This is a genomic window from Cupriavidus ulmosensis (assembly GCF_977008105.1).
This window is the reverse complement of the sequence record NZ_CDRMWP010000001.1, coordinates 2363005-2420675: the sequence shown is the minus strand read 5'-3', so window position 1 is coordinate 2420675 and position 57671 is coordinate 2363005. Positions and strand designations below refer to the sequence as shown.

Below are 57671 nucleotides of genomic sequence, written 5' to 3'. Positions count from 1 at the left end.
CCGGCGTAGGTGTCGGAGCCGCTCTCGACGAAGGAGGCGGACACCAGCAGGTAGAACAGTTCGCGGTCCGGGCGCACGCGCGCCACGTCGATGGCGGCGAAGTCGATCTCGCCGATGGACCAGGGCATCCGTTTTCTTGCATCGCCGGCGGCGGGGCCGGTCACGCTTTCGTCTGAGTTCGCCGGAATAGAGGCGGTCATGCTGAACACTCCCAGGAGAAGCACGGAGCAGGGCTCCGCGTTGGGCCGGAGACGCCGTCTGCGTCACCTGCCCGCCGGACAGGGGTTGACTGCAATGGGGCTGACTGCAACGGGGGCTGACTAGTGGGCTGACTGCAATGGGCATCAGGGATCACGCTGACAAGGGAGAGACTAGCACTAACCCTCGGAAGTTTCCCGCCGGTTCCGCGCCGTGCGTTGCCGCCACGCACGGGCGGCCCGCGCCGGGCGCGCGATGTCTGCTCTGAGTGTAGGGCGCGGACCGCACAAAGTGAATCGGAAGGGGTGCAAAGCCGCCGGGGAAACGGCCTCTTCCGCGGCGCCGAAAGGTCGCTGAAAGGTCCCTGAAAGCGCCCGGGCGCGGAAGGGGCGATGGTATGATTAGCGCCAACTATCGGGCACAAGAGCCCGGCGCGCGCCCCAATGCGGCCCGCGCCGCCTGCCTCTGCGCTGGCCCGGCCTCCCTGAACGCTGCAATACCCTAGATACCCCACGACCAACCGTGCGACTGTCCTCGATCAAACTGGCGGGCTTCAAGTCCTTCGTCGATCCCACCAATTTTCAAGTGCCCGGCCAGCTGGTCGGCATCGTCGGTCCCAACGGCTGCGGCAAATCGAACATCATCGATGCGGTGCGCTGGGTGCTGGGCGAGTCACGCGCTTCCGAGCTGCGCGGCGAGTCCATGCAGGACGTCATCTTCAACGGCTCGACCGCCCGCAAGCAGGCCGGGCGCGCCAGCGTGGAGCTGGTGTTCGACAATCCCGACGGCCGCGCCGCCGGGCAATGGAGCCAGTACGCCGAGATCGCCGTCAAGCGTGTGCTCACGCGCGACGGCACCTCCTCGTACTACATCAACAACCAGGCGGTGCGCCGGCGCGACATCCAGGACATCTTCCTGGGCACCGGCCTGGGCCCGCGCGCCTACGCCATCATCGGGCAGGGCATGATCTCGCGCATCATCGAGGCCAAGCCCGATGACATGCGCATCTTCCTCGAGGAAGCCGCCGGCGTGTCCAAGTACAAGGAGCGCCGCCGCGAGACCGAGAACCGCCTGTCCGACACCCGCGAGAACCTGACCCGCGTCGAGGACATCCTGCGCGAGCTCGGCGCCAACCTCGAAAAGCTCGAAGGCCAGGCCGAGGTGGCCCAGCGCTTCAAGACCCTGCAGGCCGACGGCGAGGAAAAGCAGCACCTGCTGTGGCTGCTGCGCAAGCGCGAGGCGCAGGCCGAGCAGGAACGCCACCAGCGCGCCATCGAGCAGGCCCAGATCGACCTCGAGGCGCAGACCGCGCAGTTGCGCCACGTCGAGGCCGAGCTCGAAACCATGCGCGCCGCGCATTACGCGGCATCCGACAATATGCACAGCGCGCAGGGCGCGTTGTACGAGGCCAACGGCGAAGTCAGCAAGCTCGAGGCCGAGATCCGCTACGTGGTCGAGTCGCGCAACCGCGTGCAGGCGCAGATCGCCGCGCTCACCGCGCAGCGCGAGCAGTGGCAGGGCAAGTCCGAGCAGGCCACCGACGACCTCGCGCGGGCCGAGGAAGAGCTCGCCGTGGCCGAGGGCCGCACGGTGGAGGCGCAGGAAGCCGTGGCGCACAAGACCGACGAGCTGCCCACGCTGGAAGCCCAGTGGCGCGACGCCCAGGCGCTGTCCAACGAGCAGCGCGCCAGCATCATGCAGGCCGAGCAGGCACTCAAGCTCGAAGCCGCGCAGCAGCGCAGCGCCGACCAGATGCTGCAGCAGCTCGAGCAGCGCCGCGAGCGCCTGTCCGGCGAGGAAAAGGGCCTCGACCGCCCCGACGAAATCCGTCTTGAAGAACTGCGCGCCGAGCTGGCCGAGCAGGAAGCCGTGCAGGAAGAAACGCAGGCGATCCTGGCCGACGCCGAGGAAAGCGTGCCGCGCCTGGACGGCGAGCGCCGCGCCGCGCAGGAGCGCGTGCAGGGCGAGGCCGCCGCCATCGCCGCGCTGGAAGCGCGCCTGTCCGCGCTCAAGCAGTTGCAGGAAAGCGTGCAGACCGAAGGCAAGGTGCAGCCGTGGCTGGAAAAGCACGGCCTGGCCGAGCTGCCGCGCCTGTGGAAGAAGCTCCATATCGAGCCGGGCTGGGAAAACGCGCTGGAATCCGTGCTGCGCGAGAAGCTCGCCGCGCTCGAAGTCTCCAACCTGGACTGGATCCAGTCCTTCCTGTCCGACGCGCCGCCCGCCAAGCTGGCCTTCTATTCGCCGCCGCCGGCCGCGCGCCCGCAGGACACCCCGGCCGGCCTGCGCCCGCTGATGGCGCTGGTGCAGATCACCGAGCCCGGCATCCGCGCCGTGATGCAGGACTGGCTGGCCGACATCTACACCGCCACCGACATGGCCCAGGCGATGGCCGCGCGCGCCACGCTGCCCGAGGGCGCCAGCTTCGTGGTGGCCGAAGGGCACCTGGTGGGGCGCAACGCGGTGCAGTTGTACGCCGCCGATTCCGAGCAGGCCGGCATGCTGGCGCGCGAGCAGGAGATCGAGAACCTGCAGAAGCAGGCGCGCGCGCAGATGCTGCTGTCCGACGAGGCCAGGAGCCAGTCGGTGCGCGCCGACGCGGCCTACACGCACGCCAGCGCGCTGCTGATCGACGCGCGCAGCCGCAGCGAGCAGGCCACGCGCCGCGTGCACGCGCTGCAGATGGACGTGCTCAAGCTGTCGCAGGCGATGGAGCGCTACGCCGCGCGCAGCGGCCAGATCCGCGAGGAACTGGAAGAAATCCGCGCGCAGATCGAGGAGCAGCGCGCCATCCGCGCCGAATCCGAAGCCAGCTTCGAGCAGCACGACGCCGCGCTGGCCGAGATGCAGGCCACCCACGAAGACCACCAGATGGCCTTCGAGGCGCTCGACAGCAAGCTGTCGTCGGCGCGCCACCAGCTGCGCGATTTCGAGCGCGCCGCGCAGGAAGCGCTGTTCGCCGAGCGCAACCTGGCCAGCCGCATCGAGGAGCTGCGCCGCAACATCCAGACCGCCGCCGACCAGTCCGAGCGGCTCGAGCAGTCGCTCGAGGACGCGCGCGCCGAACTCGAGACCATCAACGAGCAGACCGCCCACACCGGCCTGCAGGAAGCGCTGGAGCGCCGCGCCGAGAAGGAAGAGAAGCTCCAGGCCGCGCGCACCGAGCTCGACGCGCTGTCGGCGCAACTGCGCCAGTTCGACGACCAGCGCCTGGCCGCCGAGCGCAGCCTGCAGCCGCTGCGCGACCGCATCACCGAATACCAGCTCAAGGAGCAGGCCGCGCGCCTGAACCAGGAGCAGTTCACCGAGCAGCTGACCACCGCCGAGGTCGACGAGGCCGTGCTGGCCGAGAAGCTCACGCCGGACCTCAAGCCGTCCTACCTGCAAGGCGAGGTCACGCGCCTGAACAACGCCATCAACGCGCTCGGGCCCGTCAACATGGCCGCGCTCGACGAACTGGCCGCGGCGCGCGAGCGCAAGACCTTCCTCGACGCGCAGTCGGCCGACCTGGTCGACGCCATCACCACGCTGGAAGACGCGATCCACAAGATCGACCAGGAAACGCGGGCCATGCTGCAAGGCACCTTCGACCAGGTCAACCACCACTTCGGCGAGCTGTTCCCGTCGCTGTTCGGCGGCGGCCAGGCCAAGCTCATCATGACCGGCGACGAAATCCTCGACGCCGGCGTGCAGGTGATGGCGCAGCCCCCGGGCAAGAAGAACTCCACCATCCACCTGCTCTCGGGCGGCGAGAAGGCGCTCACCGCGATCGCGCTGGTGTTCGCCATGTTCCAGCTCAACCCGGCGCCGTTCTGCCTGCTCGACGAGGTGGACGCGCCGCTGGACGACGCCAACACGGAGCGCTACGCCAACATGGTGGCGCGCATGTCCGACAAGACCCAGTTTGTTTTCATTTCCCACAACAAGATCGCAATGGAAATGGCACACCAGTTGATCGGCGTGACGATGCAGGAACAAGGCGTGTCGCGCATCGTCGCGGTCGACATGGACGCAGCGATCTCGATGGCGGAGGCAGCATGACGCTACAGACCGCCCTCATCGTCGCAGGCATCGTCCTGCTGCTGCTGGTCGTGGCCTACAACCAGTGGCAGATCCGCAAGGCGCGCCGCCCGCGCGCGCTGCAGCCCGAAGACGACCTGCCGCCGATGCGCGAGCCGGTGGTCAGCCCGGCGGTGACGCCCGAAGTCCACGCCAGGCTGCACGAGCCGGCCGCCGACCGCCAGCCCGAGCGGCGCGAGCCCACGCTGTCGGCCTCGCCGCTGGACGCGGCCTCGGTGGCCGCCGGCATGGCGGCCGCCTCGGCCGGTTCCGCCGACGCCGACCAGAGCCTGGCGGACGAAGTCGCGCTGGCCGCCTCGCCTGCCGCCGGCAAGGCTGCCCGGCACAAGCCGGCCGATGCCACGGATGCCGCCCATGCCGCCCATGTCGCCGAGGTGCAGGGCGAGACCGCGGACGCGGAACGATCGGCCGGGCATGCCGAAGATGCCGGCGCCGCCGAACCGCATGCGCAAGCCCATGCCGAGGCCCACGCCGAGGCACATGCGCAAGCCGGCGCACAAGCCGGCAGCGCGCGCGCGCCGCTCCAGCCCGAGCCGCTGGTGCCCGAGGGCCAGCCCGCGCCGGCCGTGATCGATCCGCTGATCGACTGCATCGTGCCGCTGCACCTGGAGCGCAAGCAGTCCGGCGACCGCATCCTGCCGCTGACCGGCCGCCTGCGCCGCGCCGGGACCAAGCAGGTGCACCTCGAAGGCCTGCGCGCCGAGGCCAACGCCTGGGAAGCCGTCACCGCCGGCCACCAGTACGAAGACCTGCAGGTGGCGGTGCAACTGGCCAACCGCGGCGGCGCGCTCAACGCGCTGGAATTCTCCGAGTTCGTCAACGCGGTGGAAGCGCTGGCCGAGTCGCTCGACGCCTCCGCCGAGCTGCCCGACATGAGCGAGACCGTGGCCAACGGCCGCGAGCTCGATGCCTTCGCCGCCGGCTGCGACGTGCAGCTCGGCGTCAACGTGATTTCCGACGGCGCGCCGTGGTCGGCCGCCTACGTGCAGACCGTGGCCACCCAGGACGGCCTGGTGCTGTCGCGCGACGGCACCCGCTTCACGCGCTACCAGGCGGGCGCGGACGGCGTGCAGCGCGCGCTGTTCACGCTGCAGTTCGGCGACACCAACTTCCTGCGCGACGATCTCACGGCCAAGGCCGGGCGCCAGATCACGCTGCTGCTCGACGTGCCGTCCGCGGCACAGGCCACCAAGCCGTTCAAGACCGTGTGCGAATACGGCTACAGCCTGGCGCAGCGCATGGGCGCACAATTGGTGGACGACAACATGCGGCCGCTGAGCGAGGCCTCCTTCGTCGCCATCTTCGGCCAGTTGCAGGCGCTCTACGACAAGCTCGACGCGCGCGGCATGCCGGCCGGCTCGCCGGTGGCGCTGCGCCTGTTCAGCCTGTGATATTTGCCCGCTGATCGGCAGCGGGTCCGGAAACACAATATGAGTCCCAAGCAAGACGGTGCGGCGGCGCAAGCCCCCGCACCCGCCGGCGATGCCCCCGCCGCGCGCGCCGCATGGCTGCGCGCGGAAATCGATCGCCACAATTACCGGTATTACGTGCTCGACGAACCGTCGATTCCCGATGCGGACTACGACGCGCTGTACCGCGAGCTGCAGGCCATCGAGGCCGCGCATCCCGAGCTGCTGACGCCCGACTCGCCCACCCAGCGCGTGGGCGGCCAGGCGCTGCCGGCCTTCACCACGGTGCGCCACGTCGTGCCGATGCTGTCGATCCGCACCGAGACCGACACCGAGAGCACCGGCGCCGAAGCCTTCGACGCGCGCGTGCGCCGCGAGCTCGGCCTGGGCGAGGACGGCGCGCCGGTGGAATACATGGCCGAGCTCAAGTTCGACGGCCTCGCGCTGAGCCTGCGCTACGAAAACGGCCTGCTGGTGCAGGCCGCCACGCGCGGCGACGGCACCAACGGCGAGGACGTCACCGCCAACGTCAGGACCATCAAGAGCATCCCGATGCGGCTCAAGGGCGCCGCGCCGCCGGTGCTGGAGGTGCGCGGCGAGGCCTACATGCGCCGCGACGATTTCGACCGCCTCAACGCGCGCCAGCGCGAGGCCGGCGAGAAGATCTTCGTCAACCCGCGCAACACCGCCGCCGGCGCGATCCGCCAGCTCGATTCGGCCATCGCCGCGCAGCGTCCGCTGCGCTTCTTCGCCTACGGGCTGGGCGAGACCGCGGGCTGGGACATTCCGCCCACGCACAGCGGCATGCTCGACGCGCTCGAAGCGTTCGGCCTGCCGGTCAACAAGGACCGCCGCGTGGTGCGGGGCGCCGAGGGGCTGGTGGCCTTCCACCGCGAGATCGGCGAGCGCCGCGAGGCTCTGCCGTTCGACATCGACGGCGTGGTCTACAAGGTCAACCGGCTCGACCTGCAGCGCCGGCTCGGCTTCGTCTCGCGCGAGCCGCGCTGGGCGGTGGCGCACAAGTACCCGGCGCAGGAGCGCACCACCACCGTGCTCGGCATCGACGTGCAGGTCGGCCGCACCGGCGCCATCACGCCGGTGGCGCGGCTGGCGCCGGTGTTCGTCGGCGGCGCGATGGTGTCCAACGTCACGCTGCACAACCAGGACGAGATCGAGCGCCTGGGCGTGCTGATCGGCGACACCGTGATCGTGCGGCGCGCCGGCGACGTGATTCCCGAAGTGGTGGCGGTGGTCGCGGAGCAGCGCCCGCCCGGATTCGATCCGCTCGCGGCGGAGCTGCCCGAGCCGTACCGCCGCTTCGTCATGCCGGACAAATGCCCGGTGTGCCAGTCGCACGTGGTGCGCGAGGAAGGCGAGGCGGTGGCGCGCTGCACCGGCGGGCTGACCTGCAAGGCGCAGCGCAAGGAGTCGATCCGGCATTTCGCCGCGCGCCGCGCGATGGACATCGAAGGGCTGGGCGAGCGCCACATCGACAACCTCGTCGAGTTCGAGCGCATCGCCAGCGTGGCCGACCTGTACCGCCTGACGCGCGACGACTTCCTCGACGTCAAGCGCCTGGCCGACGAGCGCGACGACGTGGTGCCCGAGACCGTGGCGCAGGGCAAGATCGCCACCAAGTGGGCCGACAACATCCTCGAAGGCATCGCCGCCAGCAAGGAGCGGCCGCTGGCGCGCTTCCTGTTCGCGCTCGGCGCGCGCCACGTCGGCGAGTCCACCGCCAAGACCCTGGCCGACTGGCTGGGCCGGCTGGCCTGGGTGCGGCGCGCGCCGCTGCCGCTGCTGCGCGTGCTGCCGGACGTGGGCGAGGTGGTGGCCGAGTCGATCTACGAATTCTTCAAGGAGCCGCGCAACGAGACGGTCATCGACGACCTGCTGCGCTACGGCGTGGTGCCGGTCGAAGGCGGCCGCCCGCTGCCGGCGCTGGCCGACAAGCTCACGCTGCCGGTCTTGCTGGCGGCGCTGGGCGTGCCCAAGCTCACGGCGCTGCGCGCCGAGCAGCTCGCGCAGGACCTCGACAGCCTGGACCAGCTCGCCGACGCCAGCGCCGAATGGCTGGCCGAGCGCAAGCTGCCGGCCGACGCGCTGGCCTCGCTGCAGGAATTCCTCGGGCGCGAAGGCGCGCGCGGGCAGCTGCGCGATCTCTCGGCGCTGCGCGCCGAACTGCTGGCCGAACTGCCCGCGCCCGACGAGGTCGCGCAATCGCCGCTGGCCGGCAAGACCTTCGTGCTGACCGGCTCGCTGCCGACGCTGTCGCGCGACGAGGCCAAGGACAAGCTGGAAGCCGCCGGCGCCAAGGTGGCCGGCTCGGTGTCGAAGAAGACCGATTACGTGGTGGCCGGCGCCGAAGCCGGCAGCAAGCTGGAGAAAGCGCTCGCGCTCGGCGTCACGGTGCTCGACGAGGCCGCGATGCTGGCGCTGCTCGCCGGCGCCGCCAACGAAGCAGAACCCAACGGAGAACAATCATGATCCGCGACATCCTCAAGATGGGCGATCCGCGGCTGCTGCAGGTGGCGCGGCCCGTCACGCGCTTCAACACGCCCGAGCTGCGCACGCTGATCGACGACATGTTCGACACGATGGACCACGCCAACGGCGCCGGCCTCGCCGCGCCGCAGATCGGCGTGGACCTGCAGGTGGTGATCTTCGGCTTCGACCGCAACCCGCGCTATCCCGACGCGCCGACGGTGCCCAAGACGGTGCTGATCAACCCGGTGCTGACGCCGCTCGGCGACGAGCAGGAAGAAGGCTGGGAAGGCTGCCTGTCCGTGCCCGGCCTGCGCGGCGTGGTGCCGCGCTTCACGCGGCTGAAATACACCGGCTTCGACATGATGGGCGCGCCCATCGAGCGCGTGGCCGAGGATTTCCACGCGCGCGTGGTGCAGCACGAATGCGATCACCTGCAGGGGATCCTGTACCCGATGCGGGTGAAGGACTTCACGCGGTTCGGCTTCACCGAAGTGCTGTTTCCCGAGCTGCCGCCGAACAGCGACGACTGAGCGGAAAACCCGCTGCCCGCGGGGGCGCTCTGCATTCCCCGCAAACCTTCGTCAGCCGCGGGTTTGCTCCCCTCTCCCGCGAAGTGTGAGAGGGGCCGGGGGGAGAGGGCGGGCGCTTGCGAATGCCGCCGTGCCGGAAAAACCGTCGGCTCCGTTTCTCGCCCCGGAGACCGCGAAAAGCCAGGCCCCGCCGCATTTCCATATCTGTTGAATATGGAAATGCAATTTTCCATATATTTTACCTGCGCCCCGCGCGGTGCTACCGTCTCGCTCCACATCCCGGGCCATTTCAACCGGGAGCCTAGGAGGAGACAAGATGAAGACCGTTCGTTGCGGCCGCGCATTGGCGTGGCCGGTATTGGCTGCCGCGCTGTCGGCCAGCCTGCTGCTCGGCGGCTGCGGCGGGGACGATGCCGCCAGCGCCGGCCCGGCCGTGCCGGGCGGCACGGCGGGCAACGGCTCGCCTGCCACGCCGGTGGATCCCGGCTCGCCCTCGCTGTCGCCGCAGGATGCCTGCACGGCGCTGGCCAGCGCCACGCTGCCGGCTTCCGCGCTGGCGCTGTCCAATGGCGGCGTGCAGGTGGCCTCGGCCACGCTGATCGCCGCCGATGCCGCCGGCAACACGCTGGGCGAGTACTGCGCGGTGCGCGGCCAGATCCGGCCCGTGGACGCCAGCGCGCCCAGCATCAACTTCGCGCTCAACCTGCCCACGGCCTGGAACGGCAAGGCCATCCAGTTCGGCGGCGGCGGCTTCGACGGCAAGCTGATCGACGGCACCGAGACCGTGCGCTTCGCGCTGCCGGACGACCCGGCGCCGCTGGCGCGCGGCTACGCCACCTGGGGCGACGATTCCGGCCACCAGAGCGGCAGCATCACCGACGGCACCTTCGCCGCCAATGACGAGGCGCTGGCCAACTACGGCGGCGACACCCTCAAGAAGACCCACGACGCCGCGCTCGCGCTGCTCAGGCAGCGTTACGGCCGCGCGCCGGACCGCGCGTATTTCCTCGGCACCTCCACCGGCGGGCGCGACGCGCTGAGCTACATCCAGCGCTGGCCGGCCGACTACGACGGCGTGATCGCCAACGAGCCGGCGCTCAACTACACCGGCACGCGCCTGTCGAACGTGGCGGTGGGCCGCGCGCTCTACCTCAACGGCGGCGCCGGCTGGCTCAACATCAACAAGACGCTGCTGGTGCAGAGCGCGGCGATGGCCGCCTGCGACCGGCTCGACGGCGCGGCCGACCAGGTGGTCAGCAACGTGGAAGGCTGCCGCGTGGGCGCCATGCAGGTGCTGGCCGGCCTGCGCTGCCCGGGCGGCACCGATGCCGGCGACACCTGTCTGTCCGATGCGCAGATCGACACCGTCAAGACCATCGAGAACCCGCTGCAGTTGAGCTACCCGATCGCCAACGGCGTCACCGTGGCGGGCGGCTACAACCTGCTCGAAGGCGCGCTGGTGGCGGGGCCGTTCACCACGCGCGACCTCGGCACGCGGGCGGTGCCGGGCAATCCGGCCACCACGGCGGACGCCAACGTCTACCTGACCGGCGACCAGTGGGTGAAGTATTTCGTCACGCGCGTGGCCAGCTTCGACTCGCTCACCTTCGACCCCGCCAGCCCGGGCGCCTACACCGCGCGCGTGCAGCAGGTCTCGGCGCTGACCGACGCCACCAACCCGGACCTGTCCGGCTTCCTCGGCCACGGCGGCCGGCTGATCCTGCTGCACGGCCTGGCCGACGAGGTGATCAGCCCCAACTCCACCATCGCGTGGTTCCAGGCCGTGACCGGGCGCGTGGGGCAGGCCGCGGTGGACCAGGGCATGCGCTTCTACACCGTGCCCGGCATGGGCCACGGCACCGGCAGCTTCCTGCCGGCGTGGAACTCGCTGACCGCGCTGGAGAACTGGGTGGAGCAGGGCGTGGCGCCGGGCACCCGCACGGTGATGGACACCAACGCGCAGACCTATGGCCGCGCGCGGCCGCTGTGCCAGTACCCCTCGTGGCCCAAGTACAAGGGCTCGGGCAGCCTCGACGCCGCCATCAACTACAGTTGCGCCGGCAGCAGCGGGCCGCCGCAGTCGTGCCTGAACCTGCCTGCGGCCGCGACCAGCTACAAGGGCGGCAACATGCTCGGCGAGGAACTGACGGTGCGCCTGGACCCGGCCACGCTGAACTACACCGTGACCATCGACGCCAGCCTGCAGCGCGCCGGCGGCACCGCGCGCAGCGGCACGCTGGTGGCGCAGGGCGGCTGCACCTTCTCCAGCGGCGAGAACGGGGCCTTGTTCACGCTGACCGGCGGCGGCGTGATGCTGGGCGGCGTGGCCAACGCCACCGGCGCGGGCTTCGCGCCGCTGCTGGCCTTCGAGAACGTCAGCAGCGACTACAAGGCGGTGGCCGACATCTACAACGTCAACGGCATCCAGTACGCGGTGGCGGGCGGCGCGGCCAGCGTGGTGAACGGCTCGGCGCGGCTGCGCTCGTCGGCGGCGACGTGGCAGACCTGCGCGGACCCCGTCACCGGCGGCTTCATCACCTACGACGCGGGCTGCACCGCGACCACCAAGGGCTATATCGCCTGGAACAGCGCGCGCAATGCCTTCGACTACTTCGTCGGCGGCTCGCCCACCGCGGGCGGCGGCACGCTGAGCGGCTCGCTGATCAGCGGCATGGTCAACGGCAAGCCGGTGCCGCTGGTGCTGACGCGCTCGGCCACGGCCTACGGCATGCACTTCTACGCGCCGCAGCCGGCCACGCTGCCGCTGGCCGCGGGCGCCGCGGACGGCGCCTACCGCGTCAGCGTGAGCGACGGCACGCAGCTCAACGCCGACCTCGCGGGCCTGGCCATCACGCGCGGCAGCGCCAGCGGCACGCTGACCTACAACCAGCCGGTGCTGGGCGTGATCGGCGCGGCCGGCGCGGTGAGCGGGGCGTACACGGTGAGCGGCGGGGTGCTGTCCGGCACCGGCACCGGCAGTTTCGAGCTGGGCTTGCTGTACTGAGCCGGGCGCGCGCCGCGGGCTTCAGGCGGCGCCCGCGGCCGGCTTGCCGCGGCGGCGGTAGCGCGCCGCGGTGCGGTGGGTCAGCGCGACCAGCGCGGCGCAGGCGGGATTGTCGTCGTTCTCGCGGTAGACCAGCGTGAGCGGGGCGCGCAGGCGGTCGGTTTCCTGCATCGGCAGGTAGGCCACGCCGTGCGGGTTGAGGCCGGCCATCGAGGCCGGCACCACGCTCACGCCGGCGCCGGCCGCCACCAGATTGAGGTTGCTCAGCATGCGCTCGACCTCCACGCCGATGCGCGGCGTGAAGCCGAGCTGCTCGCACACGTTGAGCAGGTCGCCGTACATGCCCGGCGCGCCGGGCCGGCGCACCAGGATGAAATCGTCGCCGGCCAGCGCGCGCAGCGAGACCGGCCCCTGCGCCGCCGCGCCGCGCTGGCGCAGCAGCGGATGATCCAGCGGCAGCGCGATCACCATTTCTTCTTCCAGCAGCAGATCGAAGCGCAGCCCGGCGGGCCGTTCCACCGGCGCGCGCAGCAGCGCCACGTCCAGGTTGCCCGAGGCCAGCTGCTCGGTGACTTCGGCGGCATTGCTCTCGCCCAGCTTGAGCGCGATGCCGGGGTGCTGGCGGCGGCAGGCGCGCAGCACCTCGGGCGTGAGCTTGTGGGCGGCGGCCGAGCTGGTGAAGCCGACCGAGAGCGAGCCTTCCTCGCCGCGCGCCATGCGCTGCATGCGCTGGCGGGCCTGCTCCAGGCGCGCGAAGATGTCGAGCACGTCGGCGCGCAGCGCGCGGCCGGCGGCGGTCAGCGCCACGCCGCGCGGCTGGCGCTCGAACAGGATCACGCCCAGCTCGGTTTCCAGCGCCTTGAGCTGCTGCGACAGCGGCGGCTGCTGGATGCCGAGCTGCTCCGCGGCGCGCGTGATGTGGCCGGTTTCGGCCACCGTGAGGAAATAGCGGAGGTGTCTCAGTTCCATTGCCGGGTCCGGTGGTTCTTGCGCCATGACATATTCATGAAATATGCCGTAGCGAGAAAGCATATATTTTACATTCGGTGGCGGCCGGCTTAGCATGATTCGGTGCGCTTTTGCGAACAAAGGTCCGCAAGGACGGAAAGCGGCGGAAAGGTCGGAAAGCGGGCGCCCGTGCGCCGCTGCATCGGGAGACAGGACATGAAGAGATTGCGTCGCGCGCTGTGCGCATTGGGCCTGCTGGCCGCCGCCGCCCAGTTCGGCTGCGCCGCGCCCGGGCCGGGCGGCGCCACCGTGGCCTCCGCGGCATCCGCGGCAGCGGACGTGGAAGAGACCGAGGGCCCGGTCGACAAGGCCGCCGCGGCCGCCGTGCACTGGCAGCGCGTGCGGCTCGGCAGCGGGGCGCGGGCCTACGATTTCCCGGTCTACGCCAACCATGCGCTGGACGGCGACCTGCGCCGCATCCGCGAGGTCGTCTTCGTGCAGCACGGCTTGCAGCGCAACGGCGACGATTATTTCGTGGCCGGCGCGGCGCTGCTCAGGCAGACCGGGCGCAACCCCGACGAAGTGCTGCTGCTGGCGCCCAACTTCCCCGGCACGCCCGACCGCGACAAGGGCTTCGGCAACATGCCGGTGTGGAGCGTGCAGGGCTGGATGAGCGGCGAGAATGCCGTCGGCGGGCCGGTCCCGGTCAGTTCGCTGCAGGTGCTGGACGACCTCGTCGGGCTGGTCACGGACAAGTCTCGCCTGCCCGCCGTGACGCGCGTCACGGTGGCCGGGCACTCGGGCGGCGGCCAGCTGGTGCACCGCTACGCGGTGCTCAACAATGTCGACGAGCGCATCCGCGCGTCTGGCATCGACCTGCGCTACGTGGTGGCCAACCCGTCGTCGTATCTCTATTTCACGCCCGAGCGCCCGAGCGGCAGCGGCTTCGCGCCGTATGACACCGCCGTCTGCGCGGACTACGACAAATACCGCTACGGCATGCGCGACATCGTGCCCTACGCGCAGGGCGCCACCGGCGACGCACTGTTCCGCCGCTACCGGCAGCGCCAGGTGACTTACCTGGTCGGCGCGGACGACAACGATCCCAACCACCGCGTGCTCGACAAGGCCTGCGGCGCCGAGGCCGAGGGGCCGACGCGCCTGGCGCGCGCGCGCGGCTACCTGCGCTACGAAGCCTGGCTGGGCGCGAGGCCGGGCGGCCCGGCGGCGCCGGCGCATCACCAGGCGTTCGAGGTGATCGGCGTGGGCCACAACCAGAGCCGCATGCTCGGCTCGCAGTGCGGGGCCAGGGCCGTGTTCGGGCTGGCGGAGTCGGCCAATGCCGGGGGCGCGGCCTGCCGCGCGCCGCGGCTGTAGCGCGTCTCCGGCCGCCTGATTTTCTGGCCGCCGGGTTTGCCCGGGCGGCCAGGACGGCCGCGCGGTGCTAGCATGACGCCTCGTGCCGTCCCGATGTCCGGTGCCGGCCGCACTTTTCCGTCGCCGTCATGCCTTTCTCCTGGGGCCCGGGCGCTGGCGATCCGCCGCCGCGCACCTGCCCGTCCCGCTTTTCCCCGTTTCCCGCCTCGCTGCCGCCGGCCGACGCCGCGCGGCGGCGCCAGCTTGGCGCGCTGGCCGGCCTGTCGGCGGCCGCCGCGCTGGGCCTGTACCGCGCTCCCGCCCATGCCGCCGAGCCGGCTTGCCGGCTGCTGGTCGGCTATGGCGCCGGCGGCGGCGCCGACCACGTGGCGCGGCTGGTGGCCGACGCCCTCAGCCAGGACGGCAGCCTCACCGTGGTGGAGAACCGTCCCGGCGCGGCCGGGCAGATCGCGCTGCACGAGGCGGCCCGCGCGAGCGCCGCGCGGCCCACGCTGCTGCTCGGCACGGTGGGCTCGGTCAGCATCGCGCCGCTGCTGGCGCAGGCCCAGCCACTGTCCTTGATGCCGCTGGCCATCATCGCCAGCACCCCGCACGTGCTGCTGTCCTCGGCCTCGGCGCCGGCCATGCACCTGCCCGCCTTGCTGGAGGACGCGCGCAGGCACCCCGGCGAGATCGGCTACGCCTCGCTCGGCATCGGCTCGAGCGCGCACCTGGTCGGCGAACTGCTGTGCCGCCAGGCGGGCGTGCAGATGACGCACATCCCGTATCCGGGCAGCGCCCGCGCCATGACCGACCTGCAGGGCGGCTACGTGCCGGTGCTGGTCAGCACGCTGCAGGCCTCGCTGCCGCTGATGCGCCAGGGCCGGCTGCGCGCGCTGGCCGTGACCGGCACGCGGCGCAGCGCGCTGGCGCCGCAGGTGGCGACGTTCGGGGAGTTCGGCATTGCCGGCATGGCGCAGCAGGCCTGGTATGGCGTGCTGGCGCCGTCCAGCTGGACGGCGCCGCAGCGCACGGCGCTGGTCGAGCGGCTCGGCCGCGTGCTGGCGGCGCCCGCGCTGCACGAGCGCCTGCACGCGGATGGCGCCGAGCCGGTCGCGCTGACCGGCATGGCCGCGCAGGACTACCTGGCCGGGCAGCGCGAGGTGTGGCAGCAGGCCGTGGCGCTGGTCGGCGCGCGGCTGGGCTGAAGATGCGTTGACGGCCCGTCCGGTTCCGGGGGGGCGTTTCAAGATGAAGCGGTCCTGGCTGGGGCGGAGCAGGGAACTCGGATCGCATCGCGATCCGCCTGCGCAGCGGTGCGCGCGGCAGTACAGGCAGTACTTGCCGTGCCACGCAACGACGCCAGGATCTTTTCTTGAAACGACTTCTTATGCCGATCCCGCGGGCCGTGGCGGGCGCCGGGCATCAGCGCGCAAGCCATTGCGCCTTGTCGCCGCCGAGCCGGGGCGTCGTGCCGAACCAGCGGGGCGGGGTTTCGGACATGCGGATCACCGGCCCCAGGCTCTTCAGATCGCCCCAGCAGGTACTGTCGTCGCATACCGAGAGCGCTTCGAATTCCTCGCGCGACAGGCGGCCCGGCGCATGGTCGAAATGCTGCAGGAGTCCCTGCCGTTGCAACAGCATGGCGGACTGGCACAGCGACACCTGCACCCGATAGGTTCCGCCTTCCCGGGCACGGCGCGCCAGCGCGATCATCGCGCCGAACGTGCCGAGGAAGCCGGTGAGGAAGTCGCACATGAAGACCGGTGTCAGCCTGGGCTGCCCGGCCCCGGTGGCGATGCCCTGGGTGTGGCAGATGCCGGTCACTGCCTGGGCCACCTGGTCCCAGCCCGCGCGGTCGGCAAACGGGCCGCCGGAGCCGTAGCAGTTGACGCTGACGTGCACGAGTCCGGGACGCAGCCGCGCCAGTTCGTCGACGCCGAAGCCGTGGGCTTCGAGCCGGCGCGGCCGATAACCGTCGATGAAAACGTCGGCTTCCCGCACCAGTTCCCGCAGCCGCCGGGCCTCGTCGGCGCGGTCGAAGTCGAGGAAGCAACTGCGCTTGCCGTGGCTGGTGTCGCGCACGAAGGCCGGCACCTGGGGCAGCGATGGCGCCGTGACCATCAGCACGTCGGCGCCGTGCTCGGCCATGCCGAGGCCGGCCGTCGGGCCGGCCAGGATGCGCGTCAGGTCCAGCACCCGGATGCCCGAGGCCGGCTGGCTGCCGGCCGGCAGCGGCTGCGGGGCGCCGTCCGCCAGCTTGGTGATCTCCACGACCGGGCGCGATGCCAGGTAGGCCCCGTGCGGGTGTGCCAGCCATTCCTGCGGCGTGCGGATCTTGCCGGCGCAAGCCAGCGCTCGCGCGATGGCGTCCTCCAGTTCGTCCGAGTTCCAGCGGCCCACGCCCGCGGCGACCGACGCCGGGGTGCTCTCGCAGTCCAGCACGTCCAGCACGCGCCGCTCCAGATGGGGCAGGTTGGTGTGCGGCAAGACCCAGCGGCCATCGGCGGCGCGCCAGGGTTGCGTGAGCGAGATCATGTGCCTGAGTTCCGGCGACGAGGGTATCGGCTGATAGCGGCCTTGCGCATCGCGCCTGAGCGTCATGTCGCCCCCGGCCAGCGAGGTTGCGGCGGCGGCCCGCACGTCCACGCCGATGGACTGGCGCCGGCCGGTCCGGAGTTCCCACAGGTCGTTGGCGGCCACCGCGCGGGCCGCCAGGACGTCGGCGGACGTTGCGCCGATGCGGAACGGGGACTGGAACAGCGGATCTTCTCCGGTGATCGTCACCTCCCCTTGTGTCAGCGGTTGTCCGGCGCGAATGGCCATGAGTTCCGCGAAGGCGCCCGTGCGCCCGTTTCCGCTGTCGATGTCTGCATTGCTCATGCTGTGTGTTCCTTCTTTTTTCAGTTTGCGGTTCGAGCCGTCATGCACGTCCAGGCAGGGCTGGTCCCGATGCAGTCGATGGCTGTCGGCCATCCTTCCTGCGCAGGAAGGATGGCGGGTTCGGAAGCCTGCCGGCGGCGGGCGCTTCAGGCCGCGGCTTCAAGCCGTTGCCGCACCGGACGCTGCGTCGCCAGGGAAGCGATGACGCATGCCGCGAAGGCAAGCGGTACGGTGATCAGTGCCGGCGGGTCGATGGGAAAGGCCGGCTGCGCGTGGCCCAATACCTTCACCCACACGGACGGCCCGAGGATGGTGAGCAGCAGCGACGACGCCAGGCCGATACCGCCGCCCACGACTGCGCCGGCCGAGGTCATCTTCTTCCAGTAGATGGCCAGGATCAGCACCGGGAATGTCGAAGAGCACGCAATCGAGAACGCGAGACTGATCATGTAGGCCACGTTCTGGTTGCGGAAAGCGATGCCGAGCAGGATCGCCAGCGCGCCGAGCACGACGCTTGCCACCCGCACGATCCGGATCTCGTCCGGCGAGTCGGAGCCCGGCTTCCTGAACAGCGCGCCGTAGATGTCGTGGCTGATCGCGCAGGCGCCGGAAAGCGTGAGCCCGGCGACGACGGCCAGAATCGTGGCGAAGGCGATGGCCGACACCGCCCCGAACATGATGTCGCCCCCGAGCAGGTGCGACAGGTGGAGTGCTGCGGTGTTGCCCCCGCCGATCAGCGCACCCTTCGCATCCAGATATTCAGGATGCTGGCGCAGCAGCGCCAGTGCCCCGAAACCGATGATGAACATCATGGCGTAGAAGCTGTTCATGAACACGGTGGCCCACAACACCGAACTGCGCGCCGCCCTGGCATCGGGCACGGTGAAGAAGCGCATGAGAACATGCGGAAGTCCCGCTGTGCCCAGCATCAGCGCGATGCCCAGCGAGAGGCCGGAGACGGGGTCCCGCGCCAGGGCCTGCGGGATCAGGATGCCGTCCTTGCCCGGATGCACGGCGACGGACTTCTGCAACAGTTCGCTCATGCTGAAGCCGAACCGGGACATCACGAGCACGCAGATCATCACGCCGACGCTGAGCATCAGCACGGCCTTGACGATCTGTACCCAGGTGGTGGCCATCATTCCGCCGAACACGACATACATGACCATCAGCACGCCGACCAGGAGGATGGCGTAGGTATAGTCGATGCCGAACAGCAACTGCACGAGTTGCCCCGCGCCGACCATCTGCGCGATGAGATAAAAGGCGACGATGATCAGCGAGGCGCAGGCCGAGAAGACCCGTACCGCATTGCCGCTGAGCCTGGCGCAGACCACATCGGTGAAGGTGTATTTGCCGAGCTTGCGCAGCTTGCCGGCCATCAGGAAGACCACGATGGGCAAGCCGGTGGTGTAGCCGATCGCGTAGACCAGGCCGTCGAAGCCGCTGGAAAAAACCAGGCCGGTCAGGCCCAGCAAGGCGCCGGCGGAGAGCGCGTCGCCGGTGATGGCCAGCCCGTTCTGGAACCCGGAGATGCGGCCGCCGGCGGCATAGAAATCGCTGGCCGACTTCGTCTGCCTTGCCGCCCACCAGGTGATGCCAAGGGTCATGGCAATGACTGCCACGAACAGGGCGAGCGAAGTGATGCTGGCCGTGCCCACGGAGGAGGATTGCGCTGCCACGGCACGGGTCGCGGCGGCGGCGAGAAATATCGCGAGTATTCGCTTTTTCATTTTTTCTCTCCGCTCGCGCTCGCATCGATGCGCCGGACGTAGATGACCGTCAGCAGGGTGCCGCAGGCGATCACCAGCAGCCCGGCGACGAACGACGCGGGCAGGCCGGTCCCGGGCACGGTCGCCCGCAGCGAATCCGCGGCAAAACAACTCGTCAGGAGAAAGGTGAAATAGACGAGCACCTGCAATGCCGTCAATGACAGGCTGAAACCCAGGGGCTCCTCAGCCTCGGCCGCGGCAAGATTGTCCATATGAAGACCTCCATAGATACAACAGTGGCTAGATCGGGAACGCAGATCCGGAACGCCGGTCCCGGGAGGCAATCCGGCATTCGCGGCACGCGATGCCGTTGCCCGGCAGGTCCGTCCTTCCGTACCTGACGTTGACCGACATCATGGGCAAGGTCCCGGGGTTCGGAGAAACGGTTAAATTCGATGGAAGCGATCTGCCAAAGAGATGACACGCAACCGTGCGCAAGCAGGAACCAAGATGGGGCGCGTCAAGGCAGCTGCGGGCACTTGCGCACCAAAAGCGAAGCCGCGCGTCGCGCGGCGTTCGGCCATCCGCGCGGCAGCCTGTACGGCGAAGGGCCGGCCGGCCCTGGAAGAAAGAATTGGCATGCCGTTTGCTTCCCATCTCCGAAACAGTCTTCGCTCGAAGCCTCGCAATCTGTTTGAGGAATGCCGGACCATGGAAGTCAACGACCTGATCACGTTCGCCACGGTTGCGCGCCATGCGAGCATTACGCGCGCGGCCAGGGAGCTGCACACGGTTCAGTCCAACGTCACGAACCGGGTCAAGAGTCTCGAGGAAGAGGTGGGGCTGCCGCTGTTCGAGCGGCACAGCCGCGGTGTCGCGCTGACCAGTGCCGGCATGCGGCTCCTGCCGTATGCGGCACGCGCCGTGGCGTTGCTTCAGGAAGCGACGAAGGCCGCGCGCGACGACGGCGAGGCGCGGGGACGCCTGGCCATTGGCACGATGGAAACCACCGTGGCGGTCCGCCTGCCCGAAGTGCTGGCGGCCTATCACGCGAAATGTCCCGCCGTGGAACTCGAAGTGTGGACCGGCCCGACCGCCGAACTGGTCCGCAAGGTGCTGGACAACGAAGTAGAGGGCGCCTTCGTCGCCGGTCCGATCGACCACCCGTTACTGGCGGCGGAGCAGGCCTACGAGGAGAAGCTGGTGCTGGTGACGTCGCGGCGCTGCCGCGGCTTATCCGACCTTCACGATGAGTCGGTCCCGTTGACGGCACTCATGTTCAGGATGGGCTGCTCCTATCGGCAGCGCCTCGAACAACTGCTCGCGCAGCTTGGCAGGCCGAGCTATCAGCGCCTTGAATTCGGAACGCTGGAAGGGATACTCGGATGCGTGGGGGCCGATGTCGGCATCACGGTCCTTCCCCTCAGCGTGGTCGAGAAATCGTCGCTAAGGGAGCGGCTCGCGGTGCATGAGATCGCCCCGGAGATCGCCAGGGCTCCGACGCTGTTCATCCGGCGCAAGAGCGTTCATGAATCGACCGCGATGCGGCTGTTCCGGGCGTGCTTCGCCGAGGCTGCCGATGCGACCGAGGCTGCCGATGCGACCGATTCCGCCGGGTGCCGCGCGGCCGGCGAACCCGCTTTTCCGGACCTCGGGCTGGCGCCCGACGAGGACCGGGGCCCGAGGCCGGCAGGTCCGCCGGCGGACATCCTGCTGCCGGCATACCCGCTGCGTGGCGCCGATGCGGTTGCCGGCGCGGCGCAGGACCAGGCGGCATACGTATAAGCCGCCTCGCCGGCAGCCGCCGCCATCGGGTTCAGGCCGCGCGGCTCAGAACTTCTCGAACGGGCCGAGGAAGCGCCACTGGCCGACCGGCAGGTCGCCCAGCACGATGCGGCCCATGCGCACGCGCTTGAGGCCGACCACCTTGAGCCCGACCTGCTCGCACATGCGGCGGATCTGGCGTTTCTTGCCTTCGCGCAGCACGAAGCGCAGCTGCTCCTCGTTCTGCCAGCTCACCTTGGCCGGCTTGAGCGCCTCGCCGTCGAGCGACAGGCCGTGGCGCAGCTTCTCGATCAGCTCGGCGGGGAAGAGGTTCGAGATATTGCGCTCGACCAGGCCCTGCGGCGATTCCCACTGCACGCGCACCAGGTATTCCTTCTCCACGGTGGAGTCTTCGCCGATCAGGTGGCGCGCCACGCGGCCGTCCTGGGTCAGCACCAGCAGGCCGGTGGAGTCGATGTCGAGCCGGCCGGCGGGGGCCAGGCTCTTGCGCTGCCACGGCGCGAAGCGCTTGCGGGTGGGGTCCTGCTCCCACTGGTTCTCGGGCGCGAACAGCACCGCGGCCGGCTCGTAGCCGTCCTCGGCCTGGCCCGACACATAGCCTACCGGCTTGTGCAGCAGCACGGTCACGCGCTCGCCCTGCTCGGAGCGCGCGGCCTGGTGGATCTCGATATTGGCGTCCGGGCCGACGCGCGAGCCGAGCTCGGTCACGGGCTGGCCGTCGACCAGCACCCAGCCGCGCGGAATCCATTCGTCGGCTTCGCGGCGCGAGCACAGGCCCAGTTCCGACATGCGCTTGGACAGCCGCACCAAGCCGTCGGCGCCGTCTTCGGCGCGCGGCGCCTGCGGCGCGGGCGCGGGGCGCTCGGCGCGCACCGGACGCTCGGTCTGCGGCGCGCGTTCCGGCCGGCCGCCGCGGTAGTCGCGCTGGCCGCCGTCGTGCGGGCGGCGCGGGCGGTCATTGTTCTCGCCGGGGGCGAAACGGCGCGGCCGGTCCTGGCCTTCGCCCGGAGCAAAACGGCGCGGCCGGTCGTCGCCCTCGCGCGGGCCAAAGTTGCGCTGGCGGTTGTCGCCTTCGCCGCCGAAGCGGCGCGGCCGGTCCTGGCCTTCGCCGGGACCAAAACGGCGCGGACGGTCGTCGCCCTCGCGCGGGCCGAAGCCGCGCTGGCGGTTGTCGCCTTCGCCGCCGAAGCGGCGCGGGCGGTCCTGGCCTTCGCCGGGGCCAAAGCGGCGCGGCCGGTCGTCGCCCTCGCGCGGGCCGAAGCCGCGCTGGCGATTGTCGCCTTCGCCGCCGAAGCGGCGCGGGCGGTCCTGGCCTTCGCCGGGGCCAAAGCGGCGCGGACGGTCGTCGCCTTCGCGCGGGCCAAAGTTGCGCTGGCGGTTGTCGCCTTCGCCACCAAAGCGGCGCGGGCGGTCCTGGCTGTCGCCGGTGCGCGGGCCGCGCGCGGGGCGCTGCGCGCCGTCCTCGGGTTTCCTGCGCGCGCCGCCGGCGCGCTCCTGGGCCTGCTTGATGCCGTCGACCACGGCGCGCACGCGCTGGCGGTTCAGGTCGGACACCCGCACCGGCCGGGTGGGCTTGCGGGTGTTGCCGGCGGGCGCGGTCTTGATGCCCAGCGTCTTGCGCTTGGGCGAAGTGTCATCGGTCATATCTTCAATGCGGGGCGTCCGGCCTAGATGGCCAGCGCCGCCAGCAGGTCCTGTTCAAGCTGTAGCTGCAATTTGTTGTCCGAGGCGAGGCGGCTGCCGTCGACCAGGAAAACGTCTTCCACCCGCTCGCCGAGCGTGTTGATGCGGGCGGTATGCACCGAGATGCGGTGCTTGGCCAGTACGCGCGAGATCGCGTACAGCAGGCCGGTGCGGTCGTTGGCCGAGAGCGACAGCAGGTAGTACTGGCCGCGCTCGTCGGGGCGCAGGTCCACGCGCGGCTTGATCGGGAAGCTGCGCGACTGGCGCGACAGTCGCCCTTGCGAGGGTTCCGGCAGCGGCGCGTTCGGGCGCAGGCGCTCGGCCAGCTCGTGCTCGACCAGCGCGATGATGTCGCGGTAGTTGCCGCTGGCCGCGCTGCCGATGCCGGGGTCGGTGACCTGGAAGGTGTCGAGCGCGTAGCCGTGGCGGGTGGTGTGGATCTTGGCTTCCTGGATGGAGAAGCTCTTGCGTTCGAAGTAGCCGCAGATGCGCGTGAACACGTCGGGCTGGTCCTTGACGTAGACCGCCACCTGCATGCCTTCGCCGGCGGCGGACACGCGCGCCTTGACCACCGGGGCGTCGCCGTCGACCTTGTCGTAGAGGTGGCGCGTGAGCCAGGCGATGTCGCGCGCGTCGTGGCGCAGGAAGAAGGCCACGTCGAGCTGGGCCCACAGCGGTTTGCCCAGCTCGGGGTCGAAGGCCTTCAGGCGCAGTTGCGCGATGGTGTCTTCCTTGCGCTGCGACCACAGCGAGTGCGGGTCGACGCGGGCGCCGCCGAGCACGCGCAGCGTGATGCGGTAGAGGTCTTCGAGCAGCTTGCCCTTCCACGCGTTCCACACCTTGGGGCTGGTGCCGCGGATGTCGGCCACGGTCAGCAGGTAGAGCGCGGTCAGGTAGCGCTCGCTGCCGACCACGCGGGCGAAGGCGTGGATCACGTCCGGGTCGGTCAGGTCCTGCTTCTGCGCCACGTGGCTCATGGTCAGGTGGTGCTCGACCAGCCAGGCGATCAGGTCGGTGTCCTCGCGCGCGATGCCGTGCTGCTTGCAGAAGCGGCGCGCGTCGGTGGTGCCGAGCTTGGAGTGGTCGCCGCCGCGGCCCTTGGCGATGTCGTGGAACAGCGCCGCCACCCACAGCACCCAGGGGCGGTCGAAGGTGGCCATCAGCCGGCTGCAGAACGGGAACTCGTGCGTGTGCTCGACCACGGCGAAGCGCCGCATGTTGCGCACCACCATGAGGATGTGCTGGTCCACCGTGTAGACGTGGAACAGGTCGTGCTGCATCTGGCCGACGATGCGGCGGAAATTGCTCAGGTAGCGGCCCAGCACGCTGGTCTGGTTCATCAGGCGCAGCGCGTGCGTGATGCCCTGCGGCTCCTGCACGATGGCCAGGAACAGGCGGCGGTTCTCGGGGTCGTTGCGCCAGTGCGCGTCCATCACCGTGCGCGCGTTGTACAGGCCGCGCAGCGTGCGCGGCGACAGGCCCTTGACGCCGGGCGTGCGCTCGTACACCAGGAAGGTTTCGAGGATGGCGTGCGGCTCGCGCTCGTAGAGGTCGTCGCTGGTGATCTCCAGCATGCCCTGGCGTTCCACGAAGCGCTCGTTGATGACGCGCGTCACCTTGGATTCGCTGGGGAACAGCATCGCCTCGATGTTGAGCAGCAGCACGCTGTTGAGCTGGGTGACCGCCTTGGCCGCCCAGTAGTAGCGCCGCATCAGCTGCTCGCTGGCGCGCTTGTTGTTGTTCTGGCGGTAGCCGAACGATTCGGCCAGCGCGGTCTGCAGGTCGAACACCAGCACGTCCTGGCGGCGCCCGGCCACCAGGTGCAGGCGCGCGCGGATGGTCTTGAGCAGGCGCTCGTTGCGCTGCAGTTCCTGCGCCTCGCGCTCGCTCAGCAGGCCGCGCTCGAACAGCTCCTTCCAGCTGTCGCCGAAGCCGGCCGCCTTGGTCATCCACAGGATCACCTGCAGGTCGCGCAGGCCGCCCGGGCTTTCCTTGCTGTTGGGCTCGAGCGCGTAGGGCGTGTCCTGGTACTTGGCGTGGCGCTGGCGCATTTCCAGCAGCTTGGCCTGGAAGAACGCGCGCGGGTCGAGGTCGGCCTGGTAGCGCGTCTGCAACTCGGCGAACAGCTTGCGGTTGCCGGTCAGCAGGCGCGCCTCGAGCAGCGAGGTCTGGATGGTGACGTCCTGGCGCGACTCGCGGATGCAGTCGTCCACGGTGCGCACGGCCGAGCCGATCTCCAGCCCGAGGTCCCAGCACAGGCCGATGAATTTCTCCAGCCGGCGCGCGGTGTCGTCGTCGGGCTCGGCCGGCAGCAGCAGCAGCACGTCCACGTCCGAGTACGGGAACAGCTCGCCGCGCCCGTAGCCGCCCACGGCCACCAGCGCGCACTGCGCCGGCAGGGCCAGCCCGCGCCAGGCCTCGACCAGCGCGGCGTCCACCGCGCGCCGCAGGCGCGTGAGCAGGTGGCCGACGTGGCCGTGCGCGCTGAAGTCGTCGAACACGGCCTGCTTGCCGGCTTTCAGCTGATCGCGAACACGGGTGGCGAGGATGAGTTCCGGCGTGGCGTCCATGACTTGGGCTTGGGACATCGAAAGGGCGATGGGTTGCTGGGGAGCGACGAAGAAACGGCGAAACGATGAAGCGGCGAAACAGCGAAACAGCGAAGCGGCGGCTGAAACAAGAAGGGCGCCAACTTGGCGCCCGGGGTAGCGTCAGGCTGCGACGGAATCGGTGACGAAGGCCGGCGGCGCCTGCGTGCCCGCCGAGACGGTGAGCACGTCGTAGCCAGTCTCCGTCACCAGGATGGTGTGCTCCCACTGCGCGGACAGGCTGCGGTCGCGCGTCTTGACGGTCCAGTGGTCGGGCATGGTGCGGATCTCGCGCTTGCCGGCGTTGACCATCGGCTCGATCGTGAAGATCATGCCGGGCTGGATCTCCATGCCGGTGCCGGGGCGGCCGTAGTGCAGCACCTGTGGGTCTTCGTGGAAGTTCTTGCCAATGCCGTGGCCGCAGTATTCGCGCACCACGCTGTAGCCGGCGCCTTCCGCGTGGACCTGGATCACGTGGCCGATGTCGCCGAGGTGGGCGCCGGGGCGCACCTGCATGATGCCCTTCCACATGCATTCGAACGTGACCTGGGCCAGGCGCTTGGCCAGGATCGAGCCTTCGCCGACGATGAACATGCGGCTGGTGTCGCCGTAGTAGCCTTCCTTGGTGATGACGGTGATGTCCAGGTTGATCGCGTCGCCGGACTTCAGCACGCGCTCGCCCGGGATGCCGTGGCAGATCACGTCGTTGACCGAGGTGCAGATCGCGCCGGGGAAGGGCGGGTAGCCGGGCGGGGCGTAGTTCAGCGGCGCCGGCACGGTGCCCTGCACGTCGCGCATGTAGACGTGGCACAGCCGGTCGATCTCGCCGGTGGTGATGCCGGGCTTGACGAAGGGCGTGATGTAGTCGAGGACCTCGGAGGCCAGCCGGCACGCTACCCGCATCTGGGCGATATCGTCGGCGTTCTTGATATGGATGCTCATGCTGCTCGCAAAAGTGGCGGCGAAGCCACTGGCTGCGCCTCAAGTCGAATCTGAAAGACGGGATTATCGCACCATCGCGCCCCTGCCGCAGCCAAAATGGGCCGCCGGGGCGCCCCGGCCGGGCCTGGCGGGCGCGGGGGCGGGGCGCATGCCGGACGCATTGGCCCGGCACCGCCACCGTGCCGTCACAGTACCGGCCCCCTTGAGCGAAGTCCGGTTTTGTTGCTACAATCTTGGGCTGGCTTTCTCATGACCGCCTTCGGGCGTGGCGATGCCGTCGTTTGCAGTCGTTCTGCTCGCGCCGGGTATTGTCGGATGCAATGTCAAATGCATGTCGAATGTGCGTTCGGCGCTGCATCGGGAAGCCAGAGATCGTGAAATCGCGAGTCCGTCCATCCGGGGTGTTCCTGTTGAGGAATGTCGGGGCGGACTTCAGACCTAACCCTTTTGGAGAATTTTCATGTCCGTTACCATGCGCGAAATGCTGGAAGCCGGTTGCCACTTCGGCCACCAGACCCGCTTCTGGAACCCCAAGATGGCACCGTTCATCTTCGGCCATCGCAACAAGATCCACATCATCAACCTCGAAAAGACGTTGCCGATGTTCCAGGACGCGCTGAAGTACGTGCGTCAGCTGGCAGCCAACCGCGGCACCGTGCTGTTCGTGGGCACCAAGCGCCAGTCGCGCGAAATCCTCGCTGAAGAAGCCGGCCGCGCCGGCATGCCCTACGTCGATGCCCGCTGGCTCGGCGGCATGCTGACCAACTTCAAGACCGTCAAGATCTCGATCAAGCGCCTCAAGGACATGGAAGCCGCCAAGGAAGCCGGCGCGCTGGAAACCATGAGCAAGAAGGAAGCGCTGATGTTCGAGCGCGAAATGGACAAGCTGCAGAAGTCCATCGGCGGCATCAAGGACATGGGCGGCGTGCCTGACGCCATCTTCGTGGTGGACGTCGGCTACCACAAGATCGCCGTGACCGAAGCCAACAAGCTGGGCATCCCCGTGATCGGCGTGGTCGACACCAACCACTCGCCCGAAGGCATCGACTACGTGATCCCCGGCAACGACGACTCGAGCAAGGCCGTGGCCCTGTACGTGCGCGGCGTGGCCGACGCGATCCTGGAAGGCCGCGCCAACGCGGTGCAGGACGTGGTTGAAGCCGCCCGCGGCGGCGACGAATTCGTCGAAGTCGAAGAAGCCTGAAGCCCGCTGCCGAAAGGACCCCGCGCGCAAGAGTAGCCGACCATCATCGCTAGCCGACCGGCCCGGAGCCGGTTCTGCGCGCAGCCGGGGCTTTCCGGCACACAAGGGGGCGGAAGTTACGCCCCCTTTTTTTGAATTGTTGTCATCCGCCGCAGGCATGATCCGTCGCGGGTGAAGTTTGAGCATACCGCCGGCCGGGGCCCGCCAGACCCAGCGGGGCAGGCCGGTGCGAACCATTCAAGGAGTGACAAATGGCGGCAATTACCGCAAGCATGGTGGCAGAACTGCGCGCGAAGACCGACGCGCCGATGATGGAATGCAAGAAGGCCCTGACCGAGGCCGACGGCAACCTGGAAAAGGCTGAAGAACTGCTGCGCGTCAAGCTCGGCAACAAGGCCAGCAAGGCCGCTTCGCGCGTGACCGCCGAAGGCGTGGTGGTGTCCTTCATCGACGGCACCACCGGCGCGCTGGTCGAACTGAACTGCGAAACCGACTTCGTGTCGAAGAACGACGACTTCCTGGCCTTCTCGGCCAAGGTCGCCGAGCTGGTCGCCAAGCAGAACCCGGCCGACGTGGCCGCCCTGTCGGCGCTGGAAATCGACGGCGTGTCGGTGGAAGCCACCCGCACCGCGCTGATCGGCAAGATCGGCGAGAACCTGGCGATCCGCCGCTTCGCCCGCTATGCCAACGGCGGCAAGCTGGCCGCCTACCTGCACGGCACCCGCATCGGCGTGATGGTCGAGTTCGACGGCGACGAAGTGGCCGCCAAGGACGTGGCCATGCACGTGGCGGCGATGAAGCCGGTGTCGCTGTCGTCGGCCGACGTGCCCGCCGAGCTGATCGCCAAGGAGCGCAGCATCGCCGAGCAGAAGGCCGCCGAATCGGGCAAGCCGGCCGAGATCGTCGCCAAGATGGTGGACGGCTCGGTGCAGAAGTACCTGAAGGAAGTGTCGCTGCTGAACCAGACCTTCGTGAAGAACGACAAGCAGACCGTTGAGCAGATGCTCAAGGCCGCCAACACCGCGGTCAAGGGCTTCACCCTGTACGTGGTCGGCGAAGGCATCGAGAAGAAGCAGGACGATTTCGCCGCCGAAGTGGCCGCCCAGGTGGCAGCCGCCCAGAAGGGCTGAAGTCCGGGCGGTCCGCCCCGTCCGCGCCACGGTGCGGCAGGGCACGAAAGGGCCGCCGTATAATGCCGAGGGGCACCGCGAGGTGCCCCTCGGCACAAATGACGGCCGCGGCGCGCGCACTGGCGCGGGCGGCGGCCGCCACGGTTGGTTTTCATAGCCTGTTTCCGCAGTCGTCTGGCCTGCCATGCCGCAGCCAGGCTACCCCGAAAACCGGCTTTCCTGGCGGCGGCGCGCCGGTTGGCGCCGTCCGCCTGCATCAAGTCTGCATCCAAAATATCCGGCTCGACAGAACGAGCCGGACCAGCTCCGGGAATCCCTATGCCTGCCTATAAGCGCGTCCTACTGAAATTGTCCGGCGAGGCCCTGATGGGCGACGATGCCTTCGGCATCAACCGCTCCACCATCGAAGGCATGGTCAACGACATTGCCGAGATCGTGAAGCTCGGCGTGCAGGTCGCGGTGGTGATCGGCGGCGGCAACATCTTCCGCGGCGTGGCCGGCGGGGCGGCGGGCATGGACCGCGCCACGGCCGACTACATGGGCATGCTGGCCACCATGATGAACGCGCTGGCGCTGCAGGACGCCATGCGCCACGCCAACATCGAAGGCCGCGTGCAGTCCGCGCTGCGCATGGACCAGGTGGTCGAGCCCTATATCCGCCCGCGCGCCATCCGCCAGCTCGAGGAGGGCAAGGTGGTGATCTTCGCCGCGGGCACCGGCAACCCGTTCTTCACCACCGACACCGCCGCGGCGCTGCGCGGCGCCGAGATCGGCGCCGAGATCGTGCTCAAGGCGACCAAGGTGGACGGCGTCTACACCGCCGACCCCAAGAAAGACCCGAGCGCCACGCGCTACACCACGATTTCCTTCGACGAGGCCATCTCGCGCAACCTGCAGGTGATGGACGCCACCGCGTTCGCCCTGTGCCGCGACCAGAAGCTGCCGATCAAGGTGTTCTCGATCGTCAAGCCGGGCGCGCTCAGGAGCGTCATCCTGGGCGAGGACGAAGGCACGCTGGTGCACGTGTAAAAGGCTGCCCGGCGCCGCGGGCAGGGCGCTACCCCGCGGGGTAGCGCGGGCCGCGGCAAAGAGTAGAATGATTCATTTTCGATCCCGGCATCCGGGGTCATGATTACCCGTTTTTCCCGGAGGTAAAGATGAGCGTCGCCGACACCAAGAAGAGCGTCGAGCAGAAGATGCAGAAGACCATCGAAGCGTTCAAGGCCGACCTGGCCAAGATTCGCACTGGTCGCGCGCACACGGGTCTGCTCGACCACGTGCAGGTCGATTATTACGGCTCGCCGGTGCCGATCAGCCAGGTGGCCAACGTGGGCCTGGCCGATGCCCGTACCATCAGCGTGCAGCCGTGGGAAAAGAAGATGGTGGGCGCGGTCGAGAAGGCGATCCGCGATGCCGACCTGGGCCTGAACCCGTCCACGATGGGCGACGTCATCCGCGTGCCGATGCCCATGCTGACCGAGGAGCGCCGCAAGGAACTGACCAAGGTCGTCAAGGGCGAGGCCGAGGGCGCCAAGGTCGCCGTGCGCAACCTGCGCCGCGACGCCAACGAGCAGTTCAAGAAGCTGGTCAAGGACAAGGCCATTTCCGAGGACGACGAGCGCCGCGGCCAGGACGAGGTGCAGAAGCTGACCGACAAGTTCGTCGCCGAGATCGACAGGATGGTCGCCGAGAAGGACAAGGAGATCATGACGGTGTGACGCGCCCGGTGGCGGCTTGCCAGCCGCCGCCGTGTCCGGTACCGTTTCCCACCATGCATCACATCAGTTCCACGCTCGGCGTCCCCGAAGCCACCTATGTGCCCCGCCACGTTGCCATCATCATGGATGGCAACGGCCGCTGGGCGACCCAGCGGCACCTGCCGCGCGTTGCCGGCCACAGCCGTGGCCTGGATGCAGTCCGGGCGGTGGTCGAGGCGTGCGCGGCGCGGGGCGTGCAATACCTGACCCTGTTCGCCTTCAGCTCGGAGAACTGGCGCCGCCCGGCCGACGAGGTCTCGTTCCTGATGCGGCTGTTCATGACCGCCCTGCGCCGCGAGGTGGTCAAGATGCACGCCAACAACATCCGCGTGCGCGTGGTGGGCGACCTGGCCCGCTTCAGCCCGCGCATCCAGCAGCTGATCGCCGACGCCGAGGCGCGCACGGCCGGCAATACCGGCCTGACCGTGACCATCGCCGCCAACTACGGCGGCCGCTGGGACCTGCTGCAGGCCATGCGCAAGATGCTGCAGCGCTCGCCCATGCTCGACCCCGAGGCGGTCGACGAATCCGTGCTGGCGCCGCATCTGGCGATGGCCTACGCGCCCGAGCCGGACCTGTTCATCCGTACCGGCGGCGAGCAGCGCATCAGCAATTTCCTGCTGTGGCAGCTTGCCTACTCGGAGCTTTATTTCACCGAAGTGTTCTGGCCCGATTTCGACGCCGCCGAGCTCGACAAGGCCTTCGCCTCGTACCGCCAGCGCGAACGCCGCTTCGGCCGCACCAGCGCGCAGGTGGTGGCGCCATCCGGGTTGTCGGGCACGGCCTGAGGCCGCCGCCCGGACCTCATCCATCCTCTACCGGGACTCCCGCAGCGCATGCTCCTTACCCGTGTCATCACCGCCGTATGCCTGTTGCTGCTGATCCTGCCGATCCTGTTCCTGGCGCCGCCGTCGGCGCTGGCCGGCCTGGTGGCGGTGATCGTGCTGCTCGGGGGCTGGGAGTTCGGCCGCCTGATCGGGCTGCGCGGGTTCTGGCCCTACGTCTACGCGCTGGCCTGCCTGCTGGCGCTGGCCGGCTGGCAGGCGCTGTCCGGCCCCGATGCGCTCACCCGCCTGCTGCAGATCGGCGTGGCCTGCTGGGGCGTGGCCGTGGTGCTGCTGGCGCGCGGCGTGCGCCGCGCCACGCCGGGTTTCACGGCGCTGGGCGTGGTGCTCGGCCTGTTCATGCTGCCGGCCTTCGGCCATGCCACCCTGGTCCTGCGCGGACTGGGCATCGGCGTGCTGCTGTCGGTGGCGGTGTTGGTGTGGGCGGCCGACATCGGCGCCTATTTCGTCGGCAAGGCCGTCGGGCGGCGCAAGCTGGCGCCGTCGATCAGCCCGGGCAAGTCCTGGGAGGGCGCGCTCGGCGGCTGGGCGCTGGCGCTGGCGATCTCGCTCGCGCTGGCCGCCACCCACGCATTTTCCCCGACCTGGTTCTCGCGCATGGCCGACCAAGGCGGCCTGGCCATCGTGGCGCTGCTGGCCACGCTGCTGGTGATCGCCAGCGTGGTCGGCGACCTGTTCGAATCGCTGCTCAAGCGCCAGGTCGGCATGAAGGACAGCAGCCGGCTGCTGCCCGGCCACGGCGGCGTGCTCGACCGCATCGACGCGCTGCTTCCCGTTTTCCCGCTGGCCGCCTTGCTGGCCATCTATCTTTGAGTTGATCTGATATGCGTCGTATTACCGTCCTGGGTGCCACCGGCTCGATCGGGGACAGCACGCTTGATGTCATCAAGCGCCATCCCGAGCGCTACGCCGTGCATGCGCTGACGGCGCACCGGCAAGTGGACAAGCTGGCGGCCCTGTGCCGCGAGTTCCGCCCGGCGCATGCCGTGATGGGCACGGCCGAGGCCGCCGCCGCACTGCAGGCGCTGCTGCGCGCCGACGGCATCAAGACCGAGGTCGGCTACGGCGAGGCCGCGCTGGAGGCGGTCGCCACCGACGCCGCGGTGGACGCGGTGATGGCCGCCATCGTCGGCGCCGCCGGCCTGCGCCCGTCGCTGGCCGCCGCGCGCGCGGGCAAGCGCGTGCTGCTGGCCAACAAGGAAGCGCTGGTGATGTCCGGGCGCATCTTCATGGATGCCGTGCGCGAGCACGGCGCCACGCTGCTGCCGATCGACAGCGAGCACAACGCCATCTTCCAGTGCCTGCCGGCCGACGACCCGCGCTACCGCGCCGGCGTGGCCAAGGTGGTGCTGACCGCCTCGGGCGGGCCGTTCCGCACGCGCGACCCGGACTCGCTGCACGACATCACGCCCGACGAGGCCTGCGCCCACCCGAACTGGGTGATGGGCCGCAAGATCTCGGTGGACTCCGCCACCATGATGAACAAGGGCCTGGAGGTGATCGAGGCGCACTGGCTGTTCGGCGCGCCGGCCGAGCGCATCGAGGTGCTGATCCACCCGCAGAGCATCGTGCACTCGATGGTGTCGTATGCCGACGGCTCGGTGCTGGCGCAGCTCGGCAACCCCGACATGCGCACGCCGATCGCCTACGGCATGGCCTATCCCGAGCGCATCGACGCGGGCGTGTCGCCGCTGAACCTGGCCACCGCCGGCGCGCTCAGCTTCGAGACCCCGGACCTCGTGCGCTTCCCGTGCCTGGGCCTGGCGTTCGACGCGCTGCGCGCGGGCGGGCTGGCGCCGGCGGTGCTGAACGCGGCCAACGAGGTCGCGGTCGAGGCCTTCCTGCAGGGCCGGATCCGCTTCACCGACATCGCGCGCGTGGTCGCGGGCGTGCTCGCGCGCGCCCCGGGCGGCAATGCCGACACGCTGGAAGCCGTGCTGGGCGCGGACCAGGACGCGCGCCGCCGCGCCGGCGAACTGCTGGAAAACCGGGGCTCGTGCTGAGTTTGGCGGGGCCGCCGGCGGGATCGGCGACAATAGCGGCAAGCCGGCCGCCACCGGCCACCCGCCGCCGCCGGGCAGCGGGGTGCCGGGCCGGCGGCCCGGCGTATCCTTCACGCCATCGGGGCCCGCGCCCCTGACGACAAGCTGCCTGCCATGCAAACCGTAATCGCCTTTGTCGTTGCCCTGTGCATCCTGATCTATTTCCATGAAATGGGTCACTACCTGGCCGCGCGCCTGTGCGGCGTCAAGGTGCTGCGCTTCTCGATCGGCTTCGGCCGGCCGCTGCTGCGCTGGGTCTCCGGCAGCCGCGACCGCACCGAGTGGACCATCGCCGCGATCCCGCTGGGCGGCTACGTCAAGATGCTCGACGAGCGCGAGCGCGATCCCGCGCAGGACCCCGCCATCGACCCGGCCGACCTGCCGCGCGCGTTCAACCGCCAGCCGGTAGGCAAGCGCTTCATCATCGTGGCGGCCGGCCCGCTGGCCAATTTCGCGCTGGCGATCGTGCTGTATTTCGTGCTGTTCGCCGGCGGCATGCGCGAGCCGGCGCCGGTGGTGGCCGCGCCGCCGGCCGGCACGGCCGCGGCCCAGGCCGGGCTGCGCGAGGGCGACCGCGTGCTGTCGCTGCGGGCCAACGGCGAGACCGAGCAGGTGCGCTCCTGGAACGACCTGCGCATGGCGGTGTTCGCCCAGGGCTTCGGCGACGCCAGCGCGGTGCTGCGCGTGCGCGCGCCCGACGGCGCCGAGCGCGACCTCAGGCTGGCGCGGCTGCCCAACACCGGCGGCAATCCCGAGGAAGACCCGCTGGCCATCCTGGGCCTGGCGCTCAAGGGCGGCCCGGTGACGATCACCGAGGTGCTGCCCGATTCCGCCGCGCAGCGCGCCGGCCTGCGCAAGGACGACCGCGTGGTGGCCTGGCAGGGCGGCCCGCTGACCCAGGCCGGCGAGCTGATCCGCGGCGTGCGGGCCCGGCCCGGCGCCGAGGTGGTGCTCGGCATCGAGCGCGGCGGCCAGCGCCTGGACGTGCCGGTGAAGCTGGACGCGGTGGCGCCCCCGGACGGCGCCAGCGCCGGCGCGGCGGCCACCGGCAAGCTCGGCGCGGCGCTGAGCCAGTCGGTGGAAATGGAGACCGTGCGCTACCAGCCGGCCGAGGCCATCAGCCGCGCGGCGGGGCAGGTCTGGAGCACCAGCGCGCTGTCGCTCAAGCTGCTCGGCAAGATGCTGGTGGGGCAGGCTTCGCTGCAGAACCTGAGCGGTCCGCTGACCGTGGCGGACTACGCCGGGCGTGCCGCCCACCTCGGCTGGCAGCCCTTCGTCGGCTTCCTGGCGCTGGTCAGCGTCAGCCTCGGTGTGTTGAATTTGTTACCCATTCCGGTATTGGATGGGGGGCATTTGCTGTATTATTGCGTTGAATTTTTGACTGGCAGGCCCGTACCAGACCACTGGCAGGCTGTGCTGCAGAAGGTCGGCATCGCCTGCGTCTTGCTCCTGACTTCGCTCGCCTTGTTCAACGACGTCAGCCGGCTGTTTCTTGCGCGCGGCTAGACGCACGTTGCCGGCGGCGGTCCGCAGGTGTCACCGGCACCTCGCGCGCCGCATGCCGACAGGGCGCGGCCCCGTGAAGCATCGGAGCGCAATCCTGCATGGAATCAAAGAGGGGATCAAGATTGATCAGACATAAGCGCATCTCGCTGAGCGTGCTGGCGAGTGCCATCATCGCGGCCTGGACCCCCGTCGGTTGGGCCGCGGAGCCATTCGTGGTCAAGGACATCCGCGTCGAGGGCCTGCAGCGGGTCGAGCCCGGCACGGTGTTCGGCTACCTGCCGGTCAAGGTCGGCGAGACCTTCAGCGACGACAAGGGCGCGGAAGCGATTCGCGCGCTCTACAACACCGGCTTCTTCAAGGACGTCCAGATCCGCTCCGAAGACGGCGTGCTGGTGGTCCAGGTCGAGGAGCGCCCGGCCATTTCCCAGCTCGAGTTCGTCGGCATCAAGGAATTCGACAAGGACACCCTGCGCCGCTCGCTGCGCGCGGTCGGCGTGGCCGAGGCCCGGTACTACGACAAGGCGCTGATCGACAAGGCCGAGCAGGAGCTCAAGCGCCAGTACGTGGCGCGCGGCTACTACGCGGCCGACGTGCAGACCACGATCACCCCGGTGGACCGCAATCGCGTGTCGGTGGTGTTCAACGTGGACGAAGGCCCGGTCGCCAAGATCCGCCAGATCAATATCGTCGGCAACAAGGCTTTCAAGGAAAGCACGCTGCGCGACGAAATGCAGCTGTCGACGCCGAACTGGCTGTCCTGGTACACCAAGAACGACCTCTATTCCAAGCAGAAGCTCACCGCCGACCTGGAAGCGCTGCGCTCGTACTACCTGAACCGCGGCTACCTCGAGTTCGCCATCGAGTCCACCCAGGTCTCGATCACGCCGGACAAGAAGGACATCTTCCTGACGCTGAACATCAAGGAAGGCGAGCAGTACAAGGTGTCCGACGTGCGCCTGGCCGGCGAGCTGCTCGGCAAGCAGCCCGAGATGGAAAAGCTGCTCCAGCTCAAGAAGGGCGAGATCTTCTCGTCGGAGAAGCTGACCCAGAGCACCAAGGCCATCACCGACCTGCTGGGCACCTACGGCTACGCCTTCACCACCATCAACCCGCAGCCGGCGATCGACAAGGAAAAGCGCGAAGTCGCGCTGACCCTGCTGGTCGACCCGGGCCGCCGCGTCTACGTGCGCCGCGTCAATGTGGTGGGCAACAGCAAGACCCGCGACGAAGTGGTGCGCCGCGAGATGCGCCAGATGGAAAGCTCGTGGTTCGACAGCGAGAAGCTGACGCAGTCGCAGGCCCGCATCAACCGCACCGGCTACTTCACCGACACCAACATCACCACCGAGGACGTGCCCGGCGCGCCCGACCAGGTGGACGTGAACGTCAACGTGACCGAGAAGCCGACCGGCCAGATCAGCCTGGGCCTGGGCTTCTCCTCGACCGACAAGCTGGTGCTGCAGGCCGGCCTGCGCCAGGACAACGTGTTCGGCTCCGGCACCAGCCTGGGCCTGGACGTAAACACCGCCAAGTCCTTCCGCACCATCTCGCTGACGCAGTACGACCCGTATTTCACGGTGGACGGCATCAGCCGCTCGACCGACGTGTTCTACCGCACGTCCCGCCCGCTGTACTACACCGGCGACCAGGACTACAAGATCGTGTCGATGGGCGGCGGCTTCAAGTTCGGCGTGCCGTTCTCGGAAACCGACACCGTGTTCTTCGGCATCGGCTACGAGCGCTCGCAGGTGTACACCTCGCAGAACACGCCGAGCCAGTACACGGCGTGGCTGCAGAAGGTCGGCAAGAGCAGCGGCGATCCGATCAACAACTTCCCGTTCACGATCGGCTGGGCACGCGACCGCCGCGACAGCGCGCTGGTCCCGACCAAGGGCCCCTACACGCAGGCCAACCTCGAAGTGGGCGTGCCGGGCGGCGATACGCAGTACTACCGCGCCAGCGTCCAGCAGCAGTACTTCTACCCGCTGTCGAAGGCCTTCACGCTGGCCTTCAACGGCGAAGTCGCCTACGGCCACGGCTACGGCGCCACGCCGTTCCCGGTGTTCAAGAACTTCTACGCCGGCGGTATCGGCTCGGTGCGCGGCTACCAGACCAGCACGCTGGGCAAGAAGGACCAGAACGGCAACCCGGTGGGCGGCGCGTCCAAGATGATCGGCAACGTCGAGTTCATCTTCCCGCTGCCGGGCTCGGGCGTGGACCGCACGCTGCGCCTGTTCACCTTCTTCGACTTCGGCAACGTGTACGAGGAAGGCGCGCCGCTGCTGTTCAGCGAACTGAAGTATTCGACCGGCCTGGGCATGTCCTGGCTGTCGCCGATCGGTCCGCTCAAGGTCAGCGTGGGCTTCCCGCTGAAGAAGTCCACGGACGACCAGGTGCAGCGCTTCCAGTTCCAGATCGGTACCGCGTTCTGACGGCGGACGGAACCAGAGCACGGCGGACATCGAATAGCGGGTAGCAGGCAGCGGACAGCAGATTGCGGCAAGACCGGGAAGGCCGGCAAAGACCGGAAGACCGGAAGTTCGACAAGACAGGATAGAGAGAGCCAAGAGGATTGAGGATCCGATTCATGAAAACAGCATTCCCACTGATCAAGAGCCTGGCCACGGCCGCGCTGGCCGCCGGCACGCTGCTGGCCGCCGCCCCGGCGATGGCGCAGGAAGCCCGCATCGCGGCGGTCAACTCCGAACGCATCCTGCGCGACTCGGTGCCCGCCAAGCAGGCCCAGGTCAAGCTGGAGCAGGAATTCTCCAAGCGCGACCGCGACCTGCAGGACATGGCGCAGAAGATCAAGGGCATCGCCGACAAGCTCGACAAGGACACCGCCGTGCTGGCCGATGCCGACCGCCAGCGCCGCCAGCGCGAGGTGGCCGACCTCGACCGCGAATTCCAGCGCAAGCAGCGTGAATTCCGCGAAGACCTGAACCAGCGCCGCAACGAGGAACTGGCCCAGGTGCTCGAGCGCGCCAACCGCGTGATCCGCCAGCTCGCCGAGCAGCGCAAGTACGACCTGATCGTGCAGGAAGCGGTCTACGTCAATCCGCGCATCGACATTACCGACGATGTGATGAAGGCGCTCAACAGCGCCGCCGCCAGCAAGTAAGCTGGCTGCCCGTTTTACCGCCGCTCCAGGAAGTACTGCCATGCAAACACCCACACTGGGTCAGCTCGCCACCGATACCGGCGCGCAGGTTGTGGGTGATCCCGACCTGGCCGTGCACGGTCTCGCGCCGCTCGACCAGGCCGGCCCCGGCCAGCTCTCGTTCCTCTCCAACCCGCTCTACCTGGCGCAGGCGCTGGCCTCGCGGGCCGGCGCCGTGATCGTCTCGGCCGCCGACCTCGAGCGCATCCGCGCCGAAGGCCAGGCCGACGGCCGCAACTGGCTGGTCGCGCGCAATCCCTACGTGTGCTTCGCCCGCATCGCGCAGGGCTTCGAGCGCCGCGCCAACACCGACCACCGCACCGGCATCGACCCGCGCGCCAGCGTGGCGGCCGACGCGGTGGTGCCGCCGTCGTGCTTCATCGGCCCCAACGTGGTGATCGAGAGCGGCGCGCGGCTGGGCGAGCGCGTGCGCATCCTGGCCAACGGCTTCGTCGGCGCCGGCGCGCAGATCGGCGACGACACGCTGATCTACGCCAACGTCTCGGTCTACCACCAGTGCGTGGTCGGCATGCGCTGCATACTGCACAGCGGCGTGGTGCTGGGCGCCGACGGCTTCGGCTTCGCGCCCGACATCGGCCCGGCCGGCGTCGAGTACGTCAAGATTCCCCAGACCGGCCGCGCGGTGCTCGGCAACGACGTGGAGGTCGGCGCCAACACCGCGATCGACCGCGGCGCGATGGCCGACACCGTGGTCGAGGACGGCTGCAAGCTCGACAACCAGGTGCAGATCGCCCATAACGTCAGGGTGGGCGCGCATACTGTGATCGCGGGTTGCGCGGCCATCGCCGGCAGCACCAAGGTGGGCCGTTTCTGCGTGATCGGCGGTTCGGCCAATTTTGCCGGCCACCTGAACATCGCGGACCGCACCACGGTGTCCGGCGGCACGTCGATCACCAAATCCATTACCAAGCCCGGCGGCCATTTCACCAGCGTGTTCCCGTTCCTGCCGCACGGCGACTGGGAGCGCAACGCGGCCATCGTGCGCGGGCTCACCAAGTTGCGCGAGCGCGTGGTGCAGCTCGAGAAACGCCTGCGTGGCCAGGCCGGCAATCCTACACAGCATACCGAAGAGAAATCATCATGACCGCAGCCGACATCGATATCCAGAAGATCCTCAAGCTGCTGCCGCATCGCTACCCGTTCCTGCTGGTGGACCGCGTGCTCGAGCTCGAGCCGCAGAAGCGCATCAAGACGCTCAAGAACGTCACGATCAACGAACCCTATTTCCAGGGCCATTTCCCCGGCCATCCCGTGATGCCGGGCGTGATGATCCTGGAAGCGCTGGCGCAGTCGGCCGGCCTGCTGACCTTCGGCGCCGAGATGGAGCGCAAGGAAGGCGCGCTGTACTACTTCGTCGGCATCGACGGCGCCCGCTTCAAGCAGGTGGTGACGCCGGGCGACCAGCTGCACATGAACGTGTCGGTGGAGCGCTACATCCGCGGCATCTGGAAGTTCAAGGCGTTCGCCACCGTGGACGACAAGGTGGCTTGCGAAGCTGAGCTGATGTGTACCGTCAAGCAGGCCGAGTGATCGCGCCTCGCCGGGGCGCCCGCGCCCCGGCAGCGCGCGCCGCCCGGCGCCGCCGGGCAGTCCCGGCACCGGCCTTGACCGTTCCATCTCTCCCACTCAGACCATAGGACAGGACGCATGACGCAAATCCATCCCAGCGCACTGGTCGACCCCAAGGCCGAGCTCGCCGCCGACGTGACCGTCGGGCCGTTCTCGATCATTGGTCCCAACGTGCGTCTCGGCAGCGGCACCCAGGTGGGCGCGCACACCACCATCGAAGGCCACACCACGGTGGGCGCGGACAACCGCATCGGGCCGTATGCCTCGGTAGGCGGCATGCCGCAGGACATGAAGTACCGCAACGAGCCGACCCGGCTCGAGATCGGCGACCGCAACACCATCCGCGAATTCACCACCATCCACACCGGCACGGTGCAGGACCGCGGCGTGACCAGCATCGGCGACGACAACTGGATCATGGCCTACGTGCATATCGCGCACGACTGCCGCGTGGGCAACCACACGGTGTTCTCGAGCAACGCGCAGATCGCCGGCCACGTGCAGGTGGGCGACTGGGCCATCCTCGGCGGCATGAGCGGCGTGCACCAGTTCGTGCGCATCGGCGCCCACGCCATGCTGGGCGGCGCCTCGGCGCTGGTGCAGGACCTGCCGCCGTTCGTGATCGCCGCCGGCGACAAGGGCGGCAACAAGGCCACGCCGCACGGCATCAATGTCGAAGGCATGCGCCGCCGCGGCTTCGACGCCGCGCAGATCGCCGCGCTGCGCCAGGCCTACAAGGTGCTCTACAAGTCGGACCTGAGCTTCGAGGCCGCGCGCGGCGAGATCGCGCAACTGATCGCCCAGTCGGACGGCAGCGCCAGCGCGCCGCTGCAGGGCTTCCTCGACTTCATTGCCGCCACCCAGCGCGGCATCGTGCGCTGAAGCCGCACCACGCCATGGTCGACGGTGTCCTGCCGGCCCCGGACGGCGCGCCGCGCGCAGCAGGCGCGGCGGATGCGCGCGGCACCATCGCGATGGTGGCCGGCGAGAATTCCGGCGACCTGCTGGCTTCGCTGCTGATGGGCGGCCTGAAGGCGCGCCTGGGCGACACCGTGCGCTACGCCGGCATCGGCGGCGCGCGCATGATGGCGCAGGGGTTCGAGTCGCAGTGGCCGATGGACACGCTGTCGGTCAACGGCTACGTGGAGGTGCTGGGCTCGCTGCGCGAGATCCTGGCCACGCGCCGCGCCATCCGCGAGTCGCTGCTGGCAAGGCCGCCGCTGTGCTTCATCGGCGTCGACGCGCCCGATTTCAACTTCGGCCTGGAAGTGCCGCTGCGCCGCGCCGGCATTCCCGTGGTGCACTTCGTCAGCCCCTCGATCTGGGCCTGGCGCGGCGGGCGCATCCGCACCATCGCGCGCGCGGTGGACCACATCCTGTGCCTGTTCCCGTTCGAGCCCGAGATCTACGCGCGGGCCGGCATTCCCGCGACCTACGTCGGCCACCCGCTGGCCGACGTGATCCCGATGGTGCCGGACAGCGAGGGCGCGCGCGCCCGGCTCGGCCTGCCGGCCGGCAGCCGCGTGGTGGCGGTGCTGCCGGGCAGCCGGCAGTCCGAGGTGCGCAACCTCGGCCCGACCTTCTTCGGCGCGATGGCGCGCATGCACAGCATGGACGGCAACCTCGTCTTCGTGCTGCCGGCGGCCAGCCCCACGCTGCGCGAGGCCGTGGAAAACCTGCACCGGCAGCATCCGCAGATCCCGCTGACCATCGTCGACGGCCAGTCGCACCTGGCGATGGAGGCGGCCGACGTGATCCTGCTGGCCAGCGGCACCGCCACGCTGGAGGCGGCGCTGTACAAGAAGCCGATGGTGATCTCCTACAAGGTGCCCTGGCTGACCGCGCAGATCATGAAGCGGCAGGGCTACCTGCCCTACGTGGGCCTGCCCAACATCCTGTCGGGGCGCTTCGTCGTGCCCGAGCTGCTGCAGGACGACGCCACGCCCGAGGCGCTGGCGCGCGAGACGCTGCTGCAGCTCAACGACGAAGGCAATACCGCGTTCCTGCGCGAACATTTCACCCAGATGCACCAGACGCTCAAGCGCAATACCGCCGAGATCGCCTCGGCCGTGGTCGCGGACCTGATCCGCCAGCGGAGGGGCGTGTAATGGCGCGCCGCAAGACGACCCCGGACGAGGCCCAGCTCGGCTTCGAGCTGACCGCCAGCGCGGCCCGCGCGCGCTGCCTGTGCGGCGTGGACGAGGCGGGCAGGGGACCGCTGGCCGGCCCGGTCTATGCCGCGGCGGTGGTGCTCGACCCGGCGCGGCCCATCAAGGGCCTGGCCGATTCCAAGGTGCTGACCGCGCGCCGCCGCGAGGTGCTGTTCGACGAGATCCGCGAGCGCGCGCTGGGCTGGCACATCGCCTTCGCCACGGTGGAAGAGATCGACACCATCAACATCCTGCACGCCACCATGCTGGCCATGCAGCGCGCGGTGCACGGGCTGGCCGACGCCGGGCTGGAGCCGGACCTGGTGCAGGTCGACGGCAACCGCTGCCCGCAGGTGCGCTTCGCGGTGGAGGCCATCGTCAAGGGCGATGCCAAGGTGCAGGCGATCTCGGCCGCGTCGATCCTGGCCAAGGTGGCGCGCGACCGCGAACTGCTGACGCTGCATGCCGCGTACCCGCAGTACGGCTTCGACGCGCACGCCGGCTACGGCACGCCGCAGCACCTCGCCGCGCTGGCCGAGTTCGGCGCCACGCCGCACCACCGGCGCTCGTTCGCGCCGGTGCGCGAGGCGATCGCGCTCGGGCGCATCGCGCCGGCGCCCGTGCCGGCAAGGGGCGCATCGGCGGAGCAGGCATCGTGAAGCACGTCACCTCGCGCGAGAACGCGCTGTTCAAGCACCTGAAGGCGCTGACCACCTCGACGCATGCGCGCCGTAAGGCGGGCCAGTCCGTGCTCGACGGCGTGCACCTGGCGCAGGCCTACCTGGCCGCGCTGGGCCAGCCGGTGCAATGCGTGGTGTCGGAGCGGCACTACGACCACGCCGAGGTGGCGCCGCTGCTGGCGCAGATTGCCTCCGAGCGCGTGGTGCTGCTGTCCGACGCGCTGTTCGCGCAGGTCGCCGGCGTGGTCAACGGCATCGACCTGATGCTGGTGATCGAGACCCCGTCCGGGCACCTGCCGTCCCGCATCGACACCGACTGCATCATCCTCGACGGCGTGCAGGATGCCGGCAACGTCGGCTCGATCCTGCGCAGCGCCGCCGCGGCCGGCATCGGCCATGCGTTCCTCGTTACCGGCAGCGCCTTCGCGTGGTCCACCAAGACCCTGCGCGCCGCGATGGGGGCCAATTTCCACCTCAACATCGTCGAGCACTGCACCTTCGACATGCTGGCGCCGCGCCTGGCGGTGCCGCTGCTGGCGACTTCCTCGCATGCGCAGGCGGACGTGTTCGACACCGACCTGCGCGCGCCGGTCGCGTGGGTGGTCGGCAACGAGGGCAGCGGCGTGAGCCGCGAGTGGATGGAGCGGGTCGACCGCACCGTGGGCATCCCGCAGCCCGGCGGCCTCGAATCGCTCAACGTGGCGGCGGCCACGGCCATCTGCCTGTTCGAGGCGGTGCGGCAGCGGCGAGCGGGCTGACGGGCGCCGGCGCGCCGCGCCTCAATAGTTGTTATCCCGCTCCACCTTGATCTCCTGCAGGATCGTGGTGGCGATCTCCTCGATCGACTTGTGGGTGGAGGACAGCCACTTGATGCCTTCGCGGCGCATCATGCCCTCGGCTTCGTTGACCTCGTAGCGGCAGTTCTCCAGCGCGGCGTACTTGCTGCCGGGGCGGCGCTCGTTGCGGATCTCGGCCAGGCGCTGCGGGTTGATCGACAGGCCGAAGATCTTCTGCTTGAACTGGTACAGCGCGGTGGGCAGCTTGCCGCGCTCGAAGTCGTCGGGGATCAGCGGGTAGTTGGCGGCCTTGAGCCCGTACTGCATCGCCAGGTAGAGGCTGGTCGGAGTCTTGCCGCTGCGCGACACGCCGACCAGGATCACGTCGGCCTCGGCCAGGTTCTTGTGCGACTGGCCGTCGTCGTGCGCGAGCGAGAAATTGATCGCCTCGATGCGGTTCTGGTAGGCCTCGGTGTCGGCGTTCTGGTGGAAGCGGCCGATGGCGTGCGTGGACTTCAGTCCCAGTTCCTTTTCCAGCGGCTCGATGAAGGTCTGGAACATGTCCAGGATCATGGCCTTGGCGCGGCGGATCGCCTTGTTCGACTCCTGGTTGACCAGGGTGGTGAAGACGATGGGCGGCACGCCTTCGGCGTAGAAGGCCTCGTTGATCTTGCCGACCGCGATATGTGCCTTCTCCGGCGTGTCGACGAACGGCATGCGCACCTTGCGGAAACGCATCTCGAACTGCGCCAGGATGGAGTGGCTGAAGGTTTCCGCGGTGATGCCGGTGCCGTCCGAGACGATGAAAACGGTGCGCACGGCGGGGCGCTCCTCGTTGCGCGGTACCTGGGGTTGCAGCGGCTCAAGGGGCGCGGCGGGAGCGGCGGGCTGGGACATGTATGGACAATTTTTTTGAAACCGTGCGCCGCGAAAGTGCGGTGCGGCACGGTAGAATAGCGGCGATCTTTTCGCTAAGCAATTCCGCCAGCGCTGTCGGGAGAACGATCCGGCCCCGGATTGTCGACAATGTGCGCTGCAGCAATCACGGTCGAACTCCGGTCCCCACCAGCGTGGGAATGCGCGGGACTGTTTAGCCAAGCGATCCGTCCGGTAGCAGAACTCCAACAAGATTCCGGGCGTCAGCAACAAGTTTCTTACTTTGTTTTTGAGGCTTTTATGAACAACCCGGCAATTGACGGCGCCTACGTGCTGCCGTTCGAGCAGTTGCGCAAGGAAGATGTGGAAACCGTGGGGGGCAAGAACTCGTCGCTCGGCGAGATGATCTCCCAGCTGGCCGAGGCCGGCGTGCGTGTTCCCGGCGGCTTTGCGACCACCTCGCTCGCGTTCCGCGACTTCCTCACCCACAACAACCTGACCCAGCGCATCTCCGAGCGCCTCAAGGCGCTCGACGTCGATGACGTCAAGGCGCTGGCCGAGGCCGGCGCCGAGATCCGCGACTGGGTCGCCAAGGCCCCGTTCCAGCCCCGCCTCGAGCAGGAAATCCGCGAGTTCTACGCGCGCGCGGCCGAGCGCGAAGGCGCCGAGGCCTCGTTCGCGGTGCGCTCGTCGGCCACCGCCGAAGACCTGCCCGACGCCTCGTTCGCCGGCCAGCAGGAGTCCTACCTCAACGTCAGCGGCATCGACGACGTGCTGGACAAGATCCGCCACGTGTTCGCCTCGCTGTACAACGACCGCGCCATCTCCTACCGCGTGCACAAGGGCTTCGCCCATGACGTGGTGGCGCTGTCGGCCGGCGTGCAGCGCATGGTGCGCTCGGACGTGGGCGCCTCGGGCGTGATGTTCACCATCGACACCGAGTCCGGCTTCCAGGAAGTGGTCTTCATCACCTCCAGCTACGGCCTCGGCGAAACGGTGGTGCAGGGCGCGGTCAACCCGGACGAGTTCTACGTCTTCAAGCCGACGCTGCAGGCCGGCAAGTACCCGATCATCCGCCGTTCGATCGGCTCCAAGCTGATCAAGATGGAATTCACCGCGCCCGGCGAAGCCGGCCGCGTGAAGACCGTGGACGTGCCCATCGAGCTGCGCAACCGCTACTCGATCACCGATGCCGACGTGGCCGAGCTGGCCAAGTACGCCGTCATCATCGAGAAGCACTACGGCCGCCCGATGGACATCGAGTGGGGCCGCGACGGCCGCGACGGCAAGATCTACATCCTGCAGGCGCGCCCCGAGACCGTGAAGAGCCAGTCCGTCGGCAAGGCCGAGCAGCGCTTCAAGCTCAAGGGCACCGCGCCCGTGCTGACCAGCGGCCGCGCGATCGGCCAGAAGATCGGCACCGGCCGCGTGCGCGTCATCAACGACCCGGCCGAGATGGAGCGCGTGCAGCCCGGCGACGTGCTGGTCGCCGACATGACCGATCCCAACTGGGAGCCGGTGATGAAGCGCGCCGCCGCCATCGTCACCAACCGCGGCGGCCGCACCTGCCACGCCGCCATCATCGCGCGCGAACTGGGCGTGCCGGCCGTGGTCGGCTGCGGCGACGCCACCGACCTGCTCAAGGACGGCACGCTGGTCACGGTGTCGTGCGCCGAGGGCGACGAAGGCCGCATCTACGACGGCCTGCTCGAGACCGAAGTCACCGAAGTGCAGCGCGGCGAAATGCCGGAGATCGACGTCAAGATCATGATGAACGTCGGCAACCCGCAACTGGCCTTCGACTTCTGCCAGATCCCGAACCAGGGCGTGGGCCTGGCGCGCCTCGAATTCATCATCAACAACAACATCGGCGTCCACCCGAAGGCCATCCTCGACTATCCGCAGGTCGACGCCGACCTGAAGAAGGCCGTGGAAAGCGTGGCCCGCGGCCACGCCAGCCCGCGCGCGTTCTACGTGGACAAGCTGGCCGAAGGCATCGCCACCATCGGCGCGGCGTTCTATCCGAAGCCCGTGATCGTGCGCCTGTCGGACTTCAAGTCCAACGAGTACAAGAAGCTGATCGGCGGCTCGCGCTACGAGCCGGACGAGGAAAACCCGATGCTGGGCTTCCGCGGCGCCTCGCGCTACATCGCCGACGACTTCGCCGAAGCGTTCGAGATGGAATGCAAGGCCATGAAGCGCGTGCGCGACGACATGGGCCTGACCAACGTCGAGATCATGGTGCCGTTCGTGCGCACGCTCGGCCAGGCCGAGAAGGTCATCGAGCTGCTGGCCAAGCACGGCCTGAAGCGCGGCGAGAACGGCCTGCGCATCATCATGATGTGCGAAGTGCCGTCCAACGCCATCCTGGCCGAGGAATTCCTGCAGTTCTTCGACGGCTTCTCGATCGGCTCGAACGACCTGACCCAGCTCACGCTGGGCCTGGACCGCGACTCCGGCATGGAGCTGCTGGCCAAGGACTTCGACGAGCGCGATCCGGCCGTCAAGTTCATGCTGTCGCGCGCGATCTCCACGGCGCTGCGCCTGGACAAGTACGTCGGCATCTGCGGCCAGGGCCCTTCGGACCACCCGGACTTCGCCGCGTGGCTGGCCAAGGAAGGCATCAAGTCGATCTCGCTGAACCCCGACTCGGTGATCGATACGTGGAAGCAACTGGCTTCCTGAGGCATTTGACGTCACAATAGCGGTACACCGGCCCTGCGCCAGGTGTTCCGAACCCCCGCAGGCGCCCTGGCGCTGCGGGGGTTTTTCATTTTTGGGCCCGCCCGTCCGCGCGGTGGCGGCGGGCAGGCAAGGGGAGCGAGATGGCGCCGTACTACATCTGGTTTGCGCTGGCCGCGGTGCTGGTGATCGCGGAACTGGGGCTCGGCACCTTGTACCTGCTGATGGTGGCGCTGGGCGCGGCCGCCGGCGGCCTGGGCGCGCTGGCCGGGCTCGGGCCCGCCAGCCAGACCGTGCTCGCCGCGCTGGTGGGGCTGGCCGGCTTCGTGGTGCTGCGGCGTTCCCGCTATGGCCGCACGCGGCGCGACGCGGCGGAGCGCGATCCCAACGTCAACCCGGACATCGGCCAGGAGCTGGAAGTGCCGGCCTGGGGCGAGGGCGGCCGCGCGCGGGTGCGCTACCGCGGCACGGAGTGGGACGTCGAGCTGCAGAGCGGCGCCGCCGCGCCGGGGCGCTTTCGCATCGTCGAGGTGCACGGCAACACGCTGTTCGTCAGCCCGCGCTAGGCGCCCGGTTTTTCAGGCGCTTTCCGGATTTTTTCGGCTTTTCGCGCTTCTTTGCGGCTTTTCGGAATCCTTTTTCAACCCGTCCTGGAGGTCCCATGTTCGAATTCTTCGGCAGCCTGCTGCCCCTGCTGGTCCTGGTCGCGGTGATCGTGCTGGTGGCGCAGAGCTTCAAGATCGTGCCGCAGCAGCATGCCTGGGTGCTGGAGCGCCTGGGCAAGTACCGCGCGACGCTGACGCCGGGGCTTACCGTGGTGCTGCCCTTCGTCGACCGGGTGGCCTACAAGCACGTGCTCAAGGAAATCCCGCTCGACGTGCCGAGCCAGGTCTGCATCACGCGCGACAACACGCAGTTGCAGGTCGACGGCGTGCTGTACTTCCAGGTCACCGATCCGATGAAGGCGTCCTACGGCTCGAGCAATTTCGTGGTGGCCATCACCCAGCTCTCGCAGACCACGCTGCGCTCGGTGATCGGCAAGCTGGAGCTCGACAAGACCTTCGAGGAGCGCGACTACATCAACCACAGCGTGGTCAACGCGCTGGACGAGGCCGCCGCGAGCTGGGGCGTGAAGGTGCTGCGCTACGAGATCAAGGACCTCACGCCGCCCAAGGAGATCCTGCACGCCATGCAGGCCCAGATCACCGCCGAGCGCGAGAAGCGCGCGCTGATCGCGGCGTCGGAGGGCAAGCGGCAGGAGCAGATCAACCTGGCCACCGGCGCGCGCGAAGCCGCCATCCAGAAGTCGGAGGGCGACCGCCAGGCCGCCATCAACCGCGCCCAGGGCGAGGCCTCGGCGATCCTGGCGGTGGCGGAAGCCAACGCGCAGGCCATCGAGAAGATCGGGCGGGCCATCCGCACCGATGGCGGCATGGAAGCGGTCAACCTGAAGGTGGCCGAGGAATACGTGGGCGCCTTCGGCAACCTGGCCAAGCAGGGCAACACGCTGATCGTGCCGGGCAACCTCGGCGACATGAGCAGCATGGTGGCCGCCGCGCTGCAGATCGTGAAGGGGCAGAAGGCCTAGGGCGCCGGGGAGGGCTGCGCGGGAGCGCGCAAGGGCGTCGGGAAGTACGCCGGGAAGTAGGCCGGGAAGGGCGCGCAGGCAGGGCAGGAAGGCAGGAGAGCGGCGCCGCTCATGCGAGCCGCGGCAGGCGCGGCCCGTAGTGACCTATAGTGGCTTACTCCTTCGTCGCGCCCTTCATGATGCGCGCCTTCTCGCGCTGCCAGTCGCGGTCCTTCTCGGTCTCGCGCTTGTCGAACTGCTTCTTGCCCTTGGCCAGGCCGATCTCGCATTTGACGCGGCCGCGCGTGTAGTGCAGGTTCAGTGGCACGATGGTAAAGCCGCGCTGCTCCACCTTGCCGATCAGCCGCTTGATTTCCTCGGCCTTGAGCAGCAGCTTGCGGGTGCGCACCGCGTCCGGGTTGACGTGGGTGGAAGCGCTCTGCAGCGGGCTGATGTGGGCGCCGATCAGGAACAGCTCGGCGTCGCGCACGACCACGTAGCCTTCCTTGATCTGCACGCGACCGGCGCGGATCGCCTTGACTTCCCAGCCCTCGAGCACGATCCCCGCCTCGTATCGCTCTTCGATGAAGTAGTCGAAAAAGGCTTTCTTGTTGTCTGCGATGGTCATGCGGTCCGGGTAAAGGAAATAACGGTAGGAAAAAACAAAAAACCAGAATAACGAAGGGAGAGGGCGGGCTGGCGCGCCGCGCCGCAGGGCGCCGGGGATGCCGCCACGCGCCTCGCGGGCGCGGCCGGGATGCCGCCGGGCCGCGCGTGGGCTAAAATTGCGATTCTAGCAAACCGGCCGCTCCCGGTGGATCCCGCAGTGCATCATGGCGCAGGCGGGATTTGCGCGGGCCTTGCCGCGCTTCCCGATATTCCCGATTTCCCGATACATGGCAGACGTCCATAAATCCGTGCTGCTTGGCTACTCGGCCGAGCAGATGTACAACCTGGTCACCCAGGTCGAGGACTATCCCAAGTTCCTCCCCTGGTGCGGTGGCGTGGAGGTGTTCGAGCAGACCGAGACCCTGCTCGACGCCAAGATCCACATCCACTTCAACGGCATCAAGCAGTATTTCCACACCCGCAACACGCAGGAGCGGCCCGTGCGCATCGATATGGTGTTCGAGGACGGCCCCTTCAAGGTCTTCAGCGGTTCCTGGCGCTTCACGCCGCTGCGCGAGGACGCCTGCAAGATCGAGTTCCACCTGCACTACGAATTCTCCAGCTTCCTGCTGGAAAAGATCATCGGACCGGTGTTCAGCATGATTGCCAATACGTTCGTCGATGCCTTCGTCAAGCGCGCAGAGGTGGTCTATGGCAACCGCTGAAGCCGTGCCCGCGCTGCGCGTGCTGGTCTGCTACGCGCGCCCGGAAGGCGCCTTCCTGAAGGAAACCGAGGTGGCGCCGGGCACCACCATCGTCGGCGCGATCGGCGCGTCGGGGCTGCTGCGGGCCTGCCCGGAAGTGGACCCGGCCACGCTGCGCGTGGGCATCTTCAATAAGCTCAAGACGCCCGACACGGTGGTGCGCGAGGGCGACCGCATCGAGGTCTATCGCCCGCTGGTGGCGGACCCCAAGTCGGCGCGCCGCAAGCGCGTGCTCAAGACCCGCCGCGGCGGCACCCGCGAAGGCCAGAAATGGCTGCGCGGCGGTGGCTGACCCAGCGGCTGAACCGGCGGTCGATCCGGTCGCGCGGCCTGCTCAGACGCAGTTCTCGGCGAGGCTGGCGTTGGTGCGCTGCAGTTCGGCCTGGCGCTGGTCGTCGTCGAGGTGCTGCGGCGAGCCGTCCGGCGCCGGCACGGTGATGCGCCGGTTCTGCTGCAGGGCCGCGGCGTAGCCGCGCAAGCCGGCGCAGCGCGCCTCGCGCTCCTGCGCGGCCTTGTCCTTGGCGGCCTGGTCGGCCTCGGCCTTGAGCGTTTCGGCGCGGCGCTTCTGGAAGGCATCCTCGGAGCCGGTGGCGGTCTCCGCGCGGGCTTCAGCCTTTGCTTCCCCCTTCGCTTCGGGCCTGGCCGCGGCGGCATCCGAGGCGGGCACCGCGTCGGCGGGCCGCAGCATGCCGGCAAAGCGGCCGGGCGCCTTGATGACGCTGGCGACCGGCACCGAGGGCGGCGGCGGGACGTCGCTGAACACGGTGCGGCCGGCGGCGTCGCGCCACTGCCATTGCGCCTGCGCGGCGGCGGGGTGGCAGAGGCAGGCCAGGGCGGCGAGCGTGAGGGTCGCGATCGGGTGCGCGGCGAGGTGCGCGGTCAGGCGCGCAAGCATGGGTTTCATTGGCTCGGGTCGTCGGGTCGGGGTGACAGCCTGCGGGGAGCAACGGGAATCGGAGAATCGGCGAATCGGAGAATCGGGACATCGCGGCCGCGCGGCCGGACCGCCGCGACTGCGGCGCTAGTTTAGGCAGACTTGCCGGTGGCGTGCAAGCGCACCGACCACGCCACGCCGACCATCAGCAACACAATGGCGGCGATCTCCAGCGGGCGCGGCAGGCGGTGGTCGAACACGAAGCCGTAGGCCAGCGCGAACAGCGTCTCGAACACGATCATCTGGCCCGACAGCGTGAGCGGCAGGCGGCGGCTCGAGATGTTCCACAGGTTGTTGCCGATCAGCGACGCGCCCAGCGCCACCGCCGCGTTGACCATCCAGAACCATTGCCAGTCGCGCCCGCTGCCGGCGTCGCCCAGGCGGTCGCCGGCCAGCAGCCAGCCGGCGATGGCCAGCACCACCGAGACCACGCCGGTGGAGATGCCGTACAGCGCCGACCACTCGTTGCCGCTGTACTGGGGATTGCGCTGCAGGTAGCGCGCGTTGTCGACCGCATAGAGCGTCCAGCACACCAGCGCGCCGGCCGCGCACATCACGCCGGCCACGCGCTCCCACACCGTGCGCGCGGCCTCGCCGGCGGCCGGCCCGTGCGCGCCGGCGCCGCCGCCGAACAGGTCGAGGTTGATGCAGGCGATGCCCGCGGCCACCACCAGCAGCGGCCAGATCAGCCGCGCCAGCGGCACCGCGCCGTGGTCGCGCCGCCCCATGATGGTCACGGAGATGGGCAGGATGCCGATGATCAGCGAGGTCGGGCCGACGCCGGCGAGCTGCACGCCGAAGGCCAGCAGCACGTAGTAGAGCAGGTTGCCGGTGAAGGCCTGGCGCAGCAGCGCCACGCAGTCGGCGCGGGTGAGCTTGCGCGCGATGCGCGTCATCAGCGGCAGCGCGGCGGCGAACGCCACCAGCCCGTAGGCCAGGTAGCGGCCGATGGCCAGCTCCCACGGCGAGAAGACCGGCAGCAGCTTGGGCGCGATGAACACCATGCCCCAGAACGCGCCGGCCAGCAGGCCGCACAGTACGCCGATCCCCATCGTGGTCCGCCTATGCCGGAAAAAAGACAAAGAGCATAGCAGACTCGCACAAGGGCACTCGCAGGCGCATCAAGAAACGTGCCATTCCTGTATAATTCGGTTTTGCGCCTAGAGGAATTGCTATGCGTCTTGTCCAGAAAGCACTCACATTCGATGACGTGCTGCTCGTGCCGGCCTATTCGTCGGTACTGCCCCGTGATGTCTCCCTCCGCACCCGCCTGACCCGTTCGATCGAACTGAACATTCCGCTGGTATCCGCCGCAATGGATACCGTCACGGAAGCCCGCCTGGCCATTGCAATGGCACAGGCCGGCGGCATCGGCATCGTCCACAAGAACCTGAAGCCGGCCGACCAGGCCCGCGAGGTGGCGCGCGTCAAGCGCTACGAGTCGGGCGTGCTGCGCGACCCGATCACCATCCCGCCGGACATGAAGATCCGCGATGTGATTGCATTGTCACATCAATACGGCATCTCCGGCTTCCCCGTGCTGGAAGGCAAGTCCGTGGTGGGCATCATTACCAACCGCGACCTGCGCTTCGAGGAAGACCTCGACGCACCGGCGCGCGCCAAGATGACCCCGCGCGAGAAGCTCGTCACGGTGGGCGAGGACGCCTCGCTGGAAGACGCCAAGCGCCTGATGAACCGCCACCGCCTCGAGCGCGTGCTGGTGGTCAACCAGGCCTTCGAGCTGCGCGGCCTGATCACTGTCAAGGACATCCAGAAGGCCGTGGAACACCCGCTGGCCAGCAAGGACGACCGCGGCCAGTTGCGCGTGGGCGCGGCGGTGGGCGTGGGCCCGGATAACGACGAGCGCGTCGACCTGCTGGTCAAGGCCGGCGTCGACGTGATCGTGGTCGACACCGCCCACGGCCACAGCCAGGGCGTGCTCGACCGCGTGCGCTGGGTCAAGCAGAACTACCCGCAGGTGCAGGTGATCGGCGGCAACATCGCCACCGGCGCCGCCGCGCGCGCGCTGGTCGACCACGGCGCCGACGGCGTCAAGGTCGGCATCGGCCCCGGCTCCATCTGCACCACCCGCATCGTCGCCGGCGTGGGCGTGCCGCAGATCACCGCGGTGGCCAACGTGGCCGAGGCGCTCCAGGGCACCGGCGTGCCGCTGGTGGCCGACGGCGGCATCCGCTACTCGGGCGACATCGCCAAGGCGCTCGCAGCCGGCGCGCACGTGGTCATGATGGGTGGCATGTTCTCCGGCACCGAGGAAGCGCCGGGCGAGGTGTTCCTGTACCAGGGCCGCTCGTTCAAGAGCTACCGCGGCATGGGCTCGGTGGGCGCGATGAAGGACGGCGCGGCCGACCGCTACTTCCAGGAAGACAACACCGCCAACGTCGACAAGCTGGTCCCCGAAGGGATCGAAGGCCGCGTGCCCTACAAGGGCTCGGTCACGGCCATCATCCACCAGCTTTGCGGCGGCGTGCGCGCCTCGATGGGCTACTGCGGCAGCAGCTCCATCGCCAGCTGGCACGAGACTTCCGAGTTCGTGCAGATCACCGCCGCCGGCATGCGCGAATCGCACGTGCACGACGTGCAGATCACCAAGGAAGCGCCGAACTACTACATCGACTAAGTCGATTCGACCAGTGGCTGCGCGGGGCGCGACGCCCCGTCAGCCGCGCGGCCCGGTACAGGTTTCCCCCGGGCCGAGCCGGCCGCGCCCCCAGGCCGGGCCCACGCCTGACCGGAGGAGATTTCATGAAAGTATTGCTGCGAGCTGTGCTGTTCCTCGATGCCCTGCTGCAGTTGCTGCTCGGCGCCGTCCTGCTGCTGTCGCCTTTCACGACGCTCTACAGTGCGCTGCAACTGCCGCAGCCCCAGCCGCCGCTCTACGGGCAACTGCTCGGCGTCGCGCTGATCGGCCTGGCGCTGCTGCTGTGGCAGGCCACCATCAACGGCCAGCTCACGGTCGCGGTGGCGCGCACGGTCGGGCAGGTCAACCTCGTCAGCGCGATCCTGATCGTGGCCTGGATGCTCATGCTCGACCTGCCGGTGCAGGGCGCGGGCAAGATCTGGCTGCCGGTGCTGGCCGCGGTCCTCGCTTTCTTCGCGGCCGTGCAGCTGCCCGCCGCCAAGCGCGTGCGCGTGCGCGAGCGCGCCGAACGCGACAAGCGCGAACTGCAGAAAGACGCGCAGAACAAAGATGCCGGCACGCCGCCCGCGGCACGCCGGCCGCAATCACCCGAATACCGGCAAGAGCCCGGTATCACTCCGCCGCCCGGCTATGGCCCGGGCACCGAGGTGATGCCCGAGCCCGCGCTGGACGACACGCCATCCGCCCATCATGCACGACAAAATCCTCATCCTTGACTTCGGCTCGCAGGTAACGCAGCTGATCGCCCGCCGCGTGCGCGAAGCGCACGTCTACTGCGAGATCCACCCGAACGACGTGTCGGACGAATTCGTGCGCGAGTACGCGCCCAAGGGCGTCATCCTGTCCGGCAGCCACGCCAGCACCTACGAAGACCACCAGCTGCGCGCGCCGCAGGCCGTGTGGGACCTCGGCGTGCCGGTGCTCGGCATCTGCTACGGCATGCAGACGATGGCCGTGCAGCTGGGCGGCAAGGTGGAATGGAGCGACCACCGCGAATTCGGCTACGCCGAAGTGCGCGCGCATGGCCACACCGCGCTGCTCAAGGACCTGGAAGACTTCGCCACGCCCGAAGGCCACGGCATGCTCAAGGTCTGGATGAGCCACGGCGACAAGGTCGCCGAGCTGCCGCCCGGCTTCAAGCTCATGGCCTCCACGCCGAGCTGCCCGATCGCCGGCATGGCCGACGAAGCGCGCGGCTACTACGCCGTGCAGTTCCACCCCGAAGTCACGCACACCGCCAAGGGCCGCGACATCCTCGAACGCTTCGTGCTCAAGATCGCCGCCGCCCGGCCCGACTGGGTCATGCGCGACCACATCGCCGAAGCCGTCGCCAGGATCCGCGAACAGGTCGGCGACGAAGAAGTCATCCTCGGCTTGTCCGGCGGCGTCGACTCGTCCGTGGCCGCCGCCCTGATCCACCGCGCCATCGGCGACCAGCTCACCTGCGTGTTCGTCGACCACGGCCTGCTGCGCCTCAACGAAGGCAAGATGGTCATGGAAATGTTCGCCGGCCGCCTGCACGCCAAGGTCGTCCACATCGACGCCGCCGAACAGTTCCTCGGCCACCTCGCCGGCGTCACCGACCCCGAAGCCAAGCGCAAGATCATCGGCCGCGAATTCGTCGAAGTGTTCCAGGCCGAAGCCAAGAAGCTCAGCAAGGCCAAATGGCTCGCGCAAGGCACCATCTACCCCGACGTGGTCGAATCCGGCGGCACCAAGACCAAGAAAGCCACCACCATCAAGAGCCACCACAACGTCGGCGGCCTGCCTGAGACGCTCGGCCTCAAACTGCTCGAACCGCTGCGCGACCTGTTCAAGGACGAAGTGCGCGAACTCGGCGTCGAACTCGGCCTGCCGCCCGAGATGGTCTACCGCCACCCGTTCCCCGGCCCGGGCCTGGGCGTGCGCATCCTCGGCGAAGTCAAGCGCGACTACGCCGAACTGCTGCGCCGCGCCGACGCCATCTTCATCGAAGAACTGCGCGCCACCATCGCCACCGAACAGGACGCCGCCGCCGGCCTGTGCGAACCCGCCCAGGTCGGCAAGAGCTGGTACGACCTGACCAGCCAGGCCTTCGCCGTGTTCCTGCCGGTCAAGTCCGTCGGCGTAATGGGCGACGGCCGCACCTACGACTACGTCGTCGCGCTGCGCGCGGTGCAGACCACCGACTTCATGACGGCGCATTGGGCGCATTTGCCTTATGCGTTGCTGGGGCGTTGCTCGAACCGGATCATTAATGAGGTGCGCGGCTTGAACCGGGTGGTGTATGACGTTTCGGGGAAGCCGCCGGCTACGATTGAGTGGGAGTGATTTAAGGTCCTTCGGGGACTATCGTCAGCTATCGAGAAACCGCCGTAACATGTTGATTTAACAAGAAATACGTCACGGCAGCTATCGGTGGCTATCGCCGGCCAGCGGAACAGGTTGGCGGTAAAAGTGGCGGTAAGAACCGGAGGCCGGATTAAGACCCTCCCGTTTACTATTGAGACCAAACCGGTCTTTGACGGTAAAAGTCTCCTCTGGAAAGCATGATTTCATGCGGCTTTCCGGGCATCAGCAGGTCTCCTGGTCCCTGACGGTAAATGCCGTCAAGAAACAGGAGGAAAGCCTCGTATTTCCCGACGCTGCATTGCGCGTCCTCAAGCCCAACTCCAAGATTTACAGGGCTTCTGACTGCGAAGGGATGTACGTGACGGTATCGCCTACCGGTACCTTCAGGCCAAGTCACAAGGACTCGGAGACTTGACCTGGATATGGTGTGGCTTCAAAGCGTATAGCCACCGTCGGCCAGGAAGTCCGGGCCGGTCACGAAGGTGCTTTCGTTCGAGATCAGAGTCCGAGCCATAAGCGGCTCGGACTCGGTTGAAAGATGGCGGCGTGAGATGCTCGCGCAGGCCTCAGGAGGTGCTGGCCGCTGACCACAGATCGACAGGGCCCAGCCGGTCGGCACCTTGGGTATTCAACATCCAGCCTGGATACTCCGGCGGCAGCGCGCTGACTTCGTCGAGCTGGTGCAATTCATCCTCGGTCAGCTCTAGGTCGACCGCCGCGAGGTTGTCCTCGAGCTGGTCCATGCGTTTCGCGCCCATGATCACGGAGGTAACGACTGGCCGGGACAGCAGCCAGGCGAGCGCGACGCGCGCCGGGCTGCAACCGTGGGCCTGCGCGATGGGTACGAGGGCGTCGATGATGTTCCAGGCCCTCTCCCGGTCGACGATTGGGAAGTCGAACTCGGAGCGTCGCGAATCCTCGGGTTTCTGGTTGTTGCGGTTGAACTTGCCGGAGAGCAGGCCGCCGGCGAGTGGGCTCCAGACCAGCAGGCCAATCTTCTCCGCTTCCAGCAACGGGCCAAGCTCTCGTTCGAGGTCACGGCCAGCGAGCGAGTAGTAGGCCTGCAAGGTCTCGAAACGTGCCAAGTTCAGATGCCCGGAGATCCCCAGCGAACGAGCGATCTTCCAGGCTTGCCAGTTCGAGACGCCGATATAGCGGATCTTGCCCTGCCGGAGCAGGTCGTCGAGCGCGCGCAGCGTCTCTTCCACCGGCGTCACGATGTCGTTGGCATGGATCTGGTACAGGTCGATATGATCGGTCTGCAGCCGCTTCAGGCTCGCTTCGACGGCGTCCATGATGTGCCCGCGCGACGCGCCCACGTCGTTGCGCCCCTGGCCCATGCGGCTGTACACCTTGGTGGCGAGGACGAAGTCCTTGCGCGCAATGCCAAGATTCTTGAAGGCATGGCCCAGCACCTGTTCGCTGGCGCCGTTGGAGTAGACATCGGCGGTGTCGAAGAAATTTACACCAGCCTCCAGGGCGGCCTTGACGAGATCGTCGGCCTCTTTCTGTCCGGACGCGCCGATGTGTTTGTAGATGCCGCTGCCGTCGCCAAACGTCATGGTGCCCAGGCACAGGCGGGACACGAGCAGGCCGGTGTTGCCCAGAGTCTTGTATTTCATGATGTATCTCCAGTCGGAAGGATGTTGATGAAAAGACTGCCTGACAGGTGGCGTGGCGGTATGGATATCCGGTAAGTCCTGGACGCATCCATCCGACGCATCGCGGCCACCGGCTCAGACCGTTGACGGTTGTGCGCGCCATGCCGCCGGATCTTCACCTCCGACAGATGGTATTGCCCGAGCCGGAGCGTATGTTTGCGGCGTGTCACCATCCATCGTCCACGTGGATTGGGCGAGAGGTGGTTCCAACGCCGGCAGCTATCCGCACTATCCGGTAAACCAGCCTGGTTGAGCTGTCCGTTCTTCCGGAGTTAGTGCACAAAAATCCGAATGTTGGACAAGGACAAGCGAGCCTGCGACGGTCGCCGATGGCCAAGGGCGTCAGGATTGTTCTTCAAGTGGATTCGGATTTTTGTGCATCATTAATCGCCGATCGTGCATCGCGATGGATGGGGTGGGGGAAGATAATTGGTGAGCCAGCGCCGCGACCGCCTTTCTTTCTGCGCTATCCGTGATCGCGGCCAGATACCGCAGCGGCACTGCCGTGCCGCGCCCATTGCGGTTTCGCCGCTGTTATCCAATCCCCCCCAATCCCCCCCCATTTACTAGGACCGCCATGAGTCAAAATGAGAAAACCTGGTTTGTCACCGGCGCCTCGAAAGGAATCGGCCTGTCGCTCGTGCGCAAGCTTCTGGACGGCGGCGCCAACGTGGTTGCCACCTCGCGCACGCTGGCTTCGCTCGTCGATCTGATCGGACCCGCTTCGGATACGTTTCTGCCTGTACAGGTGGATCTCGCCGATGAACGCAGCGTGCAGGCCAGCATCGCGCAAGCCATTTCCCGATTCGGGCGGATCGATGCCGTCGTCAACAACGCCGGCTATGGCCTGCAGGGCACCCTGGAGGGAATATCCGACGAGGAATTGCGTCGCAACTTCGAAGTCAACGTCTTCGCGCCGGCGCATGTCCTCCGCCACGTACTGCCTCATATGCGTCGGCAGCGCAGCGGGCACATCTTCAATGTCGGTTCGATTGCCGGCTTTCAGGGCGGCTATGCAGGATGGGGCATCTACGCGGCCACCAAGTTCGCTCTTGCGGGGCTTACGGAAGCGCTCGCGGCCGAGGTTGCGGAATTCGGCATCAAGGCAACCCTGGTCTATCCGGGGCCTGTTCGTACCGAGTTCCT

At 68.6% G+C, this 57671-nt stretch carries 45 protein-coding genes and 1 pseudogene (2 of these 46 only partly in view); 33 read left to right on the top strand and 13 right to left on the bottom strand.

The annotated features are described in order from the left end of the window. Window positions 1-128: the 5' portion of a ferritin-like domain-containing protein gene (locus ACWTPI_RS11030; protein WP_020204563.1), read on the bottom strand. It extends 676 nt beyond the left edge of the window; the window shows 128 of its 804 coding nt (coding positions 1-128); its start codon is at window positions 126-128; its stop codon lies off the left edge, out of view. A 592-nt stretch (window positions 129-720) separates the two neighbouring features. On the opposite strand from ACWTPI_RS11030, the gene smc reads away from it, so the two are divergent. The 5 genes from smc (at window position 721) to ACWTPI_RS11005 (ending at window position 11705) form a co-directional block, all read left to right on the top strand. Beyond that, window positions 721-4236, top strand: a complete 3516-nt coding sequence (gene smc / locus ACWTPI_RS11025; RefSeq protein ID WP_020204562.1) for a chromosome segregation protein SMC — start codon at window positions 721-723, stop codon at window positions 4234-4236. Continuing rightward, complete coding sequence (locus ACWTPI_RS11020) at window positions 4233-5666, top strand: cell division protein ZipA C-terminal FtsZ-binding domain-containing protein (RefSeq protein ID WP_454731682.1); 1434 nt, start codon at window positions 4233-4235, stop codon at window positions 5664-5666. The genes smc and ACWTPI_RS11020 overlap by 4 nt, the downstream gene beginning before the upstream one ends. Window positions 5667-5705: 39 nt before the next feature. Continuing rightward, window positions 5706-8171 carry an NAD-dependent DNA ligase LigA gene (gene ligA / locus ACWTPI_RS11015; RefSeq protein ID WP_454731681.1) on the top strand — a complete coding sequence of 822 codons (2466 nt, stop codon included), beginning with the start codon at window positions 5706-5708 and terminating at the stop codon, window positions 8169-8171. Continuing rightward, a complete protein-coding gene (def, locus tag ACWTPI_RS11010; RefSeq protein WP_020204559.1) occupies window positions 8168-8701 on the top strand; it encodes a peptide deformylase in 534 nt (177 codons plus the stop codon). Before ligA ends, def begins: the two co-directional genes overlap by 4 nt. A gap of 316 nt (window positions 8702-9017) precedes the next feature. Beyond that, the gene (locus ACWTPI_RS11005) at window positions 9018-11705 is read left to right on the top strand and encodes a tannase/feruloyl esterase family alpha/beta hydrolase (RefSeq protein WP_454731680.1); all 2688 of its coding nucleotides are present in this window, start codon (window positions 9018-9020) and stop codon (window positions 11703-11705) included. Window positions 11706-11726: 21 nt separating this feature from the next. Here the strand turns inward: ACWTPI_RS11005 and ACWTPI_RS11000 are convergent, their stop codons facing one another. Beyond that, window positions 11727-12674, bottom strand: a complete 948-nt coding sequence (locus ACWTPI_RS11000; RefSeq protein WP_020204557.1) for a LysR family transcriptional regulator — start codon at window positions 12672-12674, stop codon at window positions 11727-11729. Between the two features lie 195 nt (window positions 12675-12869). Between ACWTPI_RS11000 and ACWTPI_RS10995 the strand changes: the two genes are divergently transcribed. Next, window positions 12870-14030 carry a hypothetical protein gene (locus ACWTPI_RS10995; RefSeq protein WP_454731679.1) on the top strand — a complete coding sequence of 387 codons (1161 nt, stop codon included), beginning with the start codon at window positions 12870-12872 and terminating at the stop codon, window positions 14028-14030. 128 nt (window positions 14031-14158) lie between these two features. Then, window positions 14159-15217 carry a Bug family tripartite tricarboxylate transporter substrate binding protein gene (locus ACWTPI_RS10990; RefSeq protein WP_020204555.1) on the top strand — a complete coding sequence of 353 codons (1059 nt, stop codon included), beginning with the start codon at window positions 14159-14161 and terminating at the stop codon, window positions 15215-15217. Window positions 15218-15434: 217 nt separating this feature from the next. Here ACWTPI_RS10990 and ACWTPI_RS10985 read toward each other — a convergent pair whose 3' ends face one another. The 3 genes from ACWTPI_RS10985 to ACWTPI_RS10975 are packed head-to-tail and all read right to left on the bottom strand — an operon-like array spanning window position 15435 to window position 18876. After that, window positions 15435-16985, bottom strand: a complete 1551-nt coding sequence (locus tag ACWTPI_RS10985; protein WP_196812908.1) for a CoA transferase — start codon at window positions 16983-16985, stop codon at window positions 15435-15437. A gap of 53 nt (window positions 16986-17038) precedes the next feature. Then, a complete protein-coding gene (locus tag ACWTPI_RS10980) occupies window positions 17039-18625 on the bottom strand; it encodes a sodium:solute symporter family transporter (RefSeq protein ID WP_043366978.1) in 1587 nt (528 codons plus the stop codon). Continuing rightward, window positions 18622-18876, bottom strand: a complete 255-nt coding sequence (locus tag ACWTPI_RS10975) for a DUF485 domain-containing protein (protein WP_454731678.1) — start codon at window positions 18874-18876, stop codon at window positions 18622-18624. Before ACWTPI_RS10975 ends, ACWTPI_RS10980 begins: the two co-directional genes overlap by 4 nt. A 439-nt stretch (window positions 18877-19315) precedes the next feature. Here ACWTPI_RS10975 and ACWTPI_RS10970 point away from each other — a divergent pair, with 439 nt between their 5' ends. Beyond that, complete coding sequence (locus ACWTPI_RS10970; protein ID WP_454731677.1) at window positions 19316-20389, top strand: LysR family transcriptional regulator; 1074 nt, start codon at window positions 19316-19318, stop codon at window positions 20387-20389. A 45-nt stretch (window positions 20390-20434) separates the two neighbouring features. Here ACWTPI_RS10970 and ACWTPI_RS10965 read toward each other — a convergent pair whose 3' ends face one another. The 3 genes and pseudogenes from ACWTPI_RS10965 to map all read right to left on the bottom strand — a co-directional run. Then, the gene (locus ACWTPI_RS10965; RefSeq protein ID WP_454731676.1) at window positions 20435-22033 is read right to left on the bottom strand and encodes a pseudouridine synthase; all 1599 of its coding nucleotides are present in this window, start codon (window positions 22031-22033) and stop codon (window positions 20435-20437) included. A gap of 23 nt (window positions 22034-22056) precedes the next feature. Further along, window positions 22057-24642 (bottom strand): [protein-PII] uridylyltransferase, encoded by a 2586-nt coding sequence (locus ACWTPI_RS10960; RefSeq protein ID WP_020203949.1) that lies wholly within the window; start codon window positions 24640-24642, stop codon window positions 22057-22059. 141 nt (window positions 24643-24783) lie between these two features. Next, a pseudogene (gene map, locus ACWTPI_RS10955) lies at window positions 24784-25605 on the bottom strand (type I methionyl aminopeptidase); the annotation flags it as partial. Between the two features lie 457 nt (window positions 25606-26062). On the opposite strand from map, the gene rpsB reads away from it, so the two are divergent. The 16 genes from rpsB (at window position 26063) to ACWTPI_RS10875 (ending at window position 42424) form a co-directional block, all read left to right on the top strand. Further along, window positions 26063-26806 (top strand): 30S ribosomal protein S2, encoded by a 744-nt coding sequence (rpsB, locus tag ACWTPI_RS10950; RefSeq protein WP_020203946.1) that lies wholly within the window; start codon window positions 26063-26065, stop codon window positions 26804-26806. 251 nt (window positions 26807-27057) lie between these two features. Further along, complete coding sequence (gene tsf, locus ACWTPI_RS10945; RefSeq protein WP_059412815.1) at window positions 27058-27936, top strand: translation elongation factor Ts; 879 nt, start codon at window positions 27058-27060, stop codon at window positions 27934-27936. 318 nt (window positions 27937-28254) lie between these two features. Then, complete coding sequence (gene pyrH / locus ACWTPI_RS10940; RefSeq protein WP_029043808.1) at window positions 28255-28965, top strand: UMP kinase; 711 nt, start codon at window positions 28255-28257, stop codon at window positions 28963-28965. A gap of 128 nt (window positions 28966-29093) precedes the next feature. Then, complete coding sequence (frr, locus tag ACWTPI_RS10935) at window positions 29094-29654, top strand: ribosome recycling factor (protein ID WP_020203943.1); 561 nt, start codon at window positions 29094-29096, stop codon at window positions 29652-29654. A gap of 53 nt (window positions 29655-29707) precedes the next feature. Then, window positions 29708-30481 carry an isoprenyl transferase gene (locus tag ACWTPI_RS10930; RefSeq protein ID WP_020203942.1) on the top strand — a complete coding sequence of 258 codons (774 nt, stop codon included), beginning with the start codon at window positions 29708-29710 and terminating at the stop codon, window positions 30479-30481. Between the two features lie 48 nt (window positions 30482-30529). Continuing rightward, window positions 30530-31351, top strand: coding sequence for a phosphatidate cytidylyltransferase (locus ACWTPI_RS10925; protein ID WP_454731675.1), 822 nt, complete (start codon window positions 30530-30532; stop codon window positions 31349-31351). 11 nt (window positions 31352-31362) lie between these two features. Beyond that, window positions 31363-32541: a 1-deoxy-D-xylulose-5-phosphate reductoisomerase gene (gene ispC, locus ACWTPI_RS10920; RefSeq protein WP_454731674.1), complete on the top strand. Its 1179-nt coding sequence runs from the start codon at window positions 31363-31365 to the stop codon at window positions 32539-32541. A gap of 153 nt (window positions 32542-32694) precedes the next feature. After that, window positions 32695-34086, top strand: coding sequence for an RIP metalloprotease RseP (gene rseP / locus ACWTPI_RS10915; protein WP_059412812.1), 1392 nt, complete (start codon window positions 32695-32697; stop codon window positions 34084-34086). Window positions 34087-34184: 98 nt separating this feature from the next. Continuing rightward, entirely contained in the window at window positions 34185-36518 is a 2334-nt protein-coding gene (gene bamA, locus ACWTPI_RS10910) for an outer membrane protein assembly factor BamA (RefSeq protein ID WP_231401630.1), read from the top strand. A 155-nt stretch (window positions 36519-36673) separates the two neighbouring features. After that, window positions 36674-37207, top strand: a complete 534-nt coding sequence (locus tag ACWTPI_RS10905) for an OmpH family outer membrane protein (RefSeq protein ID WP_059412811.1) — start codon at window positions 36674-36676, stop codon at window positions 37205-37207. A 40-nt stretch (window positions 37208-37247) separates the two neighbouring features. Continuing rightward, on the top strand, window positions 37248-38351 hold the full coding sequence (gene lpxD, locus ACWTPI_RS10900) for a UDP-3-O-(3-hydroxymyristoyl)glucosamine N-acyltransferase (protein WP_020203936.1): 1104 nt from the start codon (window positions 37248-37250) through the stop codon (window positions 38349-38351). Next, window positions 38348-38797 carry a 3-hydroxyacyl-ACP dehydratase FabZ gene (gene fabZ / locus ACWTPI_RS10895; protein ID WP_020203935.1) on the top strand — a complete coding sequence of 150 codons (450 nt, stop codon included), beginning with the start codon at window positions 38348-38350 and terminating at the stop codon, window positions 38795-38797. The genes lpxD and fabZ overlap by 4 nt, the downstream gene beginning before the upstream one ends. A 117-nt stretch (window positions 38798-38914) precedes the next feature. Next, window positions 38915-39718, top strand: a complete 804-nt coding sequence (lpxA, locus tag ACWTPI_RS10890) for an acyl-ACP--UDP-N-acetylglucosamine O-acyltransferase (RefSeq protein ID WP_020203934.1) — start codon at window positions 38915-38917, stop codon at window positions 39716-39718. A gap of 14 nt (window positions 39719-39732) precedes the next feature. Beyond that, window positions 39733-40944, top strand: a complete 1212-nt coding sequence (gene lpxB / locus ACWTPI_RS10885; RefSeq protein ID WP_020203933.1) for a lipid-A-disaccharide synthase — start codon at window positions 39733-39735, stop codon at window positions 40942-40944. Beyond that, window positions 40944-41645: a ribonuclease HII gene (gene rnhB, locus ACWTPI_RS10880; RefSeq protein ID WP_020203932.1), complete on the top strand. Its 702-nt coding sequence runs from the start codon at window positions 40944-40946 to the stop codon at window positions 41643-41645. Before lpxB ends, rnhB begins: the two co-directional genes overlap by 1 nt. Continuing rightward, window positions 41642-42424 carry a TrmH family RNA methyltransferase gene (locus ACWTPI_RS10875; RefSeq protein WP_020203931.1) on the top strand — a complete coding sequence of 261 codons (783 nt, stop codon included), beginning with the start codon at window positions 41642-41644 and terminating at the stop codon, window positions 42422-42424. The genes rnhB and ACWTPI_RS10875 overlap by 4 nt, the downstream gene beginning before the upstream one ends. Before the next feature lie 21 nt (window positions 42425-42445). On the opposite strand, the gene ppsR is transcribed toward ACWTPI_RS10875, so the two are convergent. Beyond that, complete coding sequence (gene ppsR / locus ACWTPI_RS10870) at window positions 42446-43261, bottom strand: posphoenolpyruvate synthetase regulatory kinase/phosphorylase PpsR (protein WP_454731673.1); 816 nt, start codon at window positions 43259-43261, stop codon at window positions 42446-42448. A 357-nt stretch (window positions 43262-43618) separates the two neighbouring features. Between ppsR and ppsA the strand changes: the two genes are divergently transcribed. The 3 genes from ppsA (at window position 43619) to ACWTPI_RS10855 (ending at window position 47588) form a co-directional block, all read left to right on the top strand. Next, window positions 43619-46003 carry a phosphoenolpyruvate synthase gene (ppsA, locus tag ACWTPI_RS10865; protein WP_020203929.1) on the top strand — a complete coding sequence of 795 codons (2385 nt, stop codon included), beginning with the start codon at window positions 43619-43621 and terminating at the stop codon, window positions 46001-46003. A gap of 140 nt (window positions 46004-46143) precedes the next feature. Then, window positions 46144-46566, top strand: a complete 423-nt coding sequence (locus tag ACWTPI_RS10860; RefSeq protein ID WP_020203928.1) for an NfeD family protein — start codon at window positions 46144-46146, stop codon at window positions 46564-46566. 95 nt (window positions 46567-46661) lie between these two features. Next, window positions 46662-47588 (top strand): SPFH domain-containing protein, encoded by a 927-nt coding sequence (locus tag ACWTPI_RS10855; protein WP_059412806.1) that lies wholly within the window; start codon window positions 46662-46664, stop codon window positions 47586-47588. Window positions 47589-47742: 154 nt separating this feature from the next. Here the strand turns inward: ACWTPI_RS10855 and smpB are convergent, their stop codons facing one another. Then, window positions 47743-48195, bottom strand: coding sequence for an SsrA-binding protein SmpB (smpB, locus tag ACWTPI_RS10850; RefSeq protein ID WP_020203926.1), 453 nt, complete (start codon window positions 48193-48195; stop codon window positions 47743-47745). A 268-nt stretch (window positions 48196-48463) separates the two neighbouring features. Between smpB and ACWTPI_RS10845 the strand changes: the two genes are divergently transcribed. Together ACWTPI_RS10845 and ACWTPI_RS10840 are read left to right on the top strand one after the other, a co-directional pair. Further along, window positions 48464-48901 (top strand): type II toxin-antitoxin system RatA family toxin, encoded by a 438-nt coding sequence (locus tag ACWTPI_RS10845; protein WP_029043806.1) that lies wholly within the window; start codon window positions 48464-48466, stop codon window positions 48899-48901. Beyond that, window positions 48888-49232, top strand: coding sequence for an RnfH family protein (locus ACWTPI_RS10840; RefSeq protein ID WP_156173869.1), 345 nt, complete (start codon window positions 48888-48890; stop codon window positions 49230-49232). Before ACWTPI_RS10845 ends, ACWTPI_RS10840 begins: the two co-directional genes overlap by 14 nt. Before the next feature lie 42 nt (window positions 49233-49274). Here the strand turns inward: ACWTPI_RS10840 and ACWTPI_RS10835 are convergent, their stop codons facing one another. Both ACWTPI_RS10835 and ACWTPI_RS10830 read right to left on the bottom strand, forming a co-directional pair. Beyond that, entirely contained in the window at window positions 49275-49844 is a 570-nt protein-coding gene (locus ACWTPI_RS10835) for a DUF4124 domain-containing protein (protein WP_454731672.1), read from the bottom strand. 122 nt (window positions 49845-49966) lie between these two features. Continuing rightward, window positions 49967-50926, bottom strand: coding sequence for a DMT family transporter (locus tag ACWTPI_RS10830; RefSeq protein WP_020203921.1), 960 nt, complete (start codon window positions 50924-50926; stop codon window positions 49967-49969). A gap of 122 nt (window positions 50927-51048) precedes the next feature. On the opposite strand from ACWTPI_RS10830, the gene guaB reads away from it, so the two are divergent. The 3 genes from guaB to guaA all read left to right on the top strand — a co-directional run bounded on the left by guaB (window position 51049) and on the right by guaA (window position 54843). Next, complete coding sequence (guaB, locus tag ACWTPI_RS10825) at window positions 51049-52512, top strand: IMP dehydrogenase (RefSeq protein ID WP_020423833.1); 1464 nt, start codon at window positions 51049-51051, stop codon at window positions 52510-52512. Between the two features lie 125 nt (window positions 52513-52637). After that, window positions 52638-53249: a hypothetical protein gene (locus tag ACWTPI_RS10820; protein ID WP_059412802.1), complete on the top strand. Its 612-nt coding sequence runs from the start codon at window positions 52638-52640 to the stop codon at window positions 53247-53249. Then, window positions 53224-54843 (top strand): glutamine-hydrolyzing GMP synthase, encoded by a 1620-nt coding sequence (gene guaA / locus ACWTPI_RS10815; RefSeq protein WP_020203918.1) that lies wholly within the window; start codon window positions 53224-53226, stop codon window positions 54841-54843. The genes ACWTPI_RS10820 and guaA overlap by 26 nt, the downstream gene beginning before the upstream one ends. Window positions 54844-55430: 587 nt before the next feature. On the opposite strand, the gene ACWTPI_RS10810 is transcribed toward guaA, so the two are convergent. Then, window positions 55431-56486, bottom strand: a complete 1056-nt coding sequence (locus ACWTPI_RS10810) for an aldo/keto reductase (RefSeq protein ID WP_454731671.1) — start codon at window positions 56484-56486, stop codon at window positions 55431-55433. A gap of 616 nt (window positions 56487-57102) precedes the next feature. On the opposite strand from ACWTPI_RS10810, the gene ACWTPI_RS10805 reads away from it, so the two are divergent. After that, window positions 57103-57671: the 5' portion of an SDR family oxidoreductase gene (locus ACWTPI_RS10805; RefSeq protein WP_454731670.1), read on the top strand. The gene runs 280 nt beyond the window's last position; the window shows 569 of its 849 coding nt (coding positions 1-569); it begins with the start codon at window positions 57103-57105; its stop codon lies off the right edge, out of view.

Coding starts and splice junctions, on each gene's coding strand:
- tsf (WP_059412815.1), top strand. CDS start 27,058: ATGGCGGCAATTACCGCAAGCATGGTGGCAGAACTGCGCGCGAAGACC.
- ACWTPI_RS10980 (WP_043366978.1), bottom strand. CDS start 18,625: ATGAAAAAGCGAATACTCGCGATATTTCTCGCCGCCGCCGCGACCCGT.
- ACWTPI_RS10845 (WP_029043806.1), top strand. CDS start 48,464: ATGGCAGACGTCCATAAATCCGTGCTGCTTGGCTACTCGGCCGAGCAG.
- frr (WP_020203943.1), top strand. CDS start 29,094: ATGAGCGTCGCCGACACCAAGAAGAGCGTCGAGCAGAAGATGCAGAAG.
- ACWTPI_RS10840 (WP_156173869.1), top strand. CDS start 48,888: ATGGCAACCGCTGAAGCCGTGCCCGCGCTGCGCGTGCTGGTCTGCTAC.
- smpB (WP_020203926.1), bottom strand. CDS start 48,195: ATGACCATCGCAGACAACAAGAAAGCCTTTTTCGACTACTTCATCGAA.
- fabZ (WP_020203935.1), top strand. CDS start 38,348: ATGACCGCAGCCGACATCGATATCCAGAAGATCCTCAAGCTGCTGCCG.
- ACWTPI_RS10975 (WP_454731678.1), bottom strand. CDS start 18,876: ATGGACAATCTTGCCGCGGCCGAGGCTGAGGAGCCCCTGGGTTTCAGC.
- ACWTPI_RS10905 (WP_059412811.1), top strand. CDS start 36,674: ATGAAAACAGCATTCCCACTGATCAAGAGCCTGGCCACGGCCGCGCTG.
- ACWTPI_RS10985 (WP_196812908.1), bottom strand. CDS start 16,985: ATGGCCGACAGCCATCGACTGCATCGGGACCAGCCCTGCCTGGACGTG.
- rpsB (WP_020203946.1), top strand. CDS start 26,063: ATGTCCGTTACCATGCGCGAAATGCTGGAAGCCGGTTGCCACTTCGGC.
- ACWTPI_RS10855 (WP_059412806.1), top strand. CDS start 46,662: ATGTTCGAATTCTTCGGCAGCCTGCTGCCCCTGCTGGTCCTGGTCGCG.
- ACWTPI_RS10860 (WP_020203928.1), top strand. CDS start 46,144: ATGGCGCCGTACTACATCTGGTTTGCGCTGGCCGCGGTGCTGGTGATC.
- ACWTPI_RS10835 (WP_454731672.1), bottom strand. CDS start 49,844: ATGAAACCCATGCTTGCGCGCCTGACCGCGCACCTCGCCGCGCACCCG.
- ACWTPI_RS10995 (WP_454731679.1), top strand. CDS start 12,870: ATGAAGAGATTGCGTCGCGCGCTGTGCGCATTGGGCCTGCTGGCCGCC.
- guaA (WP_020203918.1), top strand. CDS start 53,224: ATGCACGACAAAATCCTCATCCTTGACTTCGGCTCGCAGGTAACGCAG.
- ACWTPI_RS10965 (WP_454731676.1), bottom strand. CDS start 22,033: ATGACCGATGACACTTCGCCCAAGCGCAAGACGCTGGGCATCAAGACC.
- ACWTPI_RS10925 (WP_454731675.1), top strand. CDS start 30,530: ATGCTCCTTACCCGTGTCATCACCGCCGTATGCCTGTTGCTGCTGATC.
- ACWTPI_RS10970 (WP_454731677.1), top strand. CDS start 19,316: ATGGAAGTCAACGACCTGATCACGTTCGCCACGGTTGCGCGCCATGCG.
- ACWTPI_RS10820 (WP_059412802.1), top strand. CDS start 52,638: ATGAAAGTATTGCTGCGAGCTGTGCTGTTCCTCGATGCCCTGCTGCAG.
- ACWTPI_RS11005 (WP_454731680.1), top strand. CDS start 9,018: ATGAAGACCGTTCGTTGCGGCCGCGCATTGGCGTGGCCGGTATTGGCT.
- lpxD (WP_020203936.1), top strand. CDS start 37,248: ATGCAAACACCCACACTGGGTCAGCTCGCCACCGATACCGGCGCGCAG.
- ppsA (WP_020203929.1), top strand. CDS start 43,619: ATGAACAACCCGGCAATTGACGGCGCCTACGTGCTGCCGTTCGAGCAG.
- pyrH (WP_029043808.1), top strand. CDS start 28,255: ATGCCTGCCTATAAGCGCGTCCTACTGAAATTGTCCGGCGAGGCCCTG.
- def (WP_020204559.1), top strand. CDS start 8,168: ATGATCCGCGACATCCTCAAGATGGGCGATCCGCGGCTGCTGCAGGTG.
- ispC (WP_454731674.1), top strand. CDS start 31,363: ATGCGTCGTATTACCGTCCTGGGTGCCACCGGCTCGATCGGGGACAGC.
- ACWTPI_RS10990 (WP_020204555.1), top strand. CDS start 14,159: ATGCCTTTCTCCTGGGGCCCGGGCGCTGGCGATCCGCCGCCGCGCACC.
- ligA (WP_454731681.1), top strand. CDS start 5,706: ATGAGTCCCAAGCAAGACGGTGCGGCGGCGCAAGCCCCCGCACCCGCC.
- ACWTPI_RS11000 (WP_020204557.1), bottom strand. CDS start 12,674: ATGGAACTGAGACACCTCCGCTATTTCCTCACGGTGGCCGAAACCGGC.
- lpxB (WP_020203933.1), top strand. CDS start 39,733: ATGGTCGACGGTGTCCTGCCGGCCCCGGACGGCGCGCCGCGCGCAGCA.
- ACWTPI_RS10830 (WP_020203921.1), bottom strand. CDS start 50,926: ATGGGGATCGGCGTACTGTGCGGCCTGCTGGCCGGCGCGTTCTGGGGC.
- bamA (WP_231401630.1), top strand. CDS start 34,185: ATGGAATCAAAGAGGGGATCAAGATTGATCAGACATAAGCGCATCTCG.
- guaB (WP_020423833.1), top strand. CDS start 51,049: ATGCGTCTTGTCCAGAAAGCACTCACATTCGATGACGTGCTGCTCGTG.
- rnhB (WP_020203932.1), top strand. CDS start 40,944: ATGGCGCGCCGCAAGACGACCCCGGACGAGGCCCAGCTCGGCTTCGAG.
- ACWTPI_RS10960 (WP_020203949.1), bottom strand. CDS start 24,642: ATGGACGCCACGCCGGAACTCATCCTCGCCACCCGTGTTCGCGATCAG.
- ACWTPI_RS10930 (WP_020203942.1), top strand. CDS start 29,708: ATGCATCACATCAGTTCCACGCTCGGCGTCCCCGAAGCCACCTATGTG.
- ACWTPI_RS11020 (WP_454731682.1), top strand. CDS start 4,233: ATGACGCTACAGACCGCCCTCATCGTCGCAGGCATCGTCCTGCTGCTG.
- ACWTPI_RS10810 (WP_454731671.1), bottom strand. CDS start 56,486: ATGAAATACAAGACTCTGGGCAACACCGGCCTGCTCGTGTCCCGCCTG.
- lpxA (WP_020203934.1), top strand. CDS start 38,915: ATGACGCAAATCCATCCCAGCGCACTGGTCGACCCCAAGGCCGAGCTC.
- rseP (WP_059412812.1), top strand. CDS start 32,695: ATGCAAACCGTAATCGCCTTTGTCGTTGCCCTGTGCATCCTGATCTAT.